46 protein-coding genes (2 of these 46 only partly in view) are annotated in these 57,671 nt (G+C 62.3%); 11 read left to right on the top strand and 35 right to left on the bottom strand.

The annotated features are described in order from the left end of the window. The 4 genes from PQQ86_RS02260 to PQQ86_RS02245 form a co-directional block, all read right to left on the bottom strand. A protein-coding gene (locus PQQ86_RS02260) for a long-chain-fatty-acid--CoA ligase (RefSeq protein ID WP_408264601.1) crosses the window boundary here: on the bottom strand, window positions 1-1,009 show its 5' portion. It extends 644 nt beyond the left edge of the window; only the first 1,009 of its 1,653 coding nucleotides appear in the window; the start codon lies at window positions 1,007-1,009; its stop codon lies off the left edge, out of view. A gap of 83 nt (window positions 1,010-1,092) precedes the next feature. Then, on the bottom strand, window positions 1,093-2,913 hold the full coding sequence (locus PQQ86_RS02255; RefSeq protein ID WP_408264599.1) for an alkyl sulfatase dimerization domain-containing protein: 1,821 nt from the start codon (window positions 2,911-2,913) through the stop codon (window positions 1,093-1,095). Window positions 2,914-3,022: 109 nt separating this feature from the next. Continuing rightward, window positions 3,023-3,712, bottom strand: coding sequence for a TetR/AcrR family transcriptional regulator (locus tag PQQ86_RS02250; RefSeq protein ID WP_408264598.1), 690 nt, complete (start codon window positions 3,710-3,712; stop codon window positions 3,023-3,025). Window positions 3,713-3,876: 164 nt separating this feature from the next. Next, window positions 3,877-4,833 carry a LysR family transcriptional regulator gene (locus PQQ86_RS02245; protein ID WP_408264596.1) on the bottom strand — a complete coding sequence of 319 codons (957 nt, stop codon included), beginning with the start codon at window positions 4,831-4,833 and terminating at the stop codon, window positions 3,877-3,879. Window positions 4,834-4,935: 102 nt separating this feature from the next. Between PQQ86_RS02245 and PQQ86_RS02240 the strand changes: the two genes are divergently transcribed. Continuing rightward, window positions 4,936-6,282, top strand: coding sequence for an MFS transporter (locus PQQ86_RS02240; RefSeq protein WP_408264594.1), 1,347 nt, complete (start codon window positions 4,936-4,938; stop codon window positions 6,280-6,282). Window positions 6,283-6,389: 107 nt separating this feature from the next. Here the strand turns inward: PQQ86_RS02240 and PQQ86_RS02235 are convergent, their stop codons facing one another. After that, window positions 6,390-7,499 (bottom strand): porin, encoded by a 1,110-nt coding sequence (locus PQQ86_RS02235; RefSeq protein ID WP_408264592.1) that lies wholly within the window; start codon window positions 7,497-7,499, stop codon window positions 6,390-6,392. Window positions 7,500-7,854: 355 nt separating this feature from the next. Here PQQ86_RS02235 and PQQ86_RS02230 point away from each other — a divergent pair, with 355 nt between their 5' ends. Continuing rightward, complete coding sequence (locus PQQ86_RS02230) at window positions 7,855-8,790, top strand: DMT family transporter (protein ID WP_408264590.1); 936 nt, start codon at window positions 7,855-7,857, stop codon at window positions 8,788-8,790. Window positions 8,791-8,855: 65 nt separating this feature from the next. On the opposite strand, the gene rsmA is transcribed toward PQQ86_RS02230, so the two are convergent. The 4 genes from rsmA to PQQ86_RS02210 all read right to left on the bottom strand — a co-directional run bounded on the left by rsmA (window position 8,856) and on the right by PQQ86_RS02210 (window position 14,671). Beyond that, the gene (gene rsmA, locus PQQ86_RS02225; RefSeq protein ID WP_408264588.1) at window positions 8,856-9,728 is read right to left on the bottom strand and encodes a 16S rRNA (adenine(1518)-N(6)/adenine(1519)-N(6))-dimethyltransferase RsmA; all 873 of its coding nucleotides are present in this window, start codon (window positions 9,726-9,728) and stop codon (window positions 8,856-8,858) included. Between the two features lie 140 nt (window positions 9,729-9,868). After that, entirely contained in the window at window positions 9,869-10,879 is a 1,011-nt protein-coding gene (gene pdxA, locus PQQ86_RS02220) for a 4-hydroxythreonine-4-phosphate dehydrogenase PdxA (protein ID WP_408264586.1), read from the bottom strand. Between the two features lie 5 nt (window positions 10,880-10,884). After that, window positions 10,885-12,246, bottom strand: coding sequence for a peptidylprolyl isomerase (locus PQQ86_RS02215; protein ID WP_408264584.1), 1,362 nt, complete (start codon window positions 12,244-12,246; stop codon window positions 10,885-10,887). 67 nt (window positions 12,247-12,313) lie between these two features. Beyond that, a complete protein-coding gene (locus PQQ86_RS02210) occupies window positions 12,314-14,671 on the bottom strand; it encodes an LPS-assembly protein LptD (RefSeq protein WP_408264582.1) in 2,358 nt (785 codons plus the stop codon). Between the two features lie 221 nt (window positions 14,672-14,892). Here PQQ86_RS02210 and PQQ86_RS02205 point away from each other — a divergent pair, with 221 nt between their 5' ends. After that, a complete protein-coding gene (locus PQQ86_RS02205; RefSeq protein WP_408264580.1) occupies window positions 14,893-15,984 on the top strand; it encodes an aminoglycoside phosphotransferase family protein in 1,092 nt (363 codons plus the stop codon). Between the two features lie 3 nt (window positions 15,985-15,987). Next, on the top strand, window positions 15,988-16,701 hold the full coding sequence (gene murU, locus PQQ86_RS02200) for an N-acetylmuramate alpha-1-phosphate uridylyltransferase MurU (RefSeq protein ID WP_408264578.1): 714 nt from the start codon (window positions 15,988-15,990) through the stop codon (window positions 16,699-16,701). Window positions 16,702-16,770: 69 nt separating this feature from the next. Here murU and PQQ86_RS02195 read toward each other — a convergent pair whose 3' ends face one another. Next, the gene (locus tag PQQ86_RS02195) at window positions 16,771-18,660 is read right to left on the bottom strand and encodes an ABCB family ABC transporter ATP-binding protein/permease (RefSeq protein WP_408264576.1); all 1,890 of its coding nucleotides are present in this window, start codon (window positions 18,658-18,660) and stop codon (window positions 16,771-16,773) included. A gap of 171 nt (window positions 18,661-18,831) precedes the next feature. Here PQQ86_RS02195 and PQQ86_RS02190 point away from each other — a divergent pair, with 171 nt between their 5' ends. Then, a complete protein-coding gene (locus tag PQQ86_RS02190; RefSeq protein WP_408264574.1) occupies window positions 18,832-19,227 on the top strand; it encodes an acyl-CoA thioesterase in 396 nt (131 codons plus the stop codon). A gap of 165 nt (window positions 19,228-19,392) precedes the next feature. On the opposite strand, the gene PQQ86_RS02185 is transcribed toward PQQ86_RS02190, so the two are convergent. Together PQQ86_RS02185 and PQQ86_RS02180 are read right to left on the bottom strand one after the other, a co-directional pair. Then, complete coding sequence (locus PQQ86_RS02185; RefSeq protein WP_408264572.1) at window positions 19,393-19,719, bottom strand: DUF4148 domain-containing protein; 327 nt, start codon at window positions 19,717-19,719, stop codon at window positions 19,393-19,395. A 215-nt stretch (window positions 19,720-19,934) separates the two neighbouring features. Further along, a complete protein-coding gene (locus tag PQQ86_RS02180) occupies window positions 19,935-20,840 on the bottom strand; it encodes a LysR substrate-binding domain-containing protein (protein WP_408264570.1) in 906 nt (301 codons plus the stop codon). Between the two features lie 160 nt (window positions 20,841-21,000). On the opposite strand from PQQ86_RS02180, the gene PQQ86_RS02175 reads away from it, so the two are divergent. Beyond that, window positions 21,001-21,615, top strand: a complete 615-nt coding sequence (locus PQQ86_RS02175) for a glutathione S-transferase (protein ID WP_408264568.1) — start codon at window positions 21,001-21,003, stop codon at window positions 21,613-21,615. A gap of 30 nt (window positions 21,616-21,645) precedes the next feature. Here the strand turns inward: PQQ86_RS02175 and PQQ86_RS02170 are convergent, their stop codons facing one another. After that, a complete protein-coding gene (locus PQQ86_RS02170; RefSeq protein ID WP_408264567.1) occupies window positions 21,646-24,756 on the bottom strand; it encodes a sensor domain-containing protein in 3,111 nt (1,036 codons plus the stop codon). 244 nt (window positions 24,757-25,000) lie between these two features. Beyond that, entirely contained in the window at window positions 25,001-25,477 is a 477-nt protein-coding gene (locus tag PQQ86_RS02165; protein WP_408264565.1) for a nitrate reductase associated protein, read from the bottom strand. A 158-nt stretch (window positions 25,478-25,635) separates the two neighbouring features. Between PQQ86_RS02165 and fdhD the strand changes: the two genes are divergently transcribed. Further along, window positions 25,636-26,475: a formate dehydrogenase accessory sulfurtransferase FdhD gene (gene fdhD / locus PQQ86_RS02160; RefSeq protein WP_408264563.1), complete on the top strand. Its 840-nt coding sequence runs from the start codon at window positions 25,636-25,638 to the stop codon at window positions 26,473-26,475. Between the two features lie 66 nt (window positions 26,476-26,541). On the opposite strand, the gene PQQ86_RS02155 is transcribed toward fdhD, so the two are convergent. The 18 genes from PQQ86_RS02155 to PQQ86_RS02070 form a co-directional block, all read right to left on the bottom strand. Beyond that, complete coding sequence (locus PQQ86_RS02155) at window positions 26,542-27,312, bottom strand: enoyl-CoA hydratase (RefSeq protein ID WP_408264561.1); 771 nt, start codon at window positions 27,310-27,312, stop codon at window positions 26,542-26,544. 160 nt (window positions 27,313-27,472) lie between these two features. Next, window positions 27,473-28,672 (bottom strand): acetyl-CoA C-acyltransferase, encoded by a 1,200-nt coding sequence (locus tag PQQ86_RS02150; protein ID WP_120347548.1) that lies wholly within the window; start codon window positions 28,670-28,672, stop codon window positions 27,473-27,475. 130 nt (window positions 28,673-28,802) lie between these two features. After that, window positions 28,803-31,238 (bottom strand): 3-hydroxyacyl-CoA dehydrogenase/enoyl-CoA hydratase family protein, encoded by a 2,436-nt coding sequence (locus tag PQQ86_RS02145; RefSeq protein ID WP_408264559.1) that lies wholly within the window; start codon window positions 31,236-31,238, stop codon window positions 28,803-28,805. A gap of 124 nt (window positions 31,239-31,362) precedes the next feature. Continuing rightward, the gene (locus PQQ86_RS02140; RefSeq protein ID WP_408264557.1) at window positions 31,363-33,150 is read right to left on the bottom strand and encodes an acyl-CoA dehydrogenase C-terminal domain-containing protein; all 1,788 of its coding nucleotides are present in this window, start codon (window positions 33,148-33,150) and stop codon (window positions 31,363-31,365) included. A 100-nt stretch (window positions 33,151-33,250) separates the two neighbouring features. Then, complete coding sequence (locus PQQ86_RS02135) at window positions 33,251-33,850, bottom strand: TetR/AcrR family transcriptional regulator (RefSeq protein WP_046566835.1); 600 nt, start codon at window positions 33,848-33,850, stop codon at window positions 33,251-33,253. A 227-nt stretch (window positions 33,851-34,077) separates the two neighbouring features. Continuing rightward, window positions 34,078-35,337, bottom strand: coding sequence for a cardiolipin synthase ClsB (gene clsB / locus PQQ86_RS02130; RefSeq protein WP_408264555.1), 1,260 nt, complete (start codon window positions 35,335-35,337; stop codon window positions 34,078-34,080). After that, entirely contained in the window at window positions 35,334-35,834 is a 501-nt protein-coding gene (gene nudB, locus PQQ86_RS02125; RefSeq protein ID WP_408264553.1) for a dihydroneopterin triphosphate diphosphatase, read from the bottom strand. Before nudB ends, clsB begins: the two co-directional genes overlap by 4 nt. Window positions 35,835-36,002: 168 nt before the next feature. After that, entirely contained in the window at window positions 36,003-37,802 is a 1,800-nt protein-coding gene (gene aspS / locus PQQ86_RS02120) for an aspartate--tRNA ligase (RefSeq protein ID WP_408264551.1), read from the bottom strand. A gap of 63 nt (window positions 37,803-37,865) precedes the next feature. Continuing rightward, window positions 37,866-38,519, bottom strand: a complete 654-nt coding sequence (locus tag PQQ86_RS02115) for a DUF502 domain-containing protein (protein WP_408215868.1) — start codon at window positions 38,517-38,519, stop codon at window positions 37,866-37,868. A 75-nt stretch (window positions 38,520-38,594) separates the two neighbouring features. Beyond that, window positions 38,595-38,990 carry an FmdB family zinc ribbon protein gene (locus PQQ86_RS02110; RefSeq protein WP_408264548.1) on the bottom strand — a complete coding sequence of 132 codons (396 nt, stop codon included), beginning with the start codon at window positions 38,988-38,990 and terminating at the stop codon, window positions 38,595-38,597. 178 nt (window positions 38,991-39,168) lie between these two features. After that, on the bottom strand, window positions 39,169-39,792 hold the full coding sequence (locus PQQ86_RS02105; protein ID WP_408264547.1) for a methyltransferase domain-containing protein: 624 nt from the start codon (window positions 39,790-39,792) through the stop codon (window positions 39,169-39,171). Window positions 39,793-39,826: 34 nt separating this feature from the next. Further along, a complete protein-coding gene (gene ubiB, locus PQQ86_RS02100) occupies window positions 39,827-41,404 on the bottom strand; it encodes a ubiquinone biosynthesis regulatory protein kinase UbiB (protein ID WP_408264545.1) in 1,578 nt (525 codons plus the stop codon). A 15-nt stretch (window positions 41,405-41,419) separates the two neighbouring features. After that, window positions 41,420-42,064, bottom strand: a complete 645-nt coding sequence (locus PQQ86_RS02095; RefSeq protein WP_408264543.1) for a ubiquinone biosynthesis accessory factor UbiJ — start codon at window positions 42,062-42,064, stop codon at window positions 41,420-41,422. Window positions 42,065-42,195: 131 nt separating this feature from the next. Next, complete coding sequence (locus PQQ86_RS02090) at window positions 42,196-43,191, bottom strand: Tim44 domain-containing protein (protein ID WP_408264542.1); 996 nt, start codon at window positions 43,189-43,191, stop codon at window positions 42,196-42,198. Window positions 43,192-43,229: 38 nt separating this feature from the next. After that, entirely contained in the window at window positions 43,230-43,961 is a 732-nt protein-coding gene (gene ubiE / locus PQQ86_RS02085) for a bifunctional demethylmenaquinone methyltransferase/2-methoxy-6-polyprenyl-1,4-benzoquinol methylase UbiE (RefSeq protein WP_408264540.1), read from the bottom strand. A 67-nt stretch (window positions 43,962-44,028) separates the two neighbouring features. Continuing rightward, the gene (locus PQQ86_RS02080; RefSeq protein WP_097391278.1) at window positions 44,029-44,442 is read right to left on the bottom strand and encodes a gamma-butyrobetaine hydroxylase family protein; all 414 of its coding nucleotides are present in this window, start codon (window positions 44,440-44,442) and stop codon (window positions 44,029-44,031) included. Between the two features lie 59 nt (window positions 44,443-44,501). Beyond that, window positions 44,502-44,930 (bottom strand): HIT family protein, encoded by a 429-nt coding sequence (locus PQQ86_RS02075; RefSeq protein ID WP_408264538.1) that lies wholly within the window; start codon window positions 44,928-44,930, stop codon window positions 44,502-44,504. A 34-nt stretch (window positions 44,931-44,964) separates the two neighbouring features. Then, the gene (locus PQQ86_RS02070) at window positions 44,965-49,059 is read right to left on the bottom strand and encodes a DUF3683 domain-containing protein (RefSeq protein WP_408264536.1); all 4,095 of its coding nucleotides are present in this window, start codon (window positions 49,057-49,059) and stop codon (window positions 44,965-44,967) included. 515 nt (window positions 49,060-49,574) lie between these two features. Between PQQ86_RS02070 and ilvA the strand changes: the two genes are divergently transcribed. From ilvA to queF, 3 genes are read left to right on the top strand one after another with little or no spacing between them, the layout of a single operon-like run. Then, window positions 49,575-51,098, top strand: coding sequence for a threonine ammonia-lyase, biosynthetic (gene ilvA, locus PQQ86_RS02065; RefSeq protein ID WP_408264534.1), 1,524 nt, complete (start codon window positions 49,575-49,577; stop codon window positions 51,096-51,098). 23 nt (window positions 51,099-51,121) lie between these two features. Further along, window positions 51,122-52,024 (top strand): 5'-nucleotidase, encoded by a 903-nt coding sequence (locus tag PQQ86_RS02060; RefSeq protein WP_408264532.1) that lies wholly within the window; start codon window positions 51,122-51,124, stop codon window positions 52,022-52,024. Beyond that, on the top strand, window positions 52,021-52,845 hold the full coding sequence (queF, locus tag PQQ86_RS02055) for an NADPH-dependent 7-cyano-7-deazaguanine reductase QueF (RefSeq protein WP_408264530.1): 825 nt from the start codon (window positions 52,021-52,023) through the stop codon (window positions 52,843-52,845). Before PQQ86_RS02060 ends, queF begins: the two co-directional genes overlap by 4 nt. Window positions 52,846-53,734: 889 nt before the next feature. Here queF and PQQ86_RS02050 read toward each other — a convergent pair. The 3 genes from PQQ86_RS02050 to PQQ86_RS02040 all read right to left on the bottom strand — a co-directional run bounded on the left by PQQ86_RS02050 (window position 53,735) and on the right by PQQ86_RS02040 (window position 56,574). Then, entirely contained in the window at window positions 53,735-54,121 is a 387-nt protein-coding gene (locus tag PQQ86_RS02050; RefSeq protein WP_028200605.1) for a RidA family protein, read from the bottom strand. A 77-nt stretch (window positions 54,122-54,198) separates the two neighbouring features. Beyond that, window positions 54,199-55,680, bottom strand: coding sequence for an N-acyl-D-amino-acid deacylase family protein (locus tag PQQ86_RS02045; protein WP_408264528.1), 1,482 nt, complete (start codon window positions 55,678-55,680; stop codon window positions 54,199-54,201). Between the two features lie 3 nt (window positions 55,681-55,683). Next, a complete protein-coding gene (locus PQQ86_RS02040) occupies window positions 55,684-56,574 on the bottom strand; it encodes a MurR/RpiR family transcriptional regulator (RefSeq protein WP_097391272.1) in 891 nt (296 codons plus the stop codon). Between the two features lie 146 nt (window positions 56,575-56,720). Here PQQ86_RS02040 and PQQ86_RS02035 point away from each other — a divergent pair, with 146 nt between their 5' ends. Beyond that, window positions 56,721-57,671, top strand: the 5' portion of a protein-coding gene (locus PQQ86_RS02035) for an amino acid deaminase (RefSeq protein ID WP_408264526.1). 327 nt of this gene lie beyond the right edge of the window; only the first 951 of its 1,278 coding nucleotides appear in the window; the start codon lies at window positions 56,721-56,723; the stop codon falls past the right edge of the window.

The following is a 57,671-nucleotide window of genomic DNA, read 5'->3' as shown; positions in this document are numbered from 1 at the left end:
AGCGTTGCGCGACGGCTTGCTGCACCGCCATGCCGCCGCCGTTCGATTGCACCAGCTTTGAGAAGTCGAGCGTCTTGAAGTCAGGTTCGTTCAGCAGCGCGTTGTACATCGTGTTCACGCCGGGAAACGAGTTGATCGCGTAGCCTTGCAAGGCTTTGATGAGCCCCGGCAGATCGCGCGGATTCGGAATCAGGATGCCCATGCCGCCGCAACGCATCGTCAGCAAACCGCAGACCGTCAGCCCGAAGATGTGATACAGCGGCAGCGCGACGACCGTGATGTACTGCTTGATGTCGACGCGCCCGCGATACACCGGTTCGCGCCACAGCTCCGATTGCAGGACGTTGGCGATCAGGTTGCCGTGCAGCAAGGTGGCGCCCTTCGAGACACCGGTGGTGCCACCGGTGTATTGCAGCACCGCCACATCGCTTTGCGTAAGCGTGACGGGCGTGAAGCCCGCGTCCGAACCGCGCGCGATCGCATCGTTCAGCGCAATACACGAAGTCGGCGGCACATTGTCCGCAACCTCCGGACTACCCGCGCCGAGCATCTCGCCGATCGACGTCAGCACGATATGCTTGACCGACGTATGCGCTTGCACAGCCTCGAGCGTCTTCGCGAACGGTTCGAGCAGCACGATCGCTTCCGCGCCGCTGTCGTTCAACTGATGCTCGAGTTCTCGCGGCGTGTACAGCGGATTGACGTTCACCACCACGTAACCGGCACGCAGGACGGCCGCCATGACTATCGGATACTGCAATACGTTCGGCAGCATCACGGCGATGCGCGCGCCGCGCGCAAGACCTAGCCATTGAAACCACGCCGCAAGGTGACGCGACTTCGCATCGAGTTCGCCGTAGGTCAACTCGCGTCCCATGCAAACGAACGCGCGCTCTGCGGCGTGCGCCTGGAAACTCCGCTCCAGCAAATCGCCGAGGGAACTGAACTGTGTAGTGTCGATCTCCGCCGGCACGCCTGGCGGATAGGACTTCAACCAGATTTTTTCCATGTCTCCTCCTTGGGTTTCGCATCGCGATGCGTCAACGCACGATGTGCTGCTGCGCCGACACGCCGATGCGAGCCGCGCTGTTTCTATCGCGTAGTAAGTGCGGGCATACGCCGCGCGGGCCGGTCGAAGCAGTCGAAGAATCTGCGCAACTGCTCGGCCGTGCCGCGCTCCAGCACTACTGTGCCGCTCTCGAGGCACTTGGGCAACTGCGACGCCATGTCGCGCAGCATGCCGTACAGGGTGCTGGTTTCCAGCGCGAGTTGTACGTCAATCACCGACGGTGTGCGCTCATGAATCTGCAACACGCCACGCCGCAATTCGAGCGCATGCGTTTCATTGCGATCCGTCACACGGAATGCGAGTGTCATCTGCACGTCGGCGCAACGTTCCGGATCGACATTCACGCTAAAGCGCTGGAACACGTTGCGCAGCGGTTGGGCGCGCAACACGTCCGTCGAGGCGAGACTCGAGCTGCCCGCAAACGGCAGTTCGTCGTAGGCGTGTTCGAGTTCGCGCGCCGCGCTCAGATACCAGTTGCGCCAGTTGGTATTCACCGTGCGGTAGCCCAACTCGCGCAACGCGCTCGCCTTGATGTTGCGCGCGTCGGCATCGGTTGTATCGAGGCGCACCAGCAGCGTGGCCAGTTCCACAGCCCAGCGCCAGTCGCCGTCGCCCAGGGCAATACGCGCAGCGGCGCGCACCGCTTCCACGCCGCCCATCATCTTGACCATGCGCTGCGAACGTTCAGCACGCGGCAGCGGATCGAGCGACGCCGGATCGCCATCGAACCAGCCGAGCTGACCGCTGTACACCTGCCGCACCGAGTGCTTGACCGTGCCGTAGTACTCGCCAAGCCACGCATGCTCCGCGAGATGCGGCGGCAGCGCCGGAATGGCCTCGGCGAGTTCGTCCGGGCTCAGGCCGAAGTTCATGTGGCGAATGGTCTGATCGTGGATGAACTGGATCGCGTCGCGATACACGCACAGCACCTCGGCGACATACTGCGCGCCCGATACCGGACGGCCATGCGCCGGCACCATATGCGCCGCGTTGAAGCCGCGCATCATGTCGATGGTCTGATACCAGCGCACCGGGTCGCGATAACGCGTGCCGCGCAGCGTGTGCACGTTCGCGAGACACTCGCCCTGGATCACTTCCGCCGACAGCAGCACGCCAAGCTCTGGCAGCCACATGACGATTTCGTCGTCGGCTTCGGAAGGCGCGTAGCGGAACTCGAAACGTACGCCTGCCAACACGATATCGAGCTTGTCGTCGAACACCCGGGTCGGCGCAAAGAAGCTCGCCGGCTCGGCGATCAACACGGGACCGATGCCCGCGTTGACCTTGCCCGTCGCGCCGGCCGGCAGCAGCGTGCCGAAGCTGTAGGCCGAACGCGTGGCGAGAATCGGTGCCACGAGGTTCGCGTTGTTGATCACGGTGTCCATCAACGAGCGGTGCGCGATGATCTCGACGCTGCCCGCCTCGAGCGCGGCTTCATCGACGAAAGCGCGCACGCCGCCGGTGTGGTCCGTGTGGTTGTGCGTATAGACGACCGCCTTGACCGGCAGCTCGGCATGACGCGGATCGATCGCGCAGAAGTCCTCATAGATGCGCTTCGCAGCGGACACCGCCTCAGTCGCATCGATGACCACGATGCCGTCGTCTCCCACCACGAAGATGATGTTCGCGATCGCGTAGCCGACCGCGCAATACACGCGTTCGGCGACACGATAGATACGTTGCGCCATGCGCTGCGAGTGTTCGGTCAGGCGCGGCGGCACGGTCGGCGCGGCGATGGCGTAGGCGAGGTTCACGCCTGCGTCGAACGCGACATCGAGCGGTTCGCCGATATGCGGCGCGTCGAAGGCGGGATTGCGGACCCGTTCGGGGCAACATGAGCTCATACGGTGTCTCCTTGACTATGTGTTTGCGCGTAATGGAAATCGCGCGGCATCTGGCTGTGTTTTCGATTAATGAAATCGGAATTCTGATTCCGATTTTTGGGCAAAAAAATCAGTCGTCCGGTAAACCAAGGCAGCGCCGAAGCCGGATTTGCAGCCACGACCGCAATTGCCGGCTGGAGAGCGACAACGGACCCGGGTCGTTCAGCACGCTGTTGACCAGCATGCCGAGGATCATTTGCAGGGTGGCGCGCACTTCGAATTCGAGCGCCTGGGTTGCAGTGTCATTGGTCTTGATGCGGCGTGACTGTGCCAACGCGCTGACGAGACGCGGCACGATCATCGCCAGCACCTCGTGATTGGTCGATTTCACGGCGTCCCAGCTGGTTTTGCGCTGCGACGCCCGCAGCAACGACGCGTGATACAACCCGCGATTGCGCCGGAACGTCATCACGTAAAACGAAATGACCGCATCGGCAAGCGTGCCCGCGTCGTTCGAACGCCAGGCCGGGTCACGCTCGACGGTCTCGCGGATGTGCTCGAGCCCCTCTTCCATCGCCGCGTCCTGGACGACCTCGAAGAAGCTGTCCTTGTTGTCGAAGCGCCGATAGAACGCGCCGATCGACGTACCCGCACGCTCGACGATGTCGTTGATCGACAGATCGTCGAGATTGCCGCTCGCTTCGATCAGCTCGCGTCCGGCTTGCAGCATGCGAACGAGCCCCTGCTGGCTGCGCGTCTGACGTGGCGCGGCGATGGCGCTGGGTTGCGCTTCGCGGCCGCGCGGTGAAGTCGTCGTCATGCGGTGTTCAGCCTCGGTTCGCTGTTCTGAGAAAAATGAAGACTCACGGCAAACCGGAATCTGAATTCCGGATCGTCCGCGATTGGGACCGCTGTGTCAACCGCATCCAGGGTAATCACGGGGGCCGGCCATGCGATCAACCGGCCGGCCGTTCAGCGCTCCCTTCATGTCGCCAATGAGTCGGGATGCAGCAAGCCACGCGCGGCGCGGTTGGCGTCCTCCATCACCTGTTCAGCGAGTCCCAACGCGGAATACGCGGCAGGCGAAGGCGTGCGCTCGGCCAGATACACCAGCGCGAATTCCAGCGCGAGACGCGGCGGGTTGACAAGCGGAATGCGCGCCAGCCGTTGCATCTCCAGATCGCGCCGCACTGCGGACGCCGTGGAAAACAGCACGGCATCGGTCTGCGCCACGACGTCCTTCAGCACCGCCACGTCGTTACACTCGATCTGCAACGGGATCTGCTCGTGCGCACGGTACTTCAGCAGGCGATGCAGGGCGTCCTTCATGAACGCGGGCAAGGTCACCGAGACCAGCGGGAACTCGCGCAACGCTGCGAGCTGCACCGTACCGCGCGCAAACAAGGGGTGGTCCGGCCGCGCGAACCAGCCGCCTTCGTGACGCGGCAGACGCTGCAACGTGACATCGGGCGTCACGGGCGGCACACGGCGGTCGGTGACGAGAAAGTCGACCTGTTCGGCGCGCAGCTTGGCAAACAGCGCATCGCCTTCGCCGAGTTCAATCGACACCTTGATCTTCGGAAAGCGCCGCGTGAACTCCACCAGCAGGTCCGGCAGCAGCACGACGGCCGCATAGGGCCCGAGGCCGATGCGCACCTCGCCGAGCTCGTGCGCTTTAAGCAGTTCGACGTCGCGGAACAGGCAGCGCGTCTCGAACAGCACGCGCCGGGCGCGCTCGACCAGCAGCCGCCCGGCCGCCGTCATCGCGACGCCGCGTGCGGCACGGTCGAACAGCTTCATGCCGACTTCCTCTTCGAGCGCCTGAATGCTGCGGCTCAATGCGGGCTGACTCAGATGAACGCGCTCTGCCGCGCGCGCAAAGCTGCCTTCCTCGGCGAGTGCGATCAGATGGGTAAGGCGGCGGGAATTGACCTCATGCATAGTTTGCAAGCTCCCGATAACGAGAATGCACTTGAACAATTCAGTTATACCACCTCAAATGGGCGAAAACCCAGCGCCCCGCGCCAGAAATGGAGACACGTTTTGCCCACTTTCCTCAGCAGCACGAAGCGCTGCACGGCGCTTGCCGCCGACACAGCGTCGGCTTATCCCACCCAGGCACGCGAGACCGTGCAAGGCCGCCGCTGGGTGATCGTCGCCTCACTGTTCCTGTTCATGCTGATCAACTTCGCCGACAAGGCCGTGCTCGGTCTGGTCGCGATCCCGCTGATGCATGACATGCAGTTGACGCACAGTCAGTTCGGCCTCGTCGGCAGCGCATTTTTCCTGTTGTTCTCGATCTCGGGTATCGCCGTCGGTCTGATCGCCGACCGCGTCAATATGAAATGGCTGCTCGCCGCGCTTGCGCTGATCTGGGCGGTAGCGCAGTTGCCGCTCGCATGGCCGACCAGCTTGGCCGTGCTGCTGCTGTGCCGCGTTCTGCTGGGAGCGGGCGAAGGGCCGGCCTCGCCGCTCGCGTTGCATTTGGTCTACACCTGGTTCGACGACCACGAACGCAATCTCCCCACGGCCATCGTTCAACAAGGGGCGACTGCCGGCGTCATCATCGCCGGGCCGTTGCTCACCTATATCTCGCAGCGGTGGCACTGGCACGCGACATTTCTCACGCTCGGCGCTGTCGGCATCGCCTGGACCGTTTTATGGCTGTGCCTCGGCAAGACGGGCAATCGTCAGCACAACCCTTCACCCGCGTTTGCCGCCGCAGCGGCCGATCCACGTGCTGCGTCATTACGCTTTCGGCGCATGCTGAGCGACCGCACGGTTATCGGCGTGATGCTGCAATGCTTTGTTGGCTATGCGGTGATCGCGATCGGTTTCACGTGGGTGCCCGCGTATTTCCGACTCGGCCTCGGCTTTGGCGCGACCCAGGCGGGCTGGTTGTTCGCGCTGCAAGTCGCAGCGCAGATCCCGCTTGGCATCGCGCTCGCGATGGCTTCGCATCGAATGCTCAAACGCGGCGTGCCGTCGAAGGTGGCGCGCGGCAAACTGATCAGTGCGGCATGTGTGGTGAGCGGGTTGGCGTACTGCTCACTGCTGTTCGGTGCGCCGCCGTTCGTCAAAGTCGCGTTGATGGGGCTAGCCAGCGCGTTGGCGATCCAGACGTTCACCTTCGGTCCGATGCTAGTCGCCGAAGTCGCGCCAGTGGCGCGGCGCGGTGCCCTGCTCGCGATCACCAACTCGATCGTTACCACCGCCGGACTGATCGGCCCCGTCGCGATGGGCAAGCTGCTCGGCGCGGCAGGCGACGTGCGTGGCTATGAGATCGGATTCGCGGTAACCGGCACGTTGCTGCTGATCGTGGGTACGGCAGGTTTCGCGTTGATCGATCCACAACGGTCGAAGCGGCGCATGGAAGGCACACCGGGGTAAGACACGCGGCAGCGCGTTCGCCACCGCGAGTTACACGATGAACGTGAACGGCGAACACCGCAGCACGGTGGAGGGCAACCTGGGCGCGCGCTGGAGTTGGTAAGTGCTCAGAACTGATGCCGCACGCCCGCCATCAGGCCAATCTGGCTACCCTTCTGCGCAAGCCCGATACCGTTGACGCCCTGCAACTGCGCGCCGATCAGGTCGCCCCTGTACAGCGAGTAATCGCCTTCCAGATAGATATCGGTACGCAGAGACAAGTTGTAGTCGGCGACCAGTTGGTACTGCCAGGCCGAACCGTTCTGCGCGGCGGTTTTGCCGTCCTGCAGCGTACGCCAGACATTCGCTGCGAAGTGCCACTTGTTGCCGACCTGCTGCGTGATGCCGCCCATGATCATGCGGCGGCGCGAAAAGTCCGTGTATTTGAGCGCGGCCAACGCGGGCGCGGTGAACGGCCCATTGGCGAAATTCGAAAAACCGGCGTCATTCTGATCGACGATATAGCCGACGGAGAACCGGGTCAGGTTCCACGTGTACGACCCGCCGAAGGTCCACGCTTTCGCAGCCGCGCCGTTGACCGAATCTTTCGACTCCTGATATGCGCCGCCGAAGGTGAACGGCCCACCCGGTGCGTAAGCCAGCGCCATGCCGATCTGGCTGCCGTACGAATTGCCCGCGTTGCCACCGAATGCGTAGCCGGCGGCAACATGGAAACCGTTATATTTCGCCTGATACTGCACCTGGTTGCTGGTCCAGATGCCGCCTGTCATCGTCACTTCCGGCTGGAAGCTGAAATCGTACGGAATCCAGATATTGCTGCCGTAGCCGCCGATGGTTATGCCCTCGATCATCACGTTGTACTGACGGCCGAAGATCACCTGGCCAAGGGAATCCGAGCGCACGCCCACTTGCGCTTCATTGAAGAACGGCAAGGTGGGATCGCTTTGGCCGGTATTCATGTAGAAGCGGTTTTCGAGCTTGAAGAACGTAGACCAGCCACCGCCCAGATCCTCGACGCCCCTTATCCCCCAGCGGCTTTCCGTCATGCCGCCGTTACCGAGTCCGATCGACGAATCGCCGGCCTGGTTTGCGTGGGTCAGATAATGCACACTTTCGTCAATCACGCCGTAGAGCGTCACGCTCGACTGAGCGTGCGCCATTTGACACGCCAGCGCTGCCGGCACCACCGCCATCGCCCACCTGCTTACGCGCTTCATTTCGTCTCCTCATACAGATTCCCGCTTTTCACGGATATTTCGACACCGCCACGCCTGCTGCAAAGTACCGGCACGCTGTTCATCTGAGGCCGCGCAAATCGACAGGTAGGATGCGAAGTCCGCGTCGGAACCTGGCACGACAGCCAATTCAGACTGTTTGAATAAGCTGACGAAATGCGTGTGGGTGAACCTTAGCGCGAAATAGGGGCTGTAAGAAAATAGACTGAAGTAAGTGTTGTTATGTCATCGAAGTGCTTGCAGCCTGAAAGAAGCACGCGTAGGCGATGGGGTCATCGCATTACGGGGCAGATGGCTTTGATATCGTATGACTTATGATCTCGACCCTGCAAAACCCATGAGCACCACCGCCCTGTCCACGCGCCGCACCCTGGATAGCTTCGCCATCCTTCTTATGATTGGGCTGTGCGCGATCTGGGGACTCCAGCAGGTTGCGATCAAAAGCACCAACGCGGCACTGCCACCGGTATTCCAGGCGGGTTTGCGCTCGGCGTTCGCGGCTGTGCTCGTATGGGGCTGGGCGCGCTCGCGCGGTACGCCGCTCTTTCGCGACGACGGCACATTGGGCGCCGGCTTGCTCGCAGGCGTGCTGTTCGCTGGGGAATTCGTGTGCATTTTTCTCGGCCTGACGCTGACCAGCGCTTCGCGTATGGCGGTCTTTCTGTACACCGCACCGTGCTTCACAGCACTCGGGCTGCACTGGTTCGTCGACGGCGAGCGCCTGCGCCGCACTCAGTGGCTCGGCATCCTGGTGGCGTTTGCCGGCATCGCGCTGGCGTTCGCCGACGGCTTCCTGCATGGCCATGGGGCGCAGAGCTCGACGCTGACGGGCGTTGCCGGCGACGCGCTCGGCGTGCTGGGCGGCATCACATGGGCCGCGACCACCGTGGTGGTGCGCGCCACGCGTCTCGCTTGCACGAGCGCCAGCAAGACGCTGTTCTATCAACTGGCGGTGTCGGCGGTGGTGCTGCTCGCGCTCGCGCTGGGGCTCGGGCAGGCGCGCGTGGAAACCGTCACGCCACTGGCGGTGATGAGCCTCGCGTACCAGGCGGTGGTCGTGGCGTTCGTCAGCTATCTGCTGTGGTTTTGGCTGTTGACGCGCTACATCGCGTCGCGCCTTTCGGTGTTTTCGTTCCTGACGCCGTTGTTCGGCGTGACCTTCGGCGTGCTCTTGCTCGGCGAGTCGTTCAGCCTGCGCTTTCTGATGGCCGCGGCGCTGGTGCTGACCGGCATCGCGCTGGTCAACCTGCCGGCGAAGCGGGTCGCCGCTTAAGGCGTCAGGCGTTTTACGCGCGCTGCAGGACGCAGCGCGCTTCCTTCAAGACCGCGCAACGCCACTCAGGCGTCGTCAGTCCCAGTTTCCGCGGCCGCGGCGCCACGCGACGGCGAAGCCGCCACGATCTGCGCGACGCGCACATATTCCGCCACCGGCACATCTTCGGCGCGGCGTTGCAGATCGAAGCCAAGCGCCTCGAAATCCACCGAGTCACGAAACGCGGCCAGGGTATTACGCAACATCTTGCGGCGCTGCGAGAAAGCCGCCGTCACCACTTCGCCGAGCACGCGCTCGTCCACGGCCGGCAGTTCATGCACTTCGTACGGGATCATCCGCACGATCGCCGAATCGACCTTCGGCGGTGGATTGAATGCTTCAGGCGGCACGTCGAGTTGCTTGTCGATCACGTAGCGGTACTGGAGCATCACCGAGAGGCGGCTGAACGCCTTGGTGCCCGGTTCCGCCACCATCCGCTCGACGACTTCGTTCTGCAACATGAAATGCTGATCGATCACGCGATCCGCGAATGCGGTCAGATGAAACAGCAACGGGCTCGAAATGTTGTACGGCAGATTGCCGACAATGCGCAGCGACGCCTTCTCGCCCGGTGTGGCCAACGTGCCAAAGTCGAACGCGAGTGCATCGCCCGCATGCAGTTCGAGCAGGTCGCCGAATTTTGTCTTGAGGCGGCCGATCAGATCGCGATCCAGCTCGACGGCGTGCAACGGCGCTTCGGGCGTCGCCAGACGCCCGATCAGCGGTTCGGTGAGCGCGCCAAGCCCCGGCCCGATCTCGACCATGCGCTCGCCGCGCTGCGGCCGGATCACGTCGACGATCGAATCGATCACGCCCATATCGACCAGAAAATTCTGTCCGAAACGCTTGCGCGCGATATGGCCTTGGTGCCGGCCCGGTTGCTGTCTGCTGGTGGACATCGAAGAAACGCTAAAAAGAGAACTGCTTAAGAATAGGAACAAACCAGGAATACACGCAACGGATGCGCAAAGAACGCGCAAACGTCAGGCACCCGGAAAACCCAGAAAAGCGCGGACCAAACCGCGCCGCGATCGCTGGATCAGCCCGCGCGGCGGTGTTGCGCCATCGAAACCGCCGTATCGATCGCGGCGATCAGACTGCCCGAGTCGGCGCGGCCGGTGCCGGCCAGATCGAGCGCGGTGCCGTGATCGACCGAAGTGCGGATGATCGGCAAGCCGAGCGTGATGTTGATGCCTTCGCCGAACGTTGCGTACTTCAACACCGGCAGGCCCTGGTCGTGAAACATCGCCAGCACGCAGTCGGCCTGCTCCAGATAACGCGGCTGGAACAAGGTGTCTGCCGGATAGGGGCCAGGCGCGTCGATGCCTTGATCGTTCGCGAGCTTCAGAGCGGGAGAAATCACCTCGATTTCCTCGCGGCCCAGATAACCGTTCTCGCCCGCATGCGGGTTCAACCCCGTCACGAGGATGCGCGGCGCAGGCAGACCAAAGTGGTGGCGCAGATCGTGATCGACGATGCGCAGCGTCTCGACGATACCTTCGATCGTCAGCGCGGCGGACACGTCTTTGAGCGGCAGATGCGTGGTAGCGAGGGCAACGCGCAACGGGCGCTTGCCCGTGCCGGCCAGCATCATCACCACGCGCGGCGTGTGCGTGCGCTCGGCGAGGTATTCCGTGTGGCCGGTGAACGGTACACCGGCATCGTTGATGGTGCTTTTTTGCAGCGGCGCCGTAACGATGGCGTCGAACCTGCCGGCCACGGCGCCGTCGATCGCGCTGTCGAGCAGATCGAGCACGTAGCGGCCATTGGCGGCGTTCAACTTGCCGGCCAGCGAGGGTGCGCCGAGCGGCCGATGCTGCACCCGCACGCGCTTGCCATCCGCCACCAGCGTAGTCCAATCGACGCCTACCGCCTGCGCCCGCTCAGCCAGCAAATCCGCATCGCCCAACACGGTGAACTCTGCGCCGGGCCAATGCGCCGCCGCGCCCGCCAGCGCCTGCACGGTCAGTTCGGGACCAACGCCGGCAGGCTCGCCGGTCGTGATCGCGATCTGCAACGGCAGGCTGGTGGACTGCGCGGCGGTTGTCATGACGTTTATTGCGCGCTCGTCAACTGCGGCTTCACTTCCACATAGGCAGTGTCGCGCAGTTCGCGCAACCAGTCGGCGTAGGCCTGTTCCGCCTTGCGCTGGCCGATTGCCTGACGCGCCAGATCCATCTGCTGCGAAACCGAGCCTTCCGCTTCACGACGAGCCAGCACCTGAATCAGGTGATAGCCGTATTCGCTGCGCACCGGGTCGCTGATCTGACCGTCCTGCAGGTTGTTCATGGCGCGCTCGAATTCCGGCACCGTCTCGCCCGGGCTGATCCAGCCGAGGTCGCCGCCTTGCGACGACGAACCGTCTTGCGAGTAGGTATGGGCGAACTTTGCGAAGTCGCCGCCTGCGGCGATCTGGTTCTTGATTTCAAGCAGCTTCTGACGCGCTTGCGGCTCGGACATGCCGTCGCCGACGCGCAGCAGAATGTGGCGAACGTGCGTCTGTACGAGCTTCGGTGCATCGGAGCTGGTACCCTGGCCCGCGCGACGATCGACGAGGCGCACGATTTCGAAGCCGTCGTTGGTACGGATCAGATCCGGGCTGATCTCGCCCGGGCGCAGCGCCGAGGCGGCCTTGACGAACTCAGGCGGCAGCTTGGACGGCGTCACGAAACCCGTATCGCCGCCTTTCGAGGCATCCGGCGCTTGCGAATTCGCCTTCGCCAGCTTTTCGAAGTTGCCGCCACCCTTGGCTTCGGTGAGCAGGGCCTGAGCCTTTTTCTGCGCGGCTTCGATGTCGGTTTCCGAGGCGTTCAGCGGCGCCTTCAGGAAGATGTGCTGAATGTGCAGATCGCTCGTCAGCCCGGAGTTCGGTCCGCGCTGGCTGGCGATGTAGTTCGCGACCTCGGCGTCCGACACCGTGACCTTGCTGTCCACTTCCTTCTCACGCAGACGCGAGAGTGTGAGCTCGGTGCGCGCGTCGTTCGTGAAGGTGGTCCAGGGCACGCCTTGCGCCTCGATACGCGCACGGTACATGTCGAGTGTCAGGTTGTTCGCCTGCGCGAGCCGCTCGAGCGTTTTTTGCACCGCGGCGTCGTCGATGTTGATGCCGTCTTCTTTCGCCTTCTGCAGCTGGATGCGTTCCAGCACCATCTGGTTGAGCACCTGCTGGCGCAACTGGTCCATCGGCGGGACCGGCGCGTTCTGCTGGTTCAGCCGGCGGGTGATCAAGCCGATGCGGTCGTCGAGCTCGCGCCGCGTAATGACACCGTTGTTGACCACTGCGGCAATGGTGTCGACCGTCTGGCCGCTATTGCCGGACAGCGCTTGCGCCTGAACCGGCGCAACCGACAGGAAAGACGCCGCGGCGACAAGACCGGCCGCAAGCGTTGCCAAGCGAAGCTTTTTCATGATTGCCACAGATACTCCAATGATGTCGGGCGCGCCTGGCCCGTCTTTTCGCATGCTATAAATGATCGGGCGAGCGTCATTCGTAATTGGTGAAACGCGCTTCCGGCGGCGGCGGCGGCGGCAACGGCGTATAGCCCGCCACGCTGCTGCGGAACGCGGAAATCAGCCCGTTGTCGACGCTCGACAAGCCTTTGAACGTCAACTGCGCGAGAAACCGCGTGCTCGACTGATTCTGCCCCGACGTATTCAGACCGTTCGCATAGCGCTGGATCCCGGCGCCGAGCGTCCAGCAGTCGGCGTCGTATTGCAGGCCGACCAGACCGTCGACGATCCGATGCCCGCCCAGGTCGTAATTGAAACGGCCTACCCCGTACACACGGTGCGTCAACGGCCACTGCCCCGAAATCAGCACCTGGTTGATCGGCTGGTTATCCAGCGTGGTGTTCGCGCGGGTGTAGCGATACGCGACATTGATCACCTTGCCGCTAGCCGGACTGAACCCGAAGCCGATGCTCGTCTTCGTCAACTGGTTGTTGTCGGCATTATATTGGAACGCAGTTTCCGACGCGAAACCGGCGCCGAGCTTGAGCGACGCACCCGCGATCAGGTCCGAATGGGTGGCCTGCGTACTGGTCTGCGTAGGCAGCAGCGTGACGCGCTGGTCCTGGAAGTAATACTGCTGCGCGATCACGAAACGCGCGCGCTCGTCGCCCGTGGCCGGGTTGATGAAGCGCGTGGTAATCGCCGCGGTCAGGCGATTCGCGTCGGCGATCCGGTCGTTACCGACGAACGTGTTCGGCGTGAAGATTTCCGCCAGCCCGAAGTCGGAGTCGGCCGTATCGAACAGCGGCGCGTTTTCCTGGTTGCGGTACGGCGTGTAGACGTAGTAGAGCCGCGGCTCCAGCGTCTGGATGTAATCCTCGCCGAAGATCCGCACCGAACGGTCGAAAATCAGCCCGGTATCGAAGGAGAGCGTCGGGATCGACTCGGTGAAATTCTTCGGCGTACCGGCTGTAGCGATATTGTTCAGGTTGTACGACGCAAAGTGCCACTGCACCTTCGGCGTAACGAAGTAACCCGGCCCGACCACCGAATACGACAGGTACGGGTTGAACATCACCCGCTGACCTTGGGTCGTGTCCGCGGTGGTGATGCGGAAATTCGTGTAGTCGGCTTCCGCGCCGTAGTCGAAACCGCCGACGTTGTACTTCGCGTACTTCACGTTCAACTGCGGCTCGCGGCCGTACGGCGCCACCGAAGGCGTCAGCGTCTGCCAGTGCTGTTCACGGGCGAGCACGGACCATGGGCCGTTGTTATAGGTCAACCCGGCTTCCTGTTGATACAGGAGCTGGGTGCCGTTCATGAACTGACTGACCGACGACGACAGGTCTTCCGGATACGTGTTGTCCGAGACCTTGTTGTAGTAGATGTAACCGCCGAACCCGTTACCGAAGTTCTGGTTGTGCTGGATGTACAGCGCGTAGCGGTTGGTCTTCGTCAGTCGGTCGTCCGGCAGGTATTCACCGGTGATCGAGCCCGAGTAGGTGGGCGACAGATAACGGAAGGTTGACTGCAACTGCACGCCGCGCTTCGAGATCAGCCGCGGCGTCACCGTCAGATCCCGATTCGGCGCGATGTTGAAGTAGTACGGCACCGACAGTTCGAAACCGTTCGACGAACTGAGCGAGAACGTGGGCGGCAGAATCCCGCTGCGCCGTTCGCCCGATAGTGGGAACGACAGCCACGGCGAAGCGAATACCGGCACGCCCTGGAAGAACAGCACGCTGTTGTACGCAACGCCTTCGTCCGCGCCGGTGTCGAAATCGAACTCGCTACCCTTGATATACCAGGCGGGATTGTCCGTGCACGAGCAAGCCGTGTACGTGCCCTTCGTGAACACCGAGCGCTCGCTGTCGAGCAGGTCGACGCGCTCCGCGCTGCCCGAGCCACCCGTCACATTGAAGTGGTACTTCGGTGCGGACATGAAGCCTTCGCTCGAGTCCACCCGCAGATGCGCTTCCGGGCCGGCAAACCTGGCGCCGTTGTTGTTCAGGTGAACCTGGCCGTAAGCGTCGGCCATGTCCGTGTCCTGATCGTAGTGCAGCGCGTCGGCCTTGATCACGAAGGTATTGCGCCGCACCTCGGCCGAGCCTTTCGCGGCCATGTCCTGGTCGGTGGTGCCGGTCGTCGTGTCGCCGAGTACGAAGGTGGCCGCCTTCTGGCCCGCCTGCAATGGATGTTCTTCGAGCTGCGGGGCGAGCTGCATGCCCCATGGCGCGTCGATAGGCTGCGGCTGCGCGGCCTCCCCCACCAACTGGGCGTGCGCAAGCGCGGGCATCAGGCCCGGAACGGCGATCAACGCCGCGACGAGCCGCCTTTTGCGCGGAACTACAGCACAAGAGGGGGTCGTTTGGGAAAGCTGTCTAGGCGGCATGTATCGTTTGGCGAATCGGCCCGTCCGTCAGCTTTTGTAGTCACGATCCACCGCCTGCACATCCCGACCGTGACAGTCGGCTGCACATCAATATTTACAATCTGTCGAACGATGAGGCGGGCGGTAAAGCGGACACGCGAAAGCTGGCGTGAGTCGCGTCAAAAAAGTCGTGGGGTATTATATGGCAAGACGTTGCCCCTCTGAATTTGCTGCCGGTTTTCATGACGCTTCCCCCTGCCAAAAATGCTACCCAAGACTCCTCCGACAGCCGCCTCGAACTGCTCAAGGCCTGGCTGAACGCCCATGCAGCGCCCTATGCGCTTGATCTCGGCACACTTGCGCCGGCTTCGTCCGACGCCAGTTTCCGGCGCTATTTCAGGCTCGCCGGTAAGGCGGCGGAAGGAGAAGGCGCCGGCACCCTGATCGCCGTCGATGCCCCGCCCCCCGAAAAGTGCCGCGAATTTGTGCAAATCGCACAATTGCTCGAGGCCGCCAACGTGCATGTGCCGCGCGTGCTAGAGGTCGATTTCGACGCCGGCTTCATGCTCGTCACCGATCTGGGCACCGATTCGTACCTCGGCGCGCTGACCGGGGCGCAAAGCGGCGATGACCCGCGTCGCGCCCGCTCGCTGATGCGCGACGCGCTCGATGCGCTGATCCGCTGGCAGCTCACCTCGCGCGAAGGCGTGCTGCCGCCGTTCGACGAAGCCTTCCTGCGCCGCGAGATGGAGTTGCTGCCCGAGTGGTTCATCGGCCGCCATCTGGGCCGCGAGGTCGACGACAAAACCCGTGCGCTGCTCGATCGCACCTTCGCGCTGCTGATCGCGAGCGCCCGGGCGCAACCGCAGGTGTTCATGCTGCGCGATTTCATGCCGCGCAATCTGATGGTCGCGGCCGCCCCCAACCCGGTGAATCCCGGCGTGCTGGACTTCCAGGACGCGGTATACGGCCCGATCACTTACGACGTCGCCTCGTTGCTGCGCGATGCATTCCTCAGTTGGGACGAAGAGTTCGAGCTGGATTGCTTCGTGTACTACTGGGAGCGCGCAAAAAAAGCCGGCCTGCCGGTCGATCCGGATTTCGGCGAGTTCTACCGCCAGCTCGAATGGATGGGTCTGCAACGCCACATCAAGGTGCTGGGGCTGTTCTGCCGGATCAACTACCGCGACAGCAAGCCGCATTACATGAAGGATCTGCCGCGTTTCATCGGCTATGCCCGCAAGGTCGCGGAACGCTACGCACCGCTGCGTCCGTTCGCGAAGCTGCTCGACGAACTCGAAGGCCGCGCGAATGAAGTCGGCTACACGTTCTGACCGATGACGATGTCTCTGAAGAAAGCGATGATCTTCGCCGCCGGGCGCGGCGAGCGCATGCGTCCGTTGACCGACACGTGCCCGAAGCCTTTGCTCGAAGTAGGCGGCAAACCGTTGATCGTGTGGCAGATCGAACGCCTCGCGCGCGCCGGTTTTCAAACCATTGTGATCAATCACGCGTGGCTCGGCGAGCAGATCGAGGCGGCGCTCGGCGACGGTTCGATCTGGGGCGTGCAATTGCGCTATTCGGCCGAACATGAAGCATTGGAAACTGCTGGCGGGATCGTGCAGGCATTGCCGCTGCTCGAAGATGAGGGAGCTAGCGAAGTGTTCGTCGCGGTAAGCGGTGACGTGTACGCGGATTTCGATTACGCCGCGCTGAATGCTCGCGCTGAGACGCTGGCGGCATTGCGCGAACCCGGTATGCATCTGGTGATGGTGCCGAACCCGGCGTTTCATCCGAACGGCGACTTTGGCCTGGTCGGCGGCATGCTGTCGCTCGAGACGCAACCACGCTTCACGTTCGGCAATATCGGTTTGTACGACACGCGCATGTTTCGCGATCTGCCGCGCGGCGCGCGGCGCGCGCTGACGCCTTACTATCGCGAGACGATTGCGAACGGTTTCGCGAGCGGCGAGTTGTATGAAGGATTGTGGGAAAACGTCGGCACGCCGGCGCAACTGCAGGCTTTGGATCAGCGCGTGAGCACGCGCTGAGTACGGCAGGGTGTTGAGCGGCACCGTGCGGATCGTGCGATAGCGCGCCGCCCAACGCCGCCGCAAAACTCACCGGCCGCCATCCCCCGCACCCACCGTTTCAGCCGACTCCGGCGCCTCTGCGGCACGTTGCTGCTGCAACGCCCACATCTGCGCGAACAACCCGTTCGCATGCAGCAGCTCGGCGTACGTCCCACGTTCGACGATCCGCCCTTTGTCCATCACGATGATCTGCTGCGCGTGCACGACCGTTGAAAGCCGGTGCGCGATGATCAGCGTCGTACGCTCGCGGGCGATCTGATCGAGCTCGTGCTGGATCGCACGTTCCGAACGCGAATCGAGCGCCGACGTCGCCTCGTCGAACAGCAGAATCGGCGGATTCTTGAGGATGGTCCGCGCAATCGCCACGCGCTGCTTTTCTCCACCTGACAACTTCAGGCCGCGCTCGCCGACCGGCGTTTCGTACCCCTTCGGCAGCCCTTCGATGAAGTCGTGAATATGCGCTGCGCGCGCCGCCGCGATCACTTCCTCGCGCGTGGCCGACGGACGGCCATAAGCAATGTTGTAGTAGATCGAATCGTTGAACAACACCGTATCCTGCGGCACGATGCCGATCGAAGCACGCAGCGAATCCTGCGTGACGTCGCGAATATCCTGACCATCGATGGTGATCGCGCCGCCCGTCGCGCGGTCCAGATCGTAGAAGCGGAACATCAGCCGCGCGAGCGTCGATTTGCCCGAGCCGCTATGGCCGACCACCGCCGTGGTGGCGCCCGCCGGAATCGTGAAGCTGACGTCGTGCAGAATCTGCCGCGCCGGCTCATACGAGAAGTTCACATGCTCGAAGCGCACCTGCGCACCGCTCACCCGCAACTCGGGCGCGTCCGGCACATCGGGCACTTCCTGGGCTGCGCCAAGCAGCGTGAACATGCGGTCCATGTCGGTAAGGCTTTGCTTCAGTTCCCGATACACGACGCCGAGAAAATTCAGCGGAATATAGAGCTGCAACATGAAGGTGTTGATCAGCACCAGATCGCCGAGCGTGAGGCGCCCGGCCATCACGCCTTCGGTCGCGCGCCACAGAATGAACACGAGCCCTGTGCCAATGATCGCCTGCTGTCCGAAGTTCAGCGCCGACAGGGAGCGCTGCGATTTGATCGCTGCCGTGCGATAGCGTTTGAGATTTTCGTCGTAACGGTGCGCTTCCCACTCCTCATTGCCGAAGTACTTCACTGTCTCGTAGTTGAGCAGCGAATCGATCGCGCGCGAATTCGCCTTTGAATCGAGGTCGTTCATCGTGCGGCGAAAATGCGTGCGCCACTCGGTGACTTTCACGGTGAACGTGATGTACACGGCGAGCGCGATGAACGTGACGATCGCGTAATAGGCCTCATATTTGACGACGAAAAAACCCAGCACGAGGCCGACTTCGACCAGTGTCGGCAAAATGCTGTACAGCGAATACGAAATCAATTGCGTGATACCGCGCGTGCCGCGTTCGATATCGCGCGACATGCCGCCTGTCTGCCGATCGAGATGGAACCGCAAAGACAGAGCATGCAAGTGGCGGAACACTTTCAGCGCGAGTTGCCGCACCGCGCTTTCGGTCACCTTCGCAAACAGGATTTCGCGCAATTCGGTGAAGAGCGACGTGGACAGCCGCACCACCGCGTAGGCGACCACCAGCAAACCGACGCCGCCCAGCAGCACGATGGCCGGCGAATCGTGTGCGCGGCCGAGCGCGGTGAGATGCTGCACCGACGCGAGGCTGTCGACGATCCGTTTCATCACGATCGGCACGCCGAGATTGGCGACCTTCGCGCCGATCAGGCAGCTCAGCGCGAAGCCGACGCGCCATTTATAGGTGGCGAGGTAGGGCAGCAGCGACAGGATCGTTTGCCAGTCGTTGCGCGGCTGGGTCGAGATCGGTGAAGGTTCGGACGAGGGCGTACGGCGCATGGGATCGGCTGGGGAGAGTGTGGAAGCGACGGAGTTCGCAGCGGCGCGCTGACCGGCAGCGTGCCAAGCTGGCATCCTGCTTTATGTCGCGCGACCCGGCTGGGCGCTTTCCCGTACAATTCCTGATCTTTCTATTGTCGCAGAAGCTGGCTGGCGCCGCTTTTCATCCCCATGACCGATCTCCTTCAACTTCCGCAAAAGCCTTGCGCACTGCGCGTCATGCCGCAACCATCTGACGCGAATGTCCACGGCGACGTGTTCGGCGGCTGGATCATGGCGCAAGTGGATATCGCCGGTTCGATTCCGGCAAGCCGCCGCGCCAACGGGCGGGTGGCGACCATTGCGGTCAATTCGTTCGTCTTCAAGCAGCCGGTGTTCGTCGGCGATCTGCTGAGCTTCTACGCGGATATCGTCAAGACGGGCAACACGTCGGTGACGGTGGCGGTCGAGGTTTACGCGCAGCGCATGAGCCTGACCGAAGACCTCGTGAAGGTCACCGAGGCAACCCTGACCTACGTCGCAACCGACAGCGACCGGCGCCCGCGCGCGTTGCCGGTGCTGGATTGAACGGCGGACTTTGAACGAAAAACGAGGCGCCTGGGCGCCTCGTTTGGTTTCATACTTCGTACTTTGCCGGGTTGTACTTGCAAGCTGCATTTGCCAAGCTGCATTTGCCAGGATCCCCAGCGCTAGCACGACCGGGCCGGCAACCTCCATCCGGCTCGCAGCCGCTTACTGGCTCGCCGCCGCGCCCGCTGCCGCCTTCTTCTGCGCGTTCTGGAGATCCGTCGGATAGTTCGGATCGTTGCGCGACGGGTTGTACCCGTTGCTTTCCAGCTGCTTCAACTCGGCGTTCTTCTTCGCCCGCGCCTGCTTGCGGGCAGCCTTACGTTGCGCCTTGGCGGCTGCCTTGGATGCAGCTGCCGGCGTGGCGGCCGTGGCTTGATCGGCCGCCGGAGCACTACCAGCGCTTTGCGCTAACGCCGGTGCAACCGAAGCCACGCTAAGTACAACCGATGCGAACAGCACAGCCCATTTCTTTGCAGGTGAAGACGTCATTTCTCTCTCCAGTCGGATTGGCAAATATTCGACGGCGAAACGCCCGTGATCAGGTGCGAGCAGCGAAAAGCGGGCGCAACGCCACGTGAATCGATGCTTCGTGGTTCCCAGCGAAGTCAGAGATGGGAATCCCGAATATATACGAGTGCCCCTCGCGCGCAAACCGGTAATCCCCCCGTAAGCGAAAGTCTGCGCGCGCCGATCGACATGAAATCTCACCCGCCGCTACGCAAATAGACGTCGACCTGCGCTTCGATCCACTGCGCAAAATGCGCCTGCTTCGCGTTCAGAATCTCGCGTTGCTGCCACACCAGCCAGTACGGATACCGGTACGGCACGCGGATATCGGTGATCTGCACCAGCTCGCCGCGCGCCAACGCGTGCGCGACCAGACTGCGCCGTTCGAGCGCGATGCCCTGCCCCAGCAAAACCGCGCCCAGCACGATGTTCGAATCATTTGCAGACAGCACGACCGCCTCGGCGGCCGGCTCCGCCACCTGCGCCGCCTGACACCAGTCGGTCCACGGCGTGTTGGGGCTGGAGATCAACGGACACGCGATCACGTCCTCAGCGGTGACGGGCAAACGGCCGTCCGGCCCGAGCGTGAAATGCGGCGCCGCGACCACCAGCACTTCGTCGTCGAACAGTTTCTGCTGCGCAACATCGGGCCAATGCCCTTGCCCCATGCGAATGCCGATGTCACTCACACCTTGGCGCAAATCCTCGACCTGCAAACTCGTCAGCAGACGGACCCGGTAGTACGGATGTGTCTCGCGGAAACTCGCGAGACGCGGCACGAGCCAATGCTGCGCAAACGACGGCACGGTCGCGATGATCAATTCGCTTTCGTGTGGGCGCGCCTGCGCGCGGCGCGTCGCCCGCGTAATGTCGCGCAACGCCGCCCGTATTTCGAGCGCGTAGAGGCGGCCTTCTTCGGTGGGTCGCAGGCCGCGCGCTTCGCGCACGAACAGCGCAACGCCCATCGAATCTTCCAGCACCTTGATCTGCTGGCTCACCGCAGAGTGCGTGACATGCAATTCGCGCGCGGCCTGGGTCACACCGCCCAGGCGGGCGACGGCTTCGAAGCAGCGCAGAGCAGTGAGGGGCGGAATCGGCTTCATGTAAGAAATTCTGACGTAAACCGTCGATTAATGTCGCTTTTTTTGACTTGCGGAGCGCTTTAATCTATTGGTCTAATACATCACAAGGGCCGTCTGGCAAGCGAACAGCCGCGTGGGCACCCGCTCAGGCCAGCCATATAGATCTTCTAACGGAAATAAGATGAAACTGATCGGAATGCTGGATTCGCCCTACGTGCGCCGCGTCGCTATCTGCATGAAGTTGCTGAAGCTCGACTTCGAGCACCAGTCGATTTCCGTGTTCAGCACGTATGAGGCGTTCGCGAAGATCAATCCGGTTGTGAAAGCGCCGACCCTGATCCTCGACAACGGTCGGAGCGTGATGGACTCGACGGTGATCCTGCAGTATCTCGCCACGCTCGCCGGGCCTGATCAGCAGATCTTCCCGTCACAGCCTGAGCACTGCCTGCGCGCCGCGCGCCTTACGGGTCTGGCGCTGGCCGCTTGTGAAAAGACCGTGCAGATCGTCTACGAGCGCAATCTGCGGCCGGCGGACAAACAGCACGAGCCGTGGGTCAATCGCGTGACCGAGCAATTGCACGCCGCTTACCGCGAACTCGAAGAGGAACTCGCGTCGGCCCCGTTGCCGGTCGAACCGAACCATTTCGGCGCGGTGGACGTGACGGTGGCCGTCGCGTGGAATTTCACGCAAATGTACTTTTCGGAGACCGTCACCAAAGCGGCACATCCGCGTTTGCAGGCATTTTCCGAGGTCGCCGAACAACTGCCGGTGTTCCTCGATACGCCTGCCGTCTGAAGCACGCGCGGCGGGGAGCGGGACGCCGAACTACACCGTCTCCGCTTCCCGCCCCACGCCCCTCTGAAACAACGCCGAAATCGCGTCCGTCGACATCGGCTTCGCGAAGTAGAAGCCCTGCATCTCGTCGCACGCACGCTCCCTCAGAAAGTCGAGTTGCGCCGACGTCTCCACGCCTTCAGCGATCACCTGCAATTTCAGCGAATGCGCGAGCGCGATGATCGCGGAGGTGATCGTTTCATCATCGCCCGACACGCCGATATCCGACACGAACGAGCGGTCGATCTTCAACCGGTCCACTGGGAAGCGTTTCAGATAGCTGAGACTCGAATAGCCGGTGCCGAAGTCGTCGATGGCAAGGCCGATGCCGAGCGCGTGCAGCTCGTTGAGCATCAACACCGCCTCCTCGGCATTGCGCATGATGGTGCTTTCGGTGAGCTCGAGTTCGAGGTACTGCGGTTCGAGCCCCGTCTCGGCGAGCACCTGCATGACGAGCTTCGCGATATCGCGCTGCTGAAAAACGCGCGCCGACAGATTCACCGACACCCGCGCCGGCGGCAATCCTTCGTCCTGCCAGGCCTTGTTCTGGCGGCACGCCTCGCGCAATACCCATTCCGACAGCGGCCCGATCAGCCCGCTCTCTTCGGCGACCGGAATGAACAACGACGGCAGCACCAAGCCGACTTCCGGATCGCGCCAGCGCACCAACGCCTCAGTACCGACGATCTGCCCGCTCAGGATATCCACCTGCGGCTGGTAGTGCAGCAGGAACTCGTCGTCGCGCAACGCGCGGCGCAATCGCCGTTCGAGATTCAGGCGCGCGCCCGCGCTCGCATTCATCTCCGGCTGATAGAACTGGAACGTATTGCGGCCCATGTCCTTCGCGCGATACATCGCGAGGTCGGCCTTTTTCATCAGCGTTTCCGCGTCTTCGCCGTCCTGCGGGAAGAGGCTCGCGCCCATGCTGCAGCCGACATACAACTCGGTGCCGTCGAGCCACACCGGCTCCGAAATCGACGCGCGCGCCCGCTCCATCCACGCGATCAGCGACTGCTCGTCGACGGTATCGGTCATCACGATCACGAACTCGTCGCCGCCATGCCGCGCGACCGTGTCGCTGGTCCGCGTGCAACGAGCGAGCCGCTCGGCCACCACGCTCAGTAAGCGGTCACCGACGCTATGGCCGAGGCTGTCGTTGACGTTCTTGAAGCCGTCCAGATCGATGAACACGACCGCGACGCCCTTGTGATGCCGCTGCGCCACGATCAACGCATGCTGCAGGCGATCGCGCAGCAGGTTGCGGTTCGGCAGGCGCGTGAGACTGTCGTAGTTGGCCTGATATTCGAGCTGTTCCTGATAGCGGATCAGATCCGTCACATCATTGATCACGCCGATGTGGTGTGTGATCACCCCCTCCGCGTTCGGTACGGGCGCAATGAACAGCTGATTCCAGAACAGCGCGCCGTCCTTGCGATAGTTGCGCACCACGGCGCTCACCTCACGGTTCGCGGCGAGCGCCTGGCGGATCAACGCGACGCCTTCCTGGTCGCGGTCGTCGCGCTGCAGCACACGGCAATCGTGACCGATCACTTCCGCGGGATCGTAGCCGGTGATCCGCATGAACGCGGGGTTCACGTATTCGATCAGATTGCCCGCCGGCGACGGCGCGGTAATCAGAATCGCGTTGACGCTGGCATCGAGCGCGCGGCTTTGCAGACGCAAGGCCAGATCGGCGCGCTTGCGCTCGGTGATGTCCGTGTAGGAACCGAGCACGCCGATCACGCGACCGTCGCTGTCGGTGAACGGCAGCTTGCTCGTGACCGTGGTGCGGTGCACGCCGTCGATCACCAGGTCGACCTCGAAACTCATCTTCGGCACGCCGGTGCTCACCACCTCCTTATCGTGCTCGTTCAGCAGGTCGGCGAAGGCGCGCCACGGCATGTCGCTGTCGCTCTTGCCCACCACCTGCTCGGGGTAAGAAAGCCCCGCATCGCGCGCGAACGCCATATTGCAGCCGAGATAACGCGATTCCTGATCCTTCCAGAAAATGCGCTGCGGGATGTTGTCCATCACCGTTTCGAGCATCTGGTTCGAACGCTGCGCTTCGGCTTCGGTATTGATCTGTTCGGTGACGTCGTCGGCCAGTACGAAGAAGGCGGCGCGGCTCATGAAGTTGAGCGCGTGATACGAAATGTCGGCGCTGATCATCGAGCCGTCCTTGCGCCGGTGATGCCAGACACCCGCCATCGTGCGGCCGTGTTGCAGGACGTCGCTGCGCTGCATGTGCGATTCGAGGCGCGAGATTTCGGCATTCGGCCGGATCGCGCGAATCGTCATGCCGAGGAATTCGCTTTCCGAGTAACCGTATTGCTGAATCGCCGCCGCGTTGACGGCGAGAAAGCGCAGGGTCTCGCGATCGAAAATGTACATCGGCACCGGATGGTCGTCGAACAGACCGCGAAAGCGCTCGTCGTTGCGGCCGAGCGCGCGCACGGTGCGCAGCTTCTTGCGCGCGCTGCTTTCGCGGGCTCCGAATGTGAAGATCAGAAGCGCGCTGCCGGCCAGCATCGTCACGATCAGCAGAAACATGGCGCGCTGCGCTTCGTTCGCGGAGGTCGCGAGCGAAGCCTGCAACGCCCCATTCTCCTGCTTGCGCAACGCCGCCAGACCGTCTTCCACACGGCCGAGACCCAGCCCGAGATGCGTATAGGTCGACGCCGCCCATGCGCGCGACTCATTTGGCATGGCGCCGGCGCTCTTCAGGAGCGCATCGTCGATATCGTGTTGCAGCGCGTGACTGTCCACGCTCAGCCTCGCGAGCGTGTCGAGCATGGCCGGTTCGCCGGCGAGCGCTTTGCGCAACTCGCGCTCCAGACCGGCCAGCGAAGCTGCCATGGCGGCAGCCTCGTTGACCGGCGCGGCCTCGCCCGTTGCTTCGAAACGGCCGAGCGCGGCCAGCCCGCCGTCGAGCGCCGTATGGTACGCGTCGAGATTCTCTCGCACGTTCGTCGAACGCAGCATGCGCGCGTCGGCGTCGCGCTGGCCGCAAATCTGCGTATAGGCGACGAACGCGTTCGCGCCGACCGCCGCGGCGACGACCGCCAGATTGATCAGCAGCCGCTTCGATAAAAAAGGAGTCATGGATTCCGAACGTCAATCGTTCTGAGGGCGGGAGCGCGGGGTCGGTGCGTCGGGTCGCATCGAGTCGAGTTTTTTTACGCGCCAACCCATGGATAACGGCAGGGTTCGGAACAGATTGAGGGGGCGATGCGAAATATTTCGCGGATTGAGCTGGGGGCGTCTGGCTGGAGGTGCCTGGGTGGTAGCGGCTGGCCGGACGTCCCTGGGCGGTCTGAACTAGCCGGCCACATCAAGCTGGCCGCACCTAACCGGCCGTACCAAATTCCTTCATCGCAGGGACGAAGTCATGGTTGCTTTCCGGCTTGCGCGACAATTTGGCGAGTACGTAGCGCTTGAACGGCTCGAGTTCGGCCCACTGAGCGACACGTGGCGTGGGCAGGCCGGCCAGCCCCGCCTGATGCACTACGCCGTCCGGCACAGCATCCGTGCGGCGCCAGGCAGGCGCTTCCTCGGGCGTGAACCACTCCGGCTCGATATTCGCGTGCGTGCGCAGCATCTCGAACAGTGCGTGGTCGAAATTCGGCTCGATTTCCGCGTCTTCTTCGACCGGAAATCGCGCCAGGAGCTTGCGGTCTTCGAGCGGCAGTATTTGCCACTGCTCAAGGGTGATGCGCAGCCCGAAGCGATCGAGATTGAAGCGCACCGACATCGGGATGTAGGTGAAATTCTCCGAGGACGCGACTTCGAAGTTGAACAGAAGCGGTGCTTCGTTGAGTCCCATGACAGTATTCCTCTTTGTTGGCGGGCAACGCGCAAGCCCAGCTTGAGGTATTTTAGAACCTTATTCGCGCGATAGCGGCGTGGTCTGGCGCTGCTTCGCGCCGCCGGGCAACGCTGCAAGCCGTAGAAACGCGCGCAGCATGAAAGGAGTGAAGTCGCTTGAACGAACTGGACACAGACGGGCAGACGGGCGCCGTGGAGCGCCAGGTGCACCGGCATCGCGGCGCAGCGGTCGAAACCGTCACCGATCACGTCGGTCAGGAATGGCCGGTGGCGCTCGTCTTTAACGGCATCTCGCACGCGGTGATGATGTGCACACCGCGCGATCTGGAAGCGTTCGCGGTCGGTTTTGCGATTTCGGAAGGGATCGTGGAACGCGGCAGCGACATTCAGGACATCGAGGTCGAACTGCACGACCATGACGAATTGCCGCATGCCGAAGTGCAATTGAAGGTGGTGCAGCAGGCGTTCGTCGCGCTGAAGGAAAAGCGCCGCGCGCTCGCCGGACGCACCGGCTGCGGTGTATGCGGGATCGAAAGCATCGATCTGCTGGATCTGAAACCGGAACGCGTGCCGGACACCGGCTTTCTGCAACGGCTGGCGCCGGATGCAATCGCTCGTGCCGCGCGCGAGTTGCCGGAACACCAGGCGCTGACGCGTCTGACCGGCGGCCTGCACGCCGCCGCATGGTGCGATGCGGCAGGCGCGATCCGCTACGCGTTCGAAGACGTCGGCCGTCACAACGCGCTCGACAAACTGATCGGCCAGCTGGTGCTCGACCGCGCAGATACCAGGGAGGGTTTTGTGTTTCTGTCGAGCCGCGCCAGCTACGAACTGGTCCGCAAGGCGGCGCGTGTCGACGTGCCGATGGTCGCGACGATTTCGGCGCCGTCGTCGCTGGCAATTGCGATCGCGCGCAAAGCGGGCGTACGGCTTGTCAGTTTCTGCCGGGAAACCAGCTACGTCGACTACGACACCTTGCAGCCGACGCAACCTTGAGCGTCCGAAGCATGCTCAAACGCCTGAAGCATTTTCAGGCACCCTCGAGCGCCTGAACACAGCCGGTCAGTCGAACTGCCGGAAGTCCGGCTTGCGCTTCTCGAAGAACGCCTTGAACGCCTCGCGCGCTTCCGGCGCGATCAGCATCTTGCCGAAGTGCACCGCTTCCTCGCTCATCTGCGTTTGCAGTTCATGCTGGCTCGCGCGCTTCATCAGACTCTTCGTCACTCGCAGCGACGACGCCGGCAGCGCCGCCAGCTTCGCCGCTTGCGCGGCTGCAAACGCCTCGACTTCAGCTGCGGGCAGCACGCGATTCACGAGACCCATACGGTGCGCTTCGGCAGCGTCGAACGCTTCGCCGAGCAGCAGCTTTTCTGCAGCGGCCTGGTAACCGGCTATGCGCTGCAACAGCAAACTCGACGCCGCTTCCGGACACAGCCCGAGTTGCGTGAACGGCAGCGAAAAGCTCGCCGTATTGGCTGCGTAGACCAGATCGCAGTGCAGCAGGAGCGTTGTGCCGATGCCGACTGCCGGCCCCGCCACCGACGCCACCACCGGCTTTTCCGCCGAACTGATCGCACGCAGGAACTGGAATACCGGCGCGTCTTCGCCGCCTGGTGGCTTCTTCATGAAGTCTTCGAGATCGTTGCCGGCGCTGAAAATGCCGGCGCTGCCGCGAATCAGAATTGCCCGGATCGATGTATCACCGTGTGCTTCGACCAATGCGTCGGCCATCGTCTGATACATCGCCGCCGTAATCGCGTTTTTTCTTTCGGGCCGGTTGAAGGCAATCGTCAGCACGCCGTCGGCGCGCTCGACCAGAATATCCATTGTCATCTCCTCGTACTCCTGGTTGCTGCTGAATGAAAAAACGGCTCGCAAGCCAAGCGGCCTGCGAACCGTTTACGCAGTTCTTAAGGGATCACAGCGGGGATCACCGCGGGAATCATCGCAGCGATCACGACAAGGATCACCGACGGAACCTGAGCGAACATGATTACAGGCGTTCGATGATGCCCGCCGCGCCCATGCCGGTGCCGACGCACATCGTCACCATGCCGTACTTGAAGTTGCGGCGGCGCAGGCCGTGCACCACTGTCGACGCGCGAATCGCGCCGGTCGCACCCAGCGGGTGGCCGAGAGCGATCGCGCCGCCGAGCGGGTTGATCTTCGACGGATCGAGACCGAGATCCTGAATCACCGCCAGCGATTGCGCGGCGAACGCTTCGTTCAGCTCGATCCAGTCCATGTCTTCGATCTTCAGGCCGGCGGCCTTCAGTGCGGCCGGAATCGCTTCCTTCGGACCGATACCCATGATTTCCGGCGGCACGCCGCGCACGGCGAAGCTGACGAAACGGGCGAGCGGCGTCAGGTTGAATTCCTTCAGCATCTTTTCCGACACGACGATCAACGCGCCCGCGCCGTCCGACGTCTGCGAGCTGTTGCCGGCCGTCACCGAACCCTTGTTCGCGAACACCGCGCGCAGTTTCGCCAGACCTTCCAACGACGTTTCCGCACGCGGACCTTCGTCGAGCGCGACTTCACGCGTCTTGATACGCACTTCGCCGGTGGCGAGATCGGGGAAACGTTCGGTGATCGTGTACGCGGCGATTTCGTCGTTGAACTCACCGGCTTGCTGTGCGGCGATGGCGCGGCGATGCGATTCGACCGAGAACGCGTCTTGCGCTTCGCGGCTGATCTTCCAGCGCTCCGCGACCTTCTCCGCGGTCAGGCCCATGCCGTAGGCGATGCCGATGTCTTCGTTACGATCGAAGATATGCGGCGACATCGACGGCTTGTTGCCCATCATCGGCACCATGCTCATCGATTCGCAGCCGCCCGCGATCATTGCGTCCGATTCACCGACGCGGATACGGTCAGCCGCCATGGCCAGCGCGGTGAGGCCCGACGCGCAGAAGCGGTTCACCGTGACTCCGCCCACCGTGTTCGGCAGGCCCGCCAGCAGTGCGCCCATCCGCGCGACGTTCAGGCCTTGCTCGGCCTCAGGAATCGCACAGCCGATGATGGCGTCTTCGATCACCTTGGTGTCGAGGCCGGGCACTTGCGCCACGGCCGATTTGATCGCGTGCACCAGCAGTTCGTCCGGGCGCGTGTTCTTGAACATCCCGCGCGGCGCCTTGCCGATCGGCGTGCGGCTCGCGGCGACGATGTATGCGTCTTGCAATTGCTTTGTCATTTAAAGCTCCTGTGTAGACCAGAGTTGGCGCTTTAGCTGTCGACCAGAGTTCGCGCTTTAGCGCGTTACTCTGGTCTCATGCAAAGCACTTACTCCGGCCCCATGCAATTTATTGCGGTCGCTCGCCGCGTTAATTACGAACCGGCTTGCCGGTTTGCAGCATGCCCATGATCCGTTCCTGCGTCTTTTGCGTGCCGAGCAGATCGACGAACGCTTGACGCTCGAGTTTGAGCAGCCATTCTTCGTCGACGAGGCTGCCCGCTTCCACGTCACCGCCGCACACCGCTTCCGCGATGCGGCTGGCGATCAGGTAGTCGTGCTCGCTGATGAAACGGCCGTCGCGCATGTTGACGAGCGATGCCTTGATGGTCGCAATCGCGGAGCGGCCCGCAACCGGCACTTGCGTGACACGCAGCGGCGGACGATAACCCGCGGCGGACAACGCACGCGCTTCTTTCTTCGCGATATCGAGCAGTTCGAACACGTTGAAGACGATCGTGTCGGACGGCTGCAGGTAGCCCATTGCGCGGGCGTCGAGTGCGGAAGCCGAGACCTTCGCCATTGCCGCGTTTTCGAACGACTTCTGCACGAACTTCAGCAGGTCGTTGGTCGCGCCGGCTGCCGTCGCAGCTTCCGCTGCACGCAGTGCCGCTTCCTTCAGACCACCACCTGCCGGCACGAGACCCACGCCGACTTCAACCAGACCGACGTAGCTTTCGATGTGCGCAACCCGCTTCGCGCTATGCAGCGCCAGTTCGCAGCCGCCGCCGAGCGCGATGCCCGACATAGCCGAGATGACCGGCACGCTCGCGTACTTCACGCGCAGCATGCCTTGCTGGAACTTCTTCACGAACGGCTCGATGCCCTTCGCGCCGCCCATCATGAACGCAGGCATGGCTTCTTCGAGGTTGGCACCTGCGGAAAACGGGCCACCCGGCGTACCGAGTTTCAGCGATGTCGGCTGCCACACGACCAGACCCTTGTAATCCTTCTCGGCCAGGTCGATAGCCTGCGTCAGACCGTCGATCACCGACGGTCCTATCGTGTTCATCTTGCTCTTGAACGACACGATCAGGACGTCGTTCTCGCCCGCACGGTCGTCGACCCATGCGCGCACGGCGTCGGTTTCGAACAGCGTCTTGCCGTAGGTCTTCGGATCAGCCGACGTTTCGCCGACCAGCGGTGCGCGGAACACCTGCTTGTCGTAGACCGACAGCGACGAACGCGGCACGAACGTTTTCGAAGCCGGCGACCACGAACCTTCGTTCGTATGCACGCCACCCTTCTCGGCAACCGGGCCTTCCAGCACCCACGACGGCAGCGGCACGTTCGACAGCGCCTTGCCTGCCGCGATGTCTTCCTGCACCCATTCGGCGACCTGCTTCCAGCCGGCCGTCTGCCAGCCTTCGAACGGACCTTCGTTCCAGCCGAAGCCCCAGCGGATGGCCAGATCGACGTCACGTGCGTTGTCAGCGATCGATTCCAGATGCACGCCGATGTAGTGATACACGTCGCGGAAAATCGACCACAGGAATTGCGCTTGCGGATGCTCCGATTCGCGCAGGAGCTTCAGACGCTCTGCCGGTGGGCGCTTCAGAATGCGGCCAACCAGTTCGTCGGCCTTCGCGCCGCCGTCGACGTACGCGCCCGTTTTCGGGTCGAGCACCTTGATGGCTTTGCCTTCCTTTTTGTAAAAGCCGCCGCCGGTCTTCTGACCGAGCGCGCCCTTCTTCACGAGTTCAGCCAGCACGGCCGGCGTTTCGTAGACCGGGAAGAACGGGTCGTCCTTCAACGTGTCCTGCATCGTCTTGATGACGTGCGCCATCGTGTCGAGACCGACCACGTCAGCCGTGCGAAACGTTGCCGACTTCGCTCGGCCCAGACGCGAGCCCGTCAGGTCGTCCACTTCGTCGAAACGCAGGCCGAACTTCGCGGCTTCGGTAATCACGGCGAGGATCGAGAAAATACCGACACGGTTAGCGATGAAGTTCGGCGTGTCTTTCGCCCGCACGACACCCTTGCCGACCACGCTCGTCAGGAACGATTCGAGTTGATCGAGGATTTCCGGACGCGTCGTCGCGGTCGGAATCAGTTCAACCAGGTGCATGTAGCGCGGCGGATTGAAGAAGTGCACGCCGCAGAAGCGCGCCTTCAGTTCATCCGAGAAACCGTTCGACAGTTCGGTGATCGACAGACCCGACGTATTGGTTGCGAAGATCGCATTCGGCGCGATATGCGGCGACACCTTCTTGTACAGGTCGTGCTTCCAGTCCATGCGTTCGGCGATCGCTTCGATCACGAGGTCGCACTCGGCGAGCTTCTCGATGTCGTCGTCGTAATTCGCGGGCTGGATGTATTGCGCGTCGTCCTTCACGCCGAACGGCGCGGGCGACAGCTTCTTCAGATTCTCGATCGCCTTCAGGGCAATCGCGTTCTTCGGGCCTTCTTTGGCAGGCAGGTCGAACAGCAGCACGGGCACCTTGGCGTTGATCAGGTGCGCTGCGATCTGCGCGCCCATCACGCCGGCGCCGAGCACGGCGACCTTGCGAATGATCAGATTGCTCACGTCGTTCCTCCGGGGAGTTATGCGGTGTCGCGAAGGTGTCTCTTATGTTTCGCGATGTGTGACTGGTGGCAGTGGAAGGCGCCACGCCTCTTGAGGACGTGGCGCTTGCCGTGAAGTGTGTGCCTTAAAACAGCGACTCTTCGACGTCCATCATCGACTTCGAACCGGCGCGTGCCTGACGGATCGTCATGGCCGTTTCCGGCAGCAGCTTCGCGAAGTAGAAACGTGCGGTTGCGAGCTTGGCCTTGTAGAACGGGTCGCCCGATGCTTCGTTGTCCAGCGCGATACGTGCCATGCGCGCCCAGAAGTACGAGAACACCAGGTGGCCGACGGTGCGCAGATACGGCACGGCGGCAGCGCCGACTTCGTCCGGGTTCTGCATGGCCTTCATGCCGATTTCCATCGTCAGTTTCTGCACCTTGTCGCCGATGTCGGCGAGCGGGTTGATGAACTCCTGCATTTCCGGCTTCACGCCTTCGGCTTCGACGAAATCCGACACCAGCTTGCCGAACTTCTTCATCTTCGCGCCCATGTCGCCGAGGATCTTGCGGCCCAGCAGGTCGAGCGCCTGAATCGCGTTGGTGCCTTCGTAGATCATGTTGATACGCGCGTCGCGCACGTATTGCTCCATGCCCCACTCGGTGATGAAGCCGTGGCCGCCGTAGATCTGCATGGCGTGGTTGGTGCTCTCGAACGCGTTGTCCGAGAGGAATGCCTTCAGGATCGGCGTGAGCAGCGCGACCAGATCCGCCGCTTCTTTGCGCACCGATTCGTCGGCGTGCGACAGTTCCTTGTCGATGTGCAGCGCGGACCAGTACGAGAACGCGCGCGCGCCTTCGGCATAGGCCTTCTGCGTGAGCAGCATGCGGCGCACGTCCGGATGCACGATGATCGGGTCAGCGGCCTTTTCCGGCGCCTTCGGGCCGGTCAGCGAGCGCATTTGCAGACGCTCTTTCGCGTACACCAGCGAGTTCTGATAGCCGATTTCGGTCAGGCCCAGGCTCTGCATGCCAACGCCCAGACGCGCAGCGTTCATCATCACGAACATCGCGTTCAAGCCCTTGTTCGGCTCGCCGACCAGCCAGCCCTTCGCGTTGTCCAGATTGATCACCGCGGTCGCGTTGCCGTGAATGCCCATCTTGTGTTCGATGGAGCCGCACTTCACGCCATTGCGCTCGCCCGGCTCACCGGCTTCGTTCGGCACGAACTTCGGCACGATGAAGAGGGAAATGCCCTTGGTGCCCTTCGGTGCGTCCGGCAGGCGCGCGAGCACCAGGTGAACGATGTTCTCCGCGAGATCGTGTTCGCCGCTGGAGATGAAAATCTTCGTGCCGCTGATCGCGTACGAGCCGTCGCTGTTCGGTTCGGCCTTGGTGCGCAGGATGCCGAGATCGGTGCCGCAGTGCGGCTCGGTCAGACACATCGTACCGGTCCAGACGCCCGCAACCAGCTTCGGCAGATAACGTTGCTGCAGTTCCGGCGTGCCGTGCGCATGCAGACATTCGTACGCGCCGTGCGACAGGCCCGGGTACATCGTCCACGCCTGGTTCGCCGAGTTCAGCATTTCATACAGCGCGTTGTTGACGAACGCGGGCAGGCCCTGGCCGCCGTAGTCCGGATCGCAGCCGAGTGCCGGCCAGCCGGCTTCCACGTATTGCCTGTAGGCTTCCTTGAAGCCCTTCGGCGTGGTCACGACGCCGTCGCCAACGTAGGTGCAGCCTTCCTGGTCCCCGCTGTGATTGAGCGGGAACAGCACTTCGGAGCAGAACTTGCCGGCCTCTTCGAGCACGGCGTTGATCGTGTCCGCATCGAGATCCGCGTGCTTCGGCATCTGCTTGATCTCGGCTTCGACGTTAAGCAGCTCGTGCAACACGAATTGCATGTCGCGCAGCGGCGCGGCGTACTGTCCCATGACTCTCTCTCCCAAGTTTGACTAGGAGCCAGACCGTTAGCTGAGTCCGTGGATCGGATCTTTCAGCGCCGCTTAATCTGCTTGAAGTTCGGCGGCTCTGCTAACGGCTTTCGCTCTGATACGAAACAATCAATTTTTCCAGCGCGGCCCACGTCAGACGCACTGCATCCGGCAGGTGCAGGAAGCGCGCGTCGTGATGCAGACCGAGCGTGAAGCTGTACAGTTCGAACAGCATCAGCTGCGGATCGGTATCGGCGCGCAGATGCCCTTCTTCCATCGCCTGCGAAATTGCCCGCGTGAGCGCCGCACGCCAGATCGTCACACTCGACACCAGTTGTTCACGCACCGGGTTGTCCCCGCGGTCGTCGTACTCGACGGCGCCGCTGATGTAGATGCACCCCGTGGTGACTTCCTGAATGCGTTTCTCGATCCAGCGGGAAATCATCGCGCGCAAGCGCGGCAATCCACGAGGCTCACGCAAACTCGGGAAAAACACCTCGTCTTCGAAACGACGGTGGTATTCGCGCACGACTTCGACCTGCAAATCCTCGCGCGACCCGAAATGCGCGAACACACCGCTTTTGCTCATCTGCATGCGCTCGGCCAGCAACCCAATCGTCAGACCTTCCAGTCCGTCGCGGCTTGCCAGATCAAGTGCTGCTTCGAGAATCGCGACTCGTGTTTGTTCGCCTTTTCGCATAGCTTTTTTACCGTTCTAATGTGACCGAAAGAAAATCGAACGGCCGTACTATTATTGAGTGCTGCCGTCCGCGAAACAAGGACTTTATTAGAAACCGGTTTCTAACCCGGTTTCAATTCTGCGGCATCCGTCAATCAGAGGAAGGAGATTTTTTAGAGGCGTTTGCCTTCTTTTTGTCCCTTTCATTAACGCTGCGCCCTTGCGGTTATGTGCGGGGTGCTGATGAGCTAGTCATAGCCACCCACCGTTAATAGCTTCATCACGGCCCGATAGGTCGTGTAGGCAAGCCAGTTGAGGGCGCGCTCGCCCGCCGGACGGGCCTCGTAGCGCGCCTCGTCGATCCGGCGCGAATCCTTGAATGCGGCGAGGATCGCGTCGCGCAGCGCGTCGATCGACGGGTCGTTCACCAGCACCACGTTGGCTTCATTGTTGAGCATCAGACTCAACGCGTCGAGGTTCGACGAGCCGACCGTCCCCCAATTCGAATCCACCACCGCGACTTTGCCGTGCAGCAGGGTTTTCTCGTACTCGGCGATCTGCACGCCGGCTTTGAGCAGCGCACGATACAGGAACGGCACTGCGTAATCGAGCGCCCTGAACTCCTTGCGCCCGATGATGAGCTTCACGTCGACGCCGCGCCGCGCCGCGAACACCAGCGCGCGCCGCAGCTTGCGGCCCGGCATGAAGTACGGGTTAGCCAGCAGCACTTCGCTGCGCGCCTGGCCGATCGCGGTCAGATACGCCTTTTCGATGGCACGGCGGTTGATCAGGTTGTCGCGTGCGACGAAGGCCACGCAAGGCAGCCCGCCGGCCCACAGCGCCTCATTGCGATTGCGGCGCCGGCGACGCAGGGTGCCCAGCGACGCCATCGTCTTCGGCCCGAGATCAGGCTCGAGCGATTCCAGCGGCCGATGTCCGAGACGGATCCGCTGCCATTGGACCTCGAACGCCTGGCGGATATCGGCGACCACCGGCCCGCGCAATTCCACTGCGAAGTCCCAACGCCGGTAAGGCAGCTTCTCGCCGTTGTTCTCGTAATCGTCGACGATGTTGATGCCGCCGCAGTAGCCGAACTGATCGTCCACCACCGCGATCTTGCGGTGCGTACGCGAGAAGCCGAAGCGGCCGAACAGATGCGGGTTATAGATACGATGGTCGATGCCGGCGAGCGGCCATTCGTTGAACATCGGCAAGCGCTCGGTGCCGATACCGTCGGTGATCACGCGCACCTTCACGCCGCGCGAAGCGGCGCGCAGCAAAGCCGCGCTGACGGCCTGACCGGCGCTGTCGTCACAGAAAATATAGGTTTCGAGAACCACGTCGCTTTGCGCCGCGTCGATGCGTTCGATCAGCGCGGCGAAGAACTCGTCGCCGGAGCGCAGCAGCTTGACCTCGTTGCCGCTGGTGAAGCGGTAGCGCTGCCAGTAGCGGCGGCCGAGCAGCGATTGACGGAGTCGCGCGAAACGGCGCGCGCCGCCGACGCTCACCGGGCACGCTCCTCGGGCTGGCCATTCAGGCGCCCAGCGAGCCGCTTCGGCAATTGCAGGATCGCGTCGGCATTCGACGACGAGAAGCAGCGCGAGGCCGCCTCTTCATAGGGCAGCCACAGGAACGCAGTGTGCTCGCGCGGAGCGAGCGTCACCTCGAGCTGCTCGGGCACTTCCAGGCTGAACCAGTGCTCGGTGTTGTGGATCACGCCCTCGGCATAGCGGTGCCGGAACTGGGGGTAGATCTCGTATTCGATCGAATACTGCCAGTCGAACAGTGCGCTGGGCGGCACGAGCGTACTGCCAATCACGATGCCGGTTTCCTCCGCCACTTCGCGCGTCGCCGTCTCGACGAAGGGTTCGTCGAGCTGGTCCTTCGAGCCGGTCACCGATTGCCAGAAATCTGTGTGGTCGGCACGCCGGATCAACAGCACGTCGAGCGCGGGCGTATGGATGACGACGAGTACGGATTGCGGGATCTTCGGCGGTTTCGGCATGGCGTAAAGACTGGGCGCAACGCTTGCGCGGTACATGTCGGCGAATGGTCCAATAAGCGGTCGAGACCGGTTGCTGCGACTGTAACGCAAAAAACGAAAAAGGCGCATCACGCGCCTTTTTCGTTTGCTTCCATCTGTCGTTTTCAGACAGCGTTAGTTTGATCCAGCTTAGACCTTCGGTTCCGGCTGACGCAGACGGATGTGCAACTCGCGCAACTGACGTTCGTCCACTTCGCTCGGCGCCTGCGTGAGCAGACACTGCGCGCGTTGCGTCTTCGGGAACGCGATCACGTCGCGAATCGAATCGGCGCCGGCCATCATCGTGATGATGCGGTCCAGACCGAATGCGATACCGCCGTGCGGCGGAGCGCCGTATTGCAGCGCGTCGAGCAGGAAACCGAACTTGGCTTGCGCTTCTTCCGCGCCGATCTTCAGCGCACGGAACACCTTGCTCTGCACTTCTTCACGGTGGATACGCACCGAACCACCGCCGATTTCCCAGCCGTTCAGCACCATGTCGTAGGCCTTGGCGAGGCAGCGCGCCGGATCCGTTTCCAGATACTCGAGGTGCTCGTCCTTCGGGCTCGTGAACGGGTGATGCGCGGCGACGTAGCGGTTGTCTTCCTCGTCGTATTCGAACATCGGGAAGTCGATCACCCACAGCGGCTTCCAGCCGGATTCGACCAGACCGTTAGCCTTGCCGAATTCCGAATGGCCGATCTTCAGACGCAGCGCGCCCAGGCTGTCGTTCACCACCTTCGCACGATCCGCCGCGAAGAAAATGATGTCGCCATCTTGCGCGCCGGTGCGCTCGATGATTGCCTTGACCGCTTCGTCGTGCAGGTTCTTGACGATCGGGCTTTGCAGGCCGTCACGGCCCTTCGCCACTTCGTTGACCTTGATCCACGCCAGGCCCTTCGCGCCGTAGATGCGCACGAATTCCGTGTAGCTGTCGATGTCGCCACGCGAGAGCTCGCCGCCCTTCGGCACGCGGATCGCCGCGACGCGGCCGTCTTTCGTGTTGGCCGGCGTGCTGAACACCTTGAAGTCGACGTCTTTAACCGCATCCGTCAGGTCGGTGAATTCGAGCTTCACGCGCAGGTCCGGTTTGTCCGAACCGAAACGGCGCATCGCTTCCGAGTACTCCATGACCGGGAACTTCTCGGCCAGTTCGACGCCGATCGTTTCCTTGAACACGTGACGGATCATCGCTTCGAACAGATCGCGGATTTCCTGTTCCGACAGGAACGAGGTTTCGCAGTCGATCTGCGTGAATTCCGGCTGACGGTCGGCGCGCAGGTCTTCGTCGCGGAAGCACTTGACGATCTGGTAGTAGCGATCGAAGTTAGCGACCATCAGCAACTGCTTGAACAGTTGCGGCGACTGCGGCAGCGCGAAGAACTGGCCCGGGTTGGTACGCGACGGCACGAGGTAGTCGCGCGCGCCTTCCGGCGTGCTCTTGGTGAGCATCGGCGTTTCGATGTCGATAAAGCCCAGCGAATCCAGGTACTTGCGCACTTCGATCGCGACGCGGTAACGCAGACGCAGGTTGTGCTGCATCTGCGGACGGCGCAGGTCGAGCACGCGGTGCGTGAGACGCGTGGTTTCCGACAGGTTGTCGTCGTCGAGCTGGAACGGCGGGGTGATCGACGGGTTCAGCACGATCAGCTCGTGGCACAGCACCTCGATCTTGCCGCTCTTGAGCGAAGCGTTCGTGGTGCCTTCCGGGCGGGCGCGAACCACGCCCTTGATCTGCAGGCAGAACTCGTTCCGGACGCCTTCGGCCGTCTTGAACATTTCTGCGCGATCCGGATCGCAGACGACCTGAACGAGGCCTTCGCGGTCGCGCAGGTCGATGAAGATGACGCCGCCATGGTCACGGCGGCGGCTTACCCAACCGCACAGCGAGACGGGTTGGCCCAGCAGTTCTTCGGTCACCAGACCGCAGTATTCAGATCTCATCGACATGATGTTTGTCTTTCGTTATGCATTGGTTGGACGGCGCGCGGCGATAAACGCTGCGCACCGGCATTACAGCGGAGGCTCGACTGTCGTGCGGCGCACCGGCGCCGGCGGCGCGGACGGCGCCACGACGCCCATCGAGACGATGTACTTGAGCGCAGCGTCGACCGTCATGTCGAGTTCGATCACTTCGCTCTTGGGCACCATCAGGAAGAAGCCGGATGTTGGGTTCGGCGTAGTCGGCACATACACGCTGACATGATCTTCTTTCAGGTGGTTGACCACGTCGCCGCCCGGAATGCCGGTCAGAAACGCAATCGTATAGGAACCGCGGCGCGGGTACTCGATCAGGAGCGCCTTGCGAAACGCATTGCCGCTGCTCGACAACAAGGTGTCCGACACCTGCTTGACGCTGGTGTAGAGCGGGCCGACCACGGGAATGTGAGCAACCACAACTTCCCACCACTTCACGAGCTTCTGCCCGATGAAGTTTTGCGTCAACAGCCCGACGACAAAGATGAACGCCAGCGTCAGCACCGCGCCGAGGCCCGGCAAACGGAAGCCTAACGCGCGCTCCGGCTGCCATGAGGTCGGCAGCAGCAACAGCGTCTGGTCCATCGTGCCGATGATCAGGCCGAGCACCCACAGTGTGATAGCCAGAGGCACCAGCACCAGCAGGCCAGTCAGGAACACCGATTTGAGCGTCGTTTTTTTCGTCGTCATGTGTACCGCCAGAAAGCCGCGCGAGCCGATACCCGACGCGCGGCGTGTGCGCCGCCCCGAAGGGCGGCAGTCCCACTAGGCGCTGCCGGAACCGCTCGAACTCGCCGATGCGGCGGGTGCGGCAGCGGGCGCGGCAGGCGTTGCGACTGCGCCCGATGAGGCGGCGGCGGCCGTGCCGTTGGCCGAAGCCGTGTCGGAATTCGCCGCGCCGCTATTCCCGGCTGCAGCGTTTTCGCCCGAATTCGCATTCGAGCCGCCATTCGCGTCGGGCTTGGCCGGCGCCTTCGCGCCGCCGCGGAAATCGGTTACATACCAGCCGGAGCCCTTCAACTGGAAACCGGCTGCAGTCACCTGCTTGCGAAAGGTGTCTTTCCCGCACTCGGGACACTGCGTCAACTGGGGGTCGCTCATCTTCTGAAGCACGTCCTTCCCGAAGCCGCATGACTCGCAACGATAAGCGTAGATCGGCATGAACTTTTCCCTACAGAAATCTTGTAAACGCTTGCAAAGCCTTGAATTATAGCCGCATATGGCTAGTCATCCGCGAATTTCGGGGACAAACGCCAGGCGCAGCCGCCGTCCACGTAAATGGGGGCGGTCGCTATCGAATCAAGTGCGGCCCGCGCCATCGTCAAACGCGGCGGCCCGCTCAACCACGACGGCGCCAGGTCATCCAGCGCTCGCGACCGGCAAAGACGGCAATCGAGTCGTTCACGGCTTCGTCTTCGATCAGATCGAAGTGCGGCGTGAGCAACGCGTCGAGTTCAGCTCGCTCGACGCCGAACGGCGGCCCTTTCGGCGTCGCGCCGATGAAATAGAAACCCGCCAGCAGTGCGCCCTCAGGCAACAACTCGGCCATTCGTTGCGCGTAGTCTGCACGGCGCGCCAACGGCAGCGCGCAAAGGAAGGCGCGCTCGTAAATCCAGGCCGGCGTGAACGGCGGTTCGTAAGTGAAGAAGTCAGCCTGCTCGACCAGTTGCGCATGCTGCGCGCCCAATTGCTCGCGCGCTGCCGCTACGGCAGCCGGCGAGAAATCGATCGCCCGGACCGGATTGCCCTGCTTGGCCAGCCAGAGCGCCTCGTAGGCACTGCCGCAGCCGGGAATCAGTACGGCGGCGCCGCTGTGCCGGCCAGCAAATGACTGGAACGCCGACGGCACGCCCGCCTGATCCCACGGCGTGAAATGGCGTTCGAAGCGCTCGTCCCAAAACTCAGGCGAGTTGGGATCGCGGGTCGCGAAGTCGGGCGCGGAAGGTGGGTTCGGGTCGCTCATGGGATGCCTCGTAGGGATCAGGATCGGGTCGGGATCACCCGCCGTAGGCGAACGCCAGAAACGCCCGCGCCAGCACTGCCCCGACTCCGACCGCCACGCCGAATAGCAGCAGCCCTTGCAGCAACCGGTTGGTGCGCTTCTGCTCGAGCAGAATCTGGCGAATCATGTCGTCGTTCGCGCCGCGGGTGGTGTCATGGCGCGTGGCCAGCACATGGTGAATCAGGCGCGGCAACTGCGGCAGCGTCTTGCTCCACTGCGGTGCTTCGATCTTCAGCCGCTCGTACCAGCCGCGTAGACCGATCTGCTCGTTCATCCAGCGTTCGAGATAGGGCTTGGCGGTCTTCCACAAGTCCAGTTCAGGATCGAGCGAGCGGCCGAGCCCTTCCACGTTCAGCATGGTTTTTTGTAGCAGCACCAGTTGCGGCTGGATTTCCACATTGAAGCGGCGCGAAGTCGAGAACAGGCGCATCAGCACCTGGCCGAGTGAAATATCCTTCAACGCGCGGTCGAAATAGGGCTCGCAAACCGCGCGGATTGCGCTTTCCAGTTCCTCGACCCGAGTCGTAGGCGGCACCCAGCCGGACTCCAGATGCAGCGTGGCGACACGGTGGTAGTCACGCTTGAAGAAAGCGAGGAAGTTCTGCGCGAGGTAGTTCTTATCGAAGTCCGACAGTGCGCCGATGATGCCGAAGTCGAGCGCGATATAGCGTCCGAAGTGCGCCGGATCGAGGCTTACCTGGATGTTGCCCGGATGCATGTCGGCGTGGAAAAAACCATCGCGGAACACCTGCGTGAAGAAAATCTCGACGCCTTCGCGCGCCAGCTTCGGAATATCGACGCCGGCCGCGCGCAGCGTCTCCACCTGGCTGATCGGCACACCGACCATGCGCTCCATCACCAGCACGGTGGGCGTGCAGAACTCCCAGTACATTTCCGGCACCAGCAGCAGATCGAGGCCAGCGAAGTTGCGGCGCAGCTGGCTGCCGTTGGCCGCCTCACGCATCAGATCGAGTTCGTCGTGCAGATACTTGTCGAATTCGGCGACCACCTCGCGCGGCTTCAGGCGCTTGCCGTCGGCCCATAGCCGCTCGGCCCAGACGGCGATGTCGCGCAGCAAGGCCAGGTCGGAGTCGATCACCGGCAACATGTTCGGCCGCAGCACCTTCACGGCGACCGCCTTGCCCGCGTGCTGCCCTGCTTTCACCTTCGCAAAGTGAACCTGCGCGATCGACGCACTCGCTACCGGTACCCGCTCGAAATCGTCGAACAACACGTCGACCGGTGCGCCGAGCGACTTCTCGACCAGCCCGATCGCCACCGCCGAATCGAACGGCGGCACCTGATCCTGCAGCTTGGCCAGTTCATTGGCGATATCGACCGGCAGCAGATCGCGCCGCGTGGACAGCACCTGGCCGAACTTGACGAAGATCGGCCCGAGGCTTTCGAGCGCGAGCCGCAAACGCACGCCCGGAGGCGCATCGAACTTGCGGCCGATGGTGGTGATACGCAGCAGCAGACGCACACGCCGGTCATTGACGCGGCTGAGCATCATCTCATCGAGACCGAAGCGGATGACCGTAAAGAAAATCTTGAGGAAACGCAGAAAACGCATAGTTGTGCCCGATGACTAGCGCGTGCCGCGCGACATGGCGGCGCCGCCCGGCGCATCTGCGCCGCGGGCTTCGACCTTCTGTTCAAGACGCTCAATGCGCTTTTCCACGCGCGCCAAAGCGTCGCGGGCGCGGGCCAGTTCGACGTTGAAGTCTTCCAGCGCGGCACGCCGCACCAATTGCGGGTTTTCGTCGAGCAGATATTCAGCGGCGGTGTCGAGCAGATTGCGCCCGGTACGCCGCGCATGTTCGCCGACCTTGCGCACGATCGACGCGACTCGCCACGCCGGACCGTCGCCAATCAGCTTCGCCAGATCTTCTTCCGGCTCCCAGCGCAGATGCTCGGCGAGCTTGGCGATCACCGTCGCAAACTCGGCGTCGCCTTCAATCTTCACGTGCTTCATCACGGCAGCCTGGCCGCCTTGCATGAAGGCCGGCAGCGCATCGGACGGCACCGAGATGGTCACATCGAACTGTTGCGCCTCGGTTTCATCGACCGCGCCGAGGTAGCCGTCGGGTTGCACCAGCAGCATCAGCACGACTGGCGGACAGGACAGCCTGGCGGTCTTGCCCGCGTAAGGGGCGAGGCGCTCTCGAGCCCACGATTCGCGGGCGAGCAGATGATTGACAGCAGCAGCGAAGGGCTTGGCGGCGAGGGTCATTGAAAGTGGCAAGAAAAAACCCGCGCGGGCGAGGTGCCCGCGCGGGTTCCTATTGTAACGTCCGTTCGCTTCGCGGCTTGCTATGCCGAACGGCCAATGCTTTGTGCAAAGTCAGGGCAAGCAGGGCTGGCTCAGTGCTGTGCCACCTGCTGAATGCCGGCCAGCAGCCAGCCTTCGCCGGGGCGGTTCGCCTTCGTCAGGTTCCAGACCTCGACGAACGGCTCTGCCGCCGCACCCGCCGATTCGCGGATCAAACCGGAGAAGCGCACGCTGGCGAAGTATTCGGTTGCACGTTCTTCAACGCCCAGCAGCTCCGCGTTCAGCTGCACCACGTCCGTCTGATTGGACTCGGCACCGCGCGAGCTCAGGTCGACCTTCACTTCGGCGAACATTTCCGGCGTGGTGAATTCGCGGATGTCTTCCGTGTTGCCGACGTCCCACGCGGCTTGCAGGCGCACGAAGTACACCTTCGCGTTGCGCAGGAACGCTTCCGAATCGAAGCCGGCCGGCACTGACGGGGCGGTGTTGATGGACGGCGTAGTCAGTGGGTTGCCTTGCGGTTCGAGGTACGAGCCGGTGGGCGGAGCGGAGTAGCGCGGCTCCTGTGTATAGCCGGTGCCACCCGCATTCAGCGACGGTGCGCCGCCCGCGTACGCCGGTTGCGACGTATCGCGCTTACGGCCCATGAAGCGTCGGATCAGCCAGATGCCGATCATCGCGATGACCGCGATCACAATGATGTTGGCCATGGCGCCGGCGAACGCGCCGCCCAGACCGAAGAAGTGCGACAACAGCGCGGCGATACCAAGGCCGGCAGCAAGACCGGCGATCGGCCCAAGCCAGCGCGAGCGGTTAGGCGCTGCGGCCGGAGTCGGCGCGGGCGCCGGTGCCGGCTGCGCGCGCTGCTGCATGGCCTGATTGCTTTGGGAAGGTTGCGACGGAGCGGACTGTTGCTGAACCGTGTTCGACTGACGGCCAAGACTACGGCCGCCGCCCATGCGGCGGGCTTCCGCATCGAGCGAGGCGAGAGAGCCGGCCATGATCAGACCGACCATCGCGATCAGTCCGATTCTTCTCACCAATGACCTCGTAACCTTACGGGGAGATAACACACCTGAATCGGACATTTTCGTACTTTCCTTTAAAAATCGATGGGTTAGGAACCCTAGTATTTGGTCCCCACATGTAAAGCTACCACGCCAGCTGACAAATTGTAATATTTGACGCCGTCCAGGCCCGCTTGTTCCATCATTGTTTTTAAAGTTTCCTGATCCGGATGCATCCGGATCGATTCCGCCAGGTAGCGGTAGCTCTCGGCGTCCTTCGCAAACCGGTCGCCGAGCCACGGCAGGACCTTGAACGAATAGACGTCGTAGACCTTTTTAAGCGGATCCCACACCTTCGAGAACTCCAGCACCAGCAGACGGCCTGCCGGCTTCAGCACCCGGCGCATCTCGGCAAGCGCCACATCCTTGTGCGTCATGTTGCGCAAGCCGAATGCCACGGTCACTACGTCGAAGTAATTGTCCGGAAAGGGAATTTTTTCGGCGTCACACAGCAGCGCCGGGGTGATGACGCCCTTGTCCAGCAGGCGGTCGCGGCCCACGCGCAACATCGATTCGTTGATGTCGGTGTGCCAGACTTCGCCGGTGTCGCCCGCCTGTCTGGCGAACGCCTTCGACAGATCGCCCGTGCCGCCCGCGATATCGAGCACTTTGAAGCCCGGCCGGACGTTGGCCTGGGCGATCGTGAACATCTTCCACGCCCGGTGCAACCCGCCCGACATCAGGTCGTTCATCAAGTCGTAGTTGGAGGCGACCGAGTGGAACACGCCCGCCACCTTCTGCGCTTTGTCCTGTTCGTCGACCGATTGAAAGCCGAAGTGGGTTTTGCTCATCGCGCTCGTCCTTTCGCGTATTCTGAAATGTTGCGCCGCATCAGTGCGGCGATCAGGGCGAATCGTATCAGTGACAGTGCCCGTGTGCAGCACCGGCTGGCGCCATTGGGGCATCGCGGTCGACGCCGGCCGCTGCCAGTTTGGCGAGATAGTCGCGCCAGAGTTCATCCTGACGGATGGCCATGTCGTGCAGCAGGTCCCAGGAATAGATGCCGGTAGCGTGTCCGTCGGAGAAAGTCGGCTGCAGCGCATAGTTTCCGACGCCTTCAATCATGGTGATCGTGACGTCGCGCTTACCGGTTTGCAAAGTTTCCTGGCCAGGCCCGTGGCCCATCACTTCTGCCGACGGCGAATACACGCGCAGTAGTTCGAACGGCAGGCGATACGTTTCGCCGTTTGCGTACTGCAATTCGAGCACGCGCGATTTGGAATGCACGACCACGCCGGTCGGCACCGGGGTATCGCGAGTCAATCCACTCATGTTGACCTCATTAGAAAGCGCCGGGCCGCCTCTGGCGCGAAGCGCCAGGTTTGGAGCGTTCAGCCAAACGCCTGTTCGATTTCTTGGCGCACCGCTTCGCGCAACAGGGTAGCTTGCGCGCGGCGCGACGACAGCATGGCTTCGGACACCGTGCGTTGGCGCGGCGCCCAGACCGGCAGCGGGAAATGAGCGTCGTTCGAAAAGCGCGGAATCACATGCCAATGCACGTGCGGCACCTGGTTGCCGAGGCTCGCCAGGTTGACCTTCACCGGCTGGAGAATGCGCCGGATCGCACGCTCGACCGCATACACGGCCTGCATCACGCGATCGCGGTCGGTCTCGGCGAGATCGGAAAACTCAGCGACATGCTTGTTCCAGATCACCCGGCAAAAACCCGGGTAGTCGTGTTCGTCGGCGAGGACGACACGCAGGGTGTCGTCCTGCCACAGCACATCGCCGCCATCTTCACGGCAAAAAACGCATTCCATCGTCGTCCTCAGGCAAAAATCGTCAGTCGTGCCATTAAACCAGCACGCGCTCGATTCCGCCATTGTTCGCCCGCTGGACGTAATCCGCCATCCAGTCTTCGCCGAGCACGTGACGTGCCATCTCTACGACGATGTAGTCCGCCTCGGTGCCCGCGTCTTCGTTGTAGCGCGACAGGCCTTGCAGGCAGGACGGGCAGCTCGTCAGGATCTTCACCTCCGTGGCGCCGTTCGGTTGCGGCCCGTCGCCCGCCTTGAGCACGGAGCCGTCCGGCGCACCCGCCGCGCCGGCCGATGCATTGGCCGCGTTGATCCCATTCGCACCCGCCTCAGCCACCAAAGGAATGCCACGCAGCTTCGCGGCGCCCTTGCGCATTTCCTCTTCCTTGCGGAAACGGACTTGCGTCGAAATGTCCGGGCGTGTCACCGCGAGTGTGCCGGATTCGCCACAGCAGCGATCGTTCTTCTCGATCTTGTAGCCGTCGTTCTCCGCCCCCATCAGCTGATTGACGAGCTTGACCGGGTCCATCGTCTTGATCGGGGAGTGGCACGGGTCGTGGTACATGTAGCGCACACCGTTCACACCTTCGAGCTTGATCCCCTTCTCGAGCAGGAACTCATGGATGTCGATGATCCGGCAGCCCGGGAAGATCTTCTCGAATTCGTAACCGGCGAGCTGGTCGTAACACGTACCGCACGACACCACCACCGTCTTGATGTCGAGATAGTTCAGCGTATTCGCCACGCGGTGGAACAACACGCGGTTATCCGTGACGATCTGCTCAGCCTTGTCAAACTGGCCTGAACCGCGCTGTGGGTAGCCGCAGCAGAGATAGCCCGGCGGCAGCACGGTTTGCACGCCCGCCTCCCACAGCATCGCTTGCGTGGCCAGACCCACTTGCGAGAACAGCCGTTCGGAGCCGCAGCCCGGGAAGTAGAACACCGCTTCCGTATCGGCGGTGGTCGTCTTCGGATTGCGGATGATCGGGACGATCTTGTTGTCCTCGATGTCCAGCAACGCGCGCGCGGTTTTCTTCGGCAGATTGCCCGGCATCTTCTTGTTCATGAAGTGGATCACCTGCTGCGTGACCTTCGGCTTGCCGACGGTTGCCGGCGGGTGCGCCGTCTGCTTCTTCGCGAACTTCTTCAGCATGTCGTTGCCGAGGCGCTGCGCCTTGTACCCGATGCCCATCATCGCGGTGCGCGCGAGGTTGATGGTCTGCGGGTTGGTGGCGTTCAGGAAGAACATGCCGGCCGCGTTGCCCGGATTGAACTTCTTCTTGCCCATCTTGCGCAGCAGGTTGCGCATGTTCATCGTCACATCGCCGAAGTCGATCTTCACCGGGCACGGCGTCACGCATTTGTGACAGACGGTGCAGTGATCGGCGACGTCGTTGAACTCGTCCCAGTGCTTGATCGACACGCCGCGGCGCGTCTGCTCTTCGTACAGGAATGCCTCGACCAGCAAGGAGGTGGCGAGAATCTTGTTGCGCGGGCTGTACAGCAGGTTCGCGCGCGGCACGTGGGTCGCGCACACCGGCTTGCACTTGCCGCAACGCAAACAGTCCTTGATCGACTCGGAAATCGCCCCGATGTCGGACTGCTGCATGATCAGCGATTCATAGCCCATCAGGCCAAAGCTCGGCGTGTAGGCGTTGCGCAGGTCGGCGCCTTCGAGGAGCTTGCCCGCGTTGAAGCGGCCATGCGGATCGACGCGCTGCTTGTACGCGCGGAATTCGCCGATCTCTTCGTCCGTCAGGAACTCGAGCTTGGTAATACCGATGCCGTGTTCGCCGGAAATCACGCCATCGAGCGAACGCGCCAGCTTCATGATGCGCGCGACCGCCGTGTGGGCGTCCTGCAGCATCTCGTAGTTGTCGGAGTTGACCGGCAGGTTCGTGTGGACGTTGCCGTCGCCCGCGTGCATGTGCAGCGCGACAAACACGCGGCCACGCAACACCTTCTTGTGAATCGCCTGCGCTTCTTCGAGGATCGGCTTAAACTCGCCGCCGTTGAAGATCTGCCGCAACTCAGCCCGGATCTCGGCCTTCCACGACACGCGCACCGTACGGTCTTGCGTGATATGGAACACGGTCGCATCCGGCTGCGCGTCGACGCGATCGGCGAACTTCTCCGCCAGCCCTTCGTAGCCGAGGCCGACCAGATAGTGCTGCGCCTCACGCAAGGACAGATCTAGCTTGTCGCGCAGGAATTCCCAGCGCGTGCGCACTTTCTTCAGCAGATCGAGCGCCTGTTGCACGCGATCTTCGAGCAATTCCGCGCTCGGGATTTCGTTGGCGTCGTCGCTCTTGCCGAGCGGCAGCTTGCCGCCCTTGAAGAACGTTTCGAGCGCGTCGACCAGTTGCAGCTTGTTCTTGATCGACAGCTCGATATTGATGCGTTCGATGCCATCGGTGTACTCGCCCATCCGGTTGAGCGGGATCACCACGTCTTCGTTGATCTTGAACGCGTTGGTGTGCTTGGCAATCGCGGCGGTACGGCTGCGGTCGAGCCAGAAACGCTTGCGCGCCTCGGCGTTGACGGCGACGAAACCTTCGCCGCTCTTACCGTTGGCCATGCGCACGACTTCCGAGGTCGCTTGCGCCACCGCATCCGCATCGTCGCCGACGATGTCGCCGATCAGCACCATCTTCGGAAACGCGTTGCGCTTGCTCTTGGTCGCGTAGCCGACCGCGCGCAGATAGCGCTCGTCCAGATGCTCGAGGCCGGCGAGAATCGCGCCGCCCTGCTTCGACGTTTCAAACAGATAGTCTTTGATCTCGACAATGCTCGGGATCGCTTCGCGGGCCTGACCGAAGAACTCGAGGCAGACCGTGCGCGTATGCGCCGGCATCTTGTGCAGCACCCAGCGCGCCGACGTGATCAGACCGTCGCAGCCTTCTTTCTGCACACCCGGCAGACCGGCCAGGAATTTGTCGGTCACGTCCTTGCCGAGACCTTCCTTACGGAATACGCGGCCCTTGATGTTGAGCGCTTCCGTGCGCAGCAGCTTTTCGCCTGGCGCGTAGCTGCCGTCGAACCACTTCAGCTCGAAACGCGCGACTTCGATGTCGTGGATCTTGCCGAGGTTGTGGTCCAGACGCGTGACTTCGAGCCAATTCCCTTCCGGGTCGACCATGCGCCACCAGGCGAGGTTGTCGAGCGCCGTGCCCCACAGCACCGCCTTCTTGCCGCCCGCGTTCATCGCGACGTTGCCGCCGACGCAGGATGCATCCAGCGAAGTCGGATCGACGGCGAACACGAAGCCAGCCTGCTCGGCCGCTTCGGTCACGCGGCGTGTGACCACGCCCGCCCCGGAGAAAATCGTCGCCACCTTGCGCTCGACGCCCGGCAGTTCGGTCATCTCGACTGCGCCCAGCTGTTCGAGCTTTTCCGTGTTGATGACAGCCGAGAACGGCGTGAGCGGTACCGCGCCGCCCGTATAACCCGTGCCGCCTCCGCGCGGAATCACCGTCAGACCGAGCTCGAAACACGCCTTGATCATGCCCGCGATCTCGGCTTCGGTATCCGGCGTCAGCACGACGAACGGGTACTCAACGCGCCAGTCGGTCGCGTCCGTCACGTGCGAGACGCGGGACAAGCCGTCGAACTTGATGTTGTCTTTTTCCGTGACCTTGCCCAGCACCTTGTTCGCACGACGGCGCAGATCGAAGGTCTTCTGGAATTCGCTCTCGAAATCGTCGACGGCACGGCGTGCAGCCGCCACCAGCGTTTCGACGCGAGCGGCCCGATCGATGCCCGCTTCATCGCCGTGCTCGACCAGATCGGCGCGACGGCGCTTCTCGATCTCGGTCAGACGGTGATGCAGCGCCTCGATCAGCAGCGCGCGGCGCTTCGGATTGTCGAGCAGGTCGTCTTGCAGATAAGGATTGCGGCGTACGACCCAGATGTCGCCGAGCACTTCGTACAGCATCCGTGCCGAGCGGCCGGTGCGGCGTTCCGCGCGCAGTTCGGCCAGGGCCGCCCAGGCTTCGTCGCCAAGCAGACGGATAACGATTTCGCGGTCGGAAAACGATGTGTAGTTATAGGGAATTTCGCGCAGACGCGCTTCAGGATCGGCGGCCACCGCAGTGGCGGCCCCGTGCGGATCGAATACTTGAGGTGCGTTCATGTTCGGACGACTCGGTGGGTCAACCGGGCGCGCTCATCTCTGTGAGGCGTCGGCGGACGGTGCGCGTGGGGCGCAATGCTGGAAATCTTCTAGGGGAGCGAAGCGCAACCGACGGCCTACCCACATCAGTCGCTTCACGGCGCTCAGAGACAGCTACACGATCGCGCATGGCGGACGTGACGCTCCGCCGCGGGGCAAGACTCACGCGGGACGGGCATCAAATGGGCGATCCGAGGCTGCCAGTGCATCTTCCGATCCTTATTCCAAAATGGAATTCTACCCCATGATCCCGCCACGCGTTGACGCCTGAAATCAGGGTTGTGGCAGGACTTTTGGCGTTTTTGTGCTGAACGGCGCTCGTGAGCGCATACGAACCATTCTCCGACCGGACGGTCGGGTTGGACTTTGCCGGCGGCGCGCCAGGATGGGCTGAAGGTTCACAGAGGGCCAGCGTGCACACCGTTGGCGCTATCATTGACGCTTTCCCGTCTCGCAAAGCGCACCGCGCCACCCGCATGGCTTCCCACGACTACCTGAAGAAAACCCTGACCGCGCGCGTCTACGACGTGGCCCGCGAGACCGAACTCGAACGCGCGCCGAATCTGTCGGCACGGCTACGCAATCCGGTGTATCTGAAACGCGAGGACAACCAGCCGGTGTTCTCGTTCAAGGTGCGCGGCGCGTACAACAAGATGGCGCATATTCCGGCGGAGGCGCTGGAGCGGGGTGTGATTACCGCGTCGGCGGGCAATCACGCGCAGGGTGTGGCGTTGTCGGCGGCCCGTATGGGCGTGAAAGCAATCATCGTTGTACCGGTGACAACCCCGCAGGTGAAGGTCGACGCGGTACGCGCGCATGGCGGGGCGACAGTCGAAGTCGTGCAGTTCGGCGAGTCCTATAGCGATGCATACGGACATGCCGTGAAGCTGCAGGAAGAACGCGGCCTGACGTTCGTCCACCCGTTCGACGATCCGTACGTAATCGCGGGCCAGGGCACGGTCGCGATGGAGATTCTCAGCCAGCATCAGGGCCCGATCCACGCGATCTTCGTGCCGATCGGCGGTGGTGGACTCGCGGCAGGTGTGGCCGCGTACGTGAAATCGGTGCGCCCGGAGATCAAGGTGATCGGCGTGCAGACGGATGACTCGTGTGCGATGGCGGCTTCCTTAAAAGCAGGCGAACGGGTCACATTGAACGAAGTCGGGCTGTTCTCGGATGGCACCGCCGTGAAGCTTGTGGGCGAAGAAACCTTCCGCCTGTGCCGCGAATATCTCGACGATGTGCTGCTCGTGAACACCGACGCGCTGTGCGCCGCGATCAAGGACGTGTTCCAGGACACCCGCAGCGTGCTGGAGCCGGCCGGCGCGCTGGCCGTGGCCGGCGCCAAACAGTATGCCGAGCGTGAAGGCATCGAGGACCAGACGCTGATTGCGATCACGTCCGGTGCGAACATGAACTTCGACCGCATGCGTTTCGTGGCGGAGCGCGCTGAGGTGGGTGAAGCACGTGAAGCGGTGTTCGCCGTGACGATTCCCGAAGAGCGCGGCAGTTTCCGCCGGTTCTGCGAACTGGTGGGGACGCGCAGCGTCACCGAGTTCAACTACCGCATTGCGGACGCGAATTCAGCCCATATCTTTGTCGGCGTACAGATCCGCAATCGCAGCGAGTCGGCCCAGATCGCGGGTGCATTTGAAGCGCATGGTTTTGCCACCGTCGATCTGACCTTCGATGAACTGTCGAAGCAGCACATCCGCTACATGGTCGGCGGCCGCTCGCCGCTGGCCCACGACGAACGCCTGTTCCGTTTCGAGTTTCCGGAGCGTCCGGGCGCGCTGATGAAGTTTTTGTCGTCGATGGCGCCGAACTGGAATATCAGCCTGTTCCACTATCGCAACCAGGGTGCGGACTACAGTTCGATTCTGGTCGGCATTCAGGTGCCGGAGAGCGAGAACAGCGAGTTCGAACACTTTCTCACGACGCTTGGTTACCCCTACTGGGAAGAGACGCAGAACCCGGTGTACCGATTGTTTCTCGCTTGATCTTATTGGATTAAAACGCACAGATGGCTCTTTCGCTTGTCGACAAACTGGTGGTGGCAATCTCGTCGCGCGCGCTGTTCGACTTCGAGGAAGAGAACTGCGTGTACGAGGAAGGCAACCTGCAGGCGTATGAAGCGTTGCAGCGCGAGCGGCTGGCTGTGCCCGCAAAACCGGGTGTCGCGTTTCCGCTGATCCGCAAGCTGCTGGCTTTGAACGCCGGCGGCCATCGGGTCGAAGTGGTGATCCTGTCGCGCAGCGATCCGATCAGTGGATTGCGCGCATTTCATTCATGCAGGGAGTATGGGCTGGCGATCGAACGTGGCGTGTTCACACGTGGGCGCGCGCCATTTGCTTATCTGAAGCCGTTGAATGCCTCGCTGTTTTTGTCCGCGAATCAGGATGACGTGCGCGATGCATTGGCTGCCGGATTTCCGGCCGCGCGCGTCTTGCCCGAATCGGCGAAAATGGCGAGCAAGTATCCGGACGAGATCCGGATTGCCTTCGACGGCGACGCCGTGCTGTTTTCCGATGAAGCCGAGCGCATCTTTCAGAAGGATGGCTTGCGGGCGTTCGTCGGCCACGAGATTCACAACAAGGATTTGCCGCTTGCGGATGGGCCTTTGAAGCCGTTGCTCGAAGCGCTGCACCGACTGCAGAAACTCGCGGATGAAGCCGCACCGATGCATATTCGTACGGCACTGGTGACAGCGCGCTCAGCCCCAGCGCATGAGCGCGCGATCCGCACATTGATGGCGTGGAACATCGAAATCGACGAAGCGATGTTCCTCGGCGGCCTCGACAAGAGCGCGTTTTTGCGCGAGTTCGAGCCGGACTTTTTCTTCGACGACCAAATTGGCCATTGCGAATCGGCCCGCGTCGTGACGGCGACGGGACACGTGCTGAGTGGCATCGTGAACGCATCATGACACCCGAACAATCACCGCTGGGTAAGGCATCCACTTACACCGAACAATATGACGCTTCGCTGCTCTTCCCGATTGCCCGGAAGAATGCGCGCGAGGCGATTGGGATTGGCGCGCAGTTGCCGTTTTTCGGCACGGACATCTGGAATGCTTACGAGCTTTCCTGGCTGAATGCGCGCGGCAAGCCGCAGATTGCGGTGGCCACTTTCTTTGTACCGGCTGATTCGCCGAATATTGTCGAGTCGAAGTCGTTCAAGCTTTATCTCGGGTCGTTTGCGCAGACGGCTTTTGAATCGATGGAAGTTGTGCGCGACACGATCAAGCGGGATGTTTCCGCTTCATGCGGCGCGACGGTGTCGGTTCATCTGGCTGCGCCGTATGAGTTTGGCAAATTGCAGATGGAAGAGTTTGAAGGCTTGTCGTTGGATCGGCTCGATCTCGATACCGATGTTTATCACCCTGACGCTTCGTTGCTGAAGGCTGCGTTCGACGAGTCGCCTGTCGAGGAGACGTTGGTTTCCAACTTGCTTAAGTCGAATTGTCCTGTGACGGGGCAGCCTGATTGGGGCAGTGTGCAGATCCATTATGTTGGGCCGCAGATCGATCACGCGGGCTTGCTGAGGTACATCATTTCCTATCGGAATCACACTGGGTTTCATGAGCAGTGCGTCGAGAGGATTTTTATCGATGTGCTTAAGGCCTGCCGGCCGGTGAAGCTTGCTGTTTATGCGCGGTATACCCGCCGCGGGGGGCTGGATATTAATCCGTTCCGGACGAATTTTAATTTGCCGATGCCGGATAATTTGCGATTGGCGCGGCAATAAGGGAACGTGGTTTTTTGCCTGCGCGGCGCCTGTTTGTCTGTGCTTCTGGGTTTGGTGCCTTTCCTTGTTTTGTTAGTGGTCTATTAGCGTTGCCCCTGTGCGGGGCGGCACCTACTTTTCTTTGCCGGCTGCAAAGAAAAGTAGGCAAAAGAAAGCAGCTCAAACCACTAATGCTAAACGGGTCCCGTGGTCTGCACAGGGTAGTGGTGCATCTGGAATCTGTGTTCGCGCACCTGCATACGCTAGTGACAAGGGCGTCATACTTCCGGCGGCGCTGCGCGCGCCGAAGAGTACTTCATAACCCCCACGCTACGTTTTGGCGCTCGCGTCTCGCCACCGAACCGTGGCTCGTCATTGCATCACCATTGCGATTGCGATTGGACTGGCAATTGCAGCCTCGACTGCAACGGCAACCGCGGCTGTGATCGTGATTGGGACCAGGACGGTGATCAGCACAACGACATATCATTTGAAGCGGGGGTTCCCGGGTGCGGGCAGAGGCGCGTCGCCGAGGCGAAGCCGACGGCCTCCCACAGACCCGAACCGAAGCCCGTGGTTTCCCATGCATACCCGTCCGCGACGCACGAAGTGCGGAGTGGGAGCTGATGAACCCCTTGTCACTAACGCTGAATGCGCGAGAGCACGGATTCCAGATGCACCACTACCCGCAGCAGACCACGGTACCCACTTAGCAGTAGCGGTTTGAGCTGCTTTCTTTTGCCTACTTTTCTTTGCAGCCGGCAAAGAAAAGTAGGCGCCGCCCCGCACAGGGGCAACGCTAATAGACCACTAACAAATCAAGGAAAGGCCAAAGCCCTAAGAACACTGACAACAAGCGCCGAGCAGGCAAAAAACCCTAATCAGCGCCTGCGGCAAACAAAAAACACCATCAAGCCGAAGGCTTCTTATACGCCACGCAATCAACCTCAACCCGACAGTCGATCACCATCGAAGAAACCACACATGCCCGCGCCGGCGGATTCTCCCCAAAATACTCCCGAAACACCTTATTAAACGAAGCAAAATCACGCGGATCATCCAGCCACACACCACAGCGGACAACATGCTCCGCCCCATACCCAGCTTCCTTCAGAATAGCGAAAACATTCTGAATCGCCTTGTGCGATTGCTCAACAATCCCGCCATTGATCACCTCACCATTTTCCATCGGCGTCTGCCCGGAAACGAACAACCAGCCATCCGCTTCGACCGCCCGAGCAAAGGGCATATGTTGACCACCCGTACCCTTGCCACCTTCAACGCCATATCGCTTCATCATCCAACTCCTTAAAAAGTCCGGCACGCGGCGCGAGCAATGCCACAACCGCTTGCCACATCAATCAGAACAAAAAATCAAAACGCGCCGTGTGCATCACCCTTCGACGCCGCACCCCGCGCCACAAAATGCCCCGCCCGTTCGCCGGTCACCGCGCCATCGCGATACGCCAACACGCCGTTCACCCACACCGCGTCGATCCCATCGGCCGCCTGTTGCGGCTTCTCAAACGTCGCCGCGTCGCGCACTTTGGCCGGGTCGAACAACACCAGATCCGCGTGATAACCGATGTGCACCTCGCCGCGCTGCGTCAACCCAAACCGGCGCGCCGACAAGCTGGTCATCTTGCGCACCGCCTCTTCAAGCGGCAGCAAACCGGCGTCCCGTACGTAATGCCCAAGCACGCGCGGAAACGCGCCCCACAACCGCGGATGCGGCAACGGATCGTTCGGCAATCCATCCGAGCCAACCATCGTCGCGGGATGCGACAGAATGCGCCGCACGTCGTCCTCGGACATGTTGTGATACACCGCGCCCGCCGGCTGCAAACGCTTGCCAGCCTCCTGCTGCGTGACGCCCCACTCGGCGGCAATCTCCTTGATCAGCTTGCCCGCCATCTCGGGATGCGGCTCCGACCACGTAATCGTGATGTCGATGTCGCCCGTCACCTGCTTCACGTCGAGCGTCGACGAACTGCGGTTGTACGGATAGCAATCGCAACCGATCGGCTGCAACCGACGTGCGCCTTCCAACGACTCCAACACCTCAACGCTACGCCCCCAATTCGAAGGCCCCGCGCACTTCAGATGCGAAATCACCACCGGCACATGCGCGTGACGGCCCACCCGATACGCTTCATCCATCGCGTCGAGAATCGCGTCGAACTCGGTGCGCATGTGCGTCGTGTAAAGCGCGCCAGCAGCGGCGAGCGGCTCGGCCAGCGCCATCACCTCTTCGGTCGGCGCGGAGAAGGCGGAGCCGTACGCGAGCCCCGAGCTCAAACCCAGCGCACCGTTCGACAACGCCTCTTCAAGTTGCGCGCGCATGCCGTCGATTTCCGCTGCGGTCGCCGCGCGATCGAGCCGGTCCATCTGATTGCTGCGCAACGCCGTATGCCCAATCAGCGCGCCGACATTCACCGCCGGACGCGCGGCGTTCACCGCTTCGACATACGCTGCGAAAGTCGGATACTGGAACGCATCGCGCTCGCCAAGCAGATTCATCGGATCAGGCGGATCACCCTTCAACGACACCGGCGACGCACTGATCCCGCAGTTGCCGACAATCACCGTCGTTACGCCCTGCGTGATCTTCGGCAGCATTTGCGGCGAACGGATCACGTGCGTGTCGTCATGCGTGTGAACGTCGATGAAGCCGGGCGCCAGCGCGCGGCCGTTCGCCTCGACCACATCTTCGGCCAGCCAGTTCGACAGGTTGCCGATCGCGGCGATGCGGCCGTCGCGGATCGCAACGTCGCGCTCGACCGGCGGTGCGCCCGTGCCGTCGTACAGTTGCGCGCCGACGATCAGCGTATCGGCGGCTTCGGGATGCGAATGCATGGATCAGTCTCCTAACGGTTGTCGGTCGCCACCGCCACGGTGCGCGTCGAGCGCGTGCTTCATGCGGCGCAGCAATTCGCGGCTCTCGTCACCCTGACTCACGGCAAGTTCAGTGACGAGCACATCGAGCGCCATCATCATCGCGTAGCGCGACGATGATGGTTTGTAAATGAAATCGGTTTCAAAGGCGACGATCGGGATTACCCAATCGGCCAGTTTGGCCAATGGCGAAGCCGGCGCGGTCAAGGCGATCACAGTCGCCCCGTAGCTGCGCGCAATCTTGCAGTTCTCGACCATCTCGGGCACGCGCCCTGTGGTGGACAACGCGATCACCACGCACTCGCGCGACACGGTGCTCGCCACCATGCGCTGCAACAAGCCGTCCTGATACGTCGCAACCGGCCGACCGAGGCGCACGAGCCTGAAGCGCATCTCGTCGGCCAATGCAGTCGAGCCGCCGCCCATGCCGAACACGTAGATCATCCGCGCGGCGCGCAACGCAGCTGCCGCTTCGGCCAAAGGCGCCTGACGAAGAAGTTGATGGTTATGTGCAAGCGCGGTCTGTAGTTCGTCGAACACGCGGGTGGCAATCGGTTCGGGCGCGTCGGTAGGTCCGCCCGCCTGCAGGAAGCGCTGGCCGACGGCCGCCGCCTGCGCGAGCCGCAACTTCAACTCCCGCACGTCGCGGCAACCGACAGCCTTGGCAAAGCGCGTCACGGTCGCGACGCTCACCTCTGCCTGCTGGGCGAGCGCGCCAATGCTGGCGCGCGATGCGCCAGTCAGGTCGTCGAGAATCAGCGCGGCAACCTTCCGTTCGGCCGAACGCAGTTCCGGCGCGCATTCGGCGATGCGAGCGACGATATCGAAGGCCAGTGGTTCGGCGGTTAAGTTCATTGCAGGCTGTGGGGTGTCTCGCGAACGCTTACAAAGCGCTTCCGGAAAACCGTGGTACTAAATAACATTCCTTCAACCATCGTACTTTCGGTAACATGGTAAAGTCAACTTTGATTCGATTTAACTGGACGATGGAGCAGGGAGACATGAAAGTTACAAACTATCAGGGCGCAACGATTGATCCTTATAGCAAGGGCTTGGGCATGGTTCCGGGCACCAGCATCCAACTTACGGATGCCGCGCGCCTCGAGTGGAACCTGCTGAACGAAGACGTGAGCCTGCCCGCCGCCGTGCTGTACGCGGATCGTGTGGAACACAACCTGAAGTGGATGCAGGCGTTCGTCGCGGAATACGGTGTCAAGCTCGCGCCGCACGGCAAAACCACCATGGCGCCGCAGCTGTTTCGCCGTCAGCTCGAAACCGGCGCATGGGGCATCACCCTCGCCACCGCGCATCAGGTGCGCGCGGCGTATCACGGCGGTGTTTCGCGGATCCTGATGGCCAACCAGCTGGTTGGCCGCCGCAACATGATGATGATCGCCGAGTTGCTGAGCGACCCGGATTTCGAGTTCTTCTGCCTCGTCGATTCGGTCGAAGGCGTCGAGCAACTGGGTCAATTTTTCACATCGGTACGCAAGCCGCTGCAAGTATTGCTCGAGCTTGGCGTGCCGGGCGGCCGCACCGGCGTGCGCGACGAAGCGCAGCGCAACGCGGTGCTCGAGGCGATCGCGCGCTATCCGGATGTGTTGAAGCTGGCAGGCGTCGAGTTGTATGAAGGCGTGCTGAAAGAAGAACACGAAGTGCGCGAATTCCTGCAGAGCGCAGTCGCTGTGACGCGCGCGCTCGTCGAGGAAGGACGATTCGCCCGCACGCCAGCCGTTCTGTCAGGCGCCGGCTCGGCCTGGTACGACGTGGTCGCGGAAGAATTCGTGAAGGCCTCGGAGACAGGCAAGGTCGAAGTCGTGCTACGGCCCGGCTGCTATCTGACACATGACGTCGGCGTGTACCGCAAGGCGCAGACGGACATCTTCGCGCGGAATCCGGTCGCAAAGAAAATGGGCGAAGGCTTGCTGCCGGCGCTGCAACTGTGGGCATAT

The sequence above is a fragment of the Paraburkholderia sediminicola genome (assembly GCF_046026675.1).
GTDB lineage: Bacteria > Pseudomonadota > Gammaproteobacteria > Burkholderiales > Burkholderiaceae > Paraburkholderia > Paraburkholderia sediminicola_F.
The sequence above is the reverse complement of the archived record's forward strand: the minus strand, read 5'-3'. Positions and strand labels throughout refer to the sequence as shown.

Coding starts and splice junctions, on each gene's coding strand:
- PQQ86_RS02235 (WP_408264592.1), bottom strand. CDS start 7,499: ATGAAGCGCGTAAGCAGGTGGGCGATGGCGGTGGTGCCGGCAGCGCTG.
- PQQ86_RS02180 (WP_408264570.1), bottom strand. CDS start 20,840: ATGAAGCCGATTCCGCCCCTCACTGCTCTGCGCTGCTTCGAAGCCGTC.
- ubiE (WP_408264540.1), bottom strand. CDS start 43,961: ATGAGCAAAACCCACTTCGGCTTTCAATCGGTCGACGAACAGGACAAA.
- PQQ86_RS02230 (WP_408264590.1), top strand. CDS start 7,855: ATGAGCACCACCGCCCTGTCCACGCGCCGCACCCTGGATAGCTTCGCC.
- PQQ86_RS02075 (WP_408264538.1), bottom strand. CDS start 44,930: ATGGAATGCGTTTTTTGCCGTGAAGATGGCGGCGATGTGCTGTGGCAG.
- PQQ86_RS02170 (WP_408264567.1), bottom strand. CDS start 24,756: ATGACTCCTTTTTTATCGAAGCGGCTGCTGATCAATCTGGCGGTCGTC.
- ubiB (WP_408264545.1), bottom strand. CDS start 41,404: ATGCGTTTTCTGCGTTTCCTCAAGATTTTCTTTACGGTCATCCGCTTC.
- PQQ86_RS02040 (WP_097391272.1), bottom strand. CDS start 56,574: ATGAACTTAACCGCCGAACCACTGGCCTTCGATATCGTCGCTCGCATC.
- PQQ86_RS02255 (WP_408264599.1), bottom strand. CDS start 2,913: ATGAGCTCATGTTGCCCCGAACGGGTCCGCAATCCCGCCTTCGACGCG.
- PQQ86_RS02095 (WP_408264543.1), bottom strand. CDS start 42,064: ATGACCCTCGCCGCCAAGCCCTTCGCTGCTGCTGTCAATCATCTGCTC.
- PQQ86_RS02210 (WP_408264582.1), bottom strand. CDS start 14,671: ATGCCGCCTAGACAGCTTTCCCAAACGACCCCCTCTTGTGCTGTAGTT.
- PQQ86_RS02105 (WP_408264547.1), bottom strand. CDS start 39,792: ATGAGCGACCCGAACCCACCTTCCGCGCCCGACTTCGCGACCCGCGAT.
- PQQ86_RS02060 (WP_408264532.1), top strand. CDS start 51,122: ATGGCTCTTTCGCTTGTCGACAAACTGGTGGTGGCAATCTCGTCGCGC.
- PQQ86_RS02135 (WP_046566835.1), bottom strand. CDS start 33,850: ATGCGAAAAGGCGAACAAACACGAGTCGCGATTCTCGAAGCAGCACTT.
- PQQ86_RS02165 (WP_408264565.1), bottom strand. CDS start 25,477: ATGGGACTCAACGAAGCACCGCTTCTGTTCAACTTCGAAGTCGCGTCC.
- PQQ86_RS02195 (WP_408264576.1), bottom strand. CDS start 18,660: ATGCGCCGTACGCCCTCGTCCGAACCTTCACCGATCTCGACCCAGCCG.
- queF (WP_408264530.1), top strand. CDS start 52,021: ATGACACCCGAACAATCACCGCTGGGTAAGGCATCCACTTACACCGAA.
- PQQ86_RS02150 (WP_120347548.1), bottom strand. CDS start 28,672: ATGACAAAGCAATTGCAAGACGCATACATCGTCGCCGCGAGCCGCACG.
- PQQ86_RS02070 (WP_408264536.1), bottom strand. CDS start 49,059: ATGAACGCACCTCAAGTATTCGATCCGCACGGGGCCGCCACTGCGGTG.
- PQQ86_RS02245 (WP_408264596.1), bottom strand. CDS start 4,833: ATGCATGAGGTCAATTCCCGCCGCCTTACCCATCTGATCGCACTCGCC.
- PQQ86_RS02175 (WP_408264568.1), top strand. CDS start 21,001: ATGAAACTGATCGGAATGCTGGATTCGCCCTACGTGCGCCGCGTCGCT.
- PQQ86_RS02140 (WP_408264557.1), bottom strand. CDS start 33,150: ATGGGACAGTACGCCGCGCCGCTGCGCGACATGCAATTCGTGTTGCAC.
- ilvA (WP_408264534.1), top strand. CDS start 49,575: ATGGCTTCCCACGACTACCTGAAGAAAACCCTGACCGCGCGCGTCTAC.
- PQQ86_RS02115 (WP_408215868.1), bottom strand. CDS start 38,519: ATGACGACGAAAAAAACGACGCTCAAATCGGTGTTCCTGACTGGCCTG.
- PQQ86_RS02045 (WP_408264528.1), bottom strand. CDS start 55,680: ATGCATTCGCATCCCGAAGCCGCCGATACGCTGATCGTCGGCGCGCAA.
- rsmA (WP_408264588.1), bottom strand. CDS start 9,728: ATGTCCACCAGCAGACAGCAACCGGGCCGGCACCAAGGCCATATCGCG.
- aspS (WP_408264551.1), bottom strand. CDS start 37,802: ATGTCGATGAGATCTGAATACTGCGGTCTGGTGACCGAAGAACTGCTG.
- PQQ86_RS02155 (WP_408264561.1), bottom strand. CDS start 27,312: ATGACAATGGATATTCTGGTCGAGCGCGCCGACGGCGTGCTGACGATT.
- PQQ86_RS02250 (WP_408264598.1), bottom strand. CDS start 3,712: ATGACGACGACTTCACCGCGCGGCCGCGAAGCGCAACCCAGCGCCATC.
- PQQ86_RS02185 (WP_408264572.1), bottom strand. CDS start 19,719: ATGACGTCTTCACCTGCAAAGAAATGGGCTGTGCTGTTCGCATCGGTT.
- PQQ86_RS02090 (WP_408264542.1), bottom strand. CDS start 43,191: ATGTCCGATTCAGGTGTGTTATCTCCCCGTAAGGTTACGAGGTCATTG.
- nudB (WP_408264553.1), bottom strand. CDS start 35,834: ATGCCGAAACCGCCGAAGATCCCGCAATCCGTACTCGTCGTCATCCAT.
- pdxA (WP_408264586.1), bottom strand. CDS start 10,879: ATGACAACCGCCGCGCAGTCCACCAGCCTGCCGTTGCAGATCGCGATC.
- PQQ86_RS02205 (WP_408264580.1), top strand. CDS start 14,893: ATGACGCTTCCCCCTGCCAAAAATGCTACCCAAGACTCCTCCGACAGC.
- PQQ86_RS02050 (WP_028200605.1), bottom strand. CDS start 54,121: ATGAAGCGATATGGCGTTGAAGGTGGCAAGGGTACGGGTGGTCAACAT.
- murU (WP_408264578.1), top strand. CDS start 15,988: ATGACGATGTCTCTGAAGAAAGCGATGATCTTCGCCGCCGGGCGCGGC.
- PQQ86_RS02190 (WP_408264574.1), top strand. CDS start 18,832: ATGACCGATCTCCTTCAACTTCCGCAAAAGCCTTGCGCACTGCGCGTC.
- PQQ86_RS02110 (WP_408264548.1), bottom strand. CDS start 38,990: ATGCCGATCTACGCTTATCGTTGCGAGTCATGCGGCTTCGGGAAGGAC.
- PQQ86_RS02080 (WP_097391278.1), bottom strand. CDS start 44,442: ATGAGTGGATTGACTCGCGATACCCCGGTGCCGACCGGCGTGGTCGTG.